The organism is Catellatospora paridis, assembly GCF_009720365.1.
Classification (GTDB): Bacteria; Actinomycetota; Actinomycetes; order Mycobacteriales; family Micromonosporaceae; genus Catellatospora; species Catellatospora paridis.
The window spans coordinates 766,990-822,217 of the sequence record NZ_ML769313.1 but is presented as its reverse complement, the minus strand read 5'-3'; the positions used below and the strand labels follow the sequence as shown (position 1 = coordinate 822,217).

Here is a 55,228-nt window from a genome sequence, read left to right as displayed (position 1 = left end):
GCCCACGCGTTGGACCTGCCGGGCGCGGCCGAGCCGCTGGTGTCGGCGCTGGGACGGCGGCCGCTGCTCACCCCGAGGCAGCTCTACTTCCTCGGCGTCGAGTACGCGGCCGCGACCCCGTGGGAACGGGAACAGGTCGAACACCTGGGCCTGCAGTGGTCTGCGAGCGCCGCGCTGGCCGCGGAGCCGTCGGCGCAGGCGACACGGGCGCTCCACATTCTTCCGCGCGCCAGCATGGCGGTGCACCTCGACGTCGACGTCCTGGACTTCACCGACGCGCCGCTGGCCGAGAGCACTGATGGGCGCAACAGCGGGCCGTCGCTCGACAAGATCAGCGCGGTACTGCGCATCGCCTGTCGTGATCATCGCTTCCGCGTGCTCTCGATCGGCGAGCTGAACCCCACCCGAGCGGCGGGATACCCGGAGGTTCTCACCCGGTTCGTCGCCTGCCTCCGCAATGCGCTTCGGCCGGTCTCGGCCCCACCGGGCCGTTCCTGAACGCCACCTCGCGCCGGCTCGGTCAGCCGTACGCGGCCCGTGGCGCCGACGCGCGCAGCGCCGTCTGCGACTTCGTGTGCCGGAAGAGCCTCGGGATCACCCGGTGCAGGTCCAGGAAGGACGACCATCGAGCCACCGCGAGCGCAGCGTCCGCCGCGGCGACCTTGCTGGACAGCTCCAGCACCGGCTCGGCCGGGAACTCCCACAGCTGCACCGCCAGCTGGTGCTGCCAGCCGCGAGCGGCGCCGGCCAGCCGGCGCACGCGCACGGGGCCGAACAGCGACAGCCCGTCCAGGGCCACGCCGTGCGGCGCGTAGGCCTGGAACAGCCGCCGCTGCCGCGGCGTGAACAGCGCGCCCGGTGGCGTGCGTCCGGCCGCCGCGGCGGCCACCGTCGCGCCGGCGAGCCGGGTCTTCAGCGACGCTGAGCAGACGAACCGGTCGGGACACATGTCCAGCTCCACGTGGAAGCCCTTCCGGCGGCGCAGCTCGGGGTCGAGCGCGGCCGGGTCGGCCGGCCGGATGCGCACCGTCGCGTCGGCTCCGGCGTCGCCGGTCTGCCGGATCCGCATGATCACCCCGGCTGCCTCCAGGGCCAGGCTCGGAGTGTCGAGGTAGTAGACATGCCTGGTCAGCGCATCGGCGATGTCGAAGCCCAGGGACCGGGCCGCCTGGCGGCCCTCCGTCTCGGTCAGCACCGCCTTCAACTCGACCGTGTCGCAGGCGTCGAGGAACGCCGGGACGTCCGGGACGGCGTACCGGGTGCTCGTGCGCTGTCCGATTTCAGGGGTCACGTGTGATCGCAACGAGCACATGCCGATCCCGGTTACCGCTCCGTCGGCTGCCCGTCACCGGAGAGAGCCGACCCGGCCGTCGCGCCGCGCGGGCGGTCCCTGCCGTGCCGACGGCCCGCGTACGTTGACCCGGGGTGCTCAGATCGATTCCCATGGCGCGGAGTCGTAGGCGCGCGCGATCGCATCCGTCATCCCGGCAGGCACCGGCACCGGCGTGTCGTCGACGCGGTCCACAGGCGCCCAGCCGCGCGAGTTGCACAGGAACATCCCGTCGTATGCCGCCAAATCCGCGAGGAGGACCGACGCCCGGCCCTGGGTCACGCCGTGCGCCGTGAACGCGCGGCGCAGCACGAGCATGGTGATGCCGGGCAGCGCGGGCGCGTCGGGCCAGACGATCGTGCCGGCGCGCCAGAAGCCGACGTTGGTGATCGCGCCCTCGGCGATGGTCCCGTCGGCACCAACCAGCAGGGCTTCGTCGAACCCGGCGGCGAGCGCCCGGTCGAGGAAGTAGCCCTGGGCCGCCCCGCTGCCCGGGTGTTTGAGTCCGGCGAGCGGGCGCTGGAAATGCTGTGAGCCCATCGCGTGCGGCCGCGGCGGCGTCTGTTCGGGCCGGCGCACCGTCACGATGAGCCCGTTCCAGTAGCCGTAGACGCGCACCGACGCGTCCGGGATGCCGTCCAGCGCGTGCCGGACCCGGTCCCGGATCTGCCCGGCGTCGATGTCGCGGTCGTACATCGCGCGGTGGGCAGCCTGCAGCCGGGCGAGATGCAGGTCCAGCCCGCGGGTGCGGCCGTCGCGCACCTGCATCGCGGTGAAGTGGCCCCAGGCGCGGTGCTCGATCAGCGCCAGGGCTTCGGCGTCGGCGGCACGCCCGTCGATCTCGGCGCGCCACAGGTCGAGTTCGGTCACCCGCCGAATGTACGCGGCAGCAGCCATCGCCGCGCTTGACACCGCCGACACCTGGACATAGCCTGCCGTCAAACTAACAGGAAACTTTACCGTTTCGCTGGAGGACCTCGTGCACCATCGCGCCCGGCAAGTTCTGCTCGTCTTCGCAGTCGCCGCCGTCACCACCGCCGGGCTCGCCTGGACCGTGGAGGCCACTCCGGCCGACGCCGCTCCCGTGAGCCTGCAAAGCGTGGTGCCCGTGCCGGTGTCGGTGCAGCCCGCCACCGGCGTGACCTACACGCTGCCCGCGGCCGCCACGATCCAGACCCCGACGGGCTCATCGGCCGCCACCGCCGTCGGCGCCTATCTCGCCGACCTGCTGCGCCCCTCCACCGGCTACGCGCTGCCCGTCACCGCCACCAGCGGCACGCCCACCAGCGGCATCGCACTGCTGCTGTCCGGTGCGGACCCGAGCGTCGGCAGCGAGGGCTACCAGCTGGACGTGACCGCGGCCCTGGTCACCGTCCGGGCGCAGACTCCGGCGGGACTGTTCCACGGCGTGCAGACGCTGCGGCAGCTGCTGCCCGCCGCCGTCGAGGCGCGCACCGTCCAGCCCGGGCCGTGGGAGCTCGCCGGCGGCAGGATCGTCGACCACCCGCGCTACGGCTACCGCGGTGCGATGCTCGACGTCTCGCGGCACTTCTTCGGCGTGGACGTCGTCAAGCGATACCTCGACGAGATCAGCCAGTACAAGATAAACACGCTGCACCTGCACCTGTCCGACGACCAGGGCTGGCGCATCGTCGTGGACGCCTGGCCGCGCCTGGCGACCGTCGGCGGCAGCACCCAGGTCGGCGGCGGCGCGGGCGGCTACTACACCAAGGCGCAGTACACCGACCTCGTCGCCTACGCCGCGGCCCGCCACATCACGATCGTGCCGGAGATCGACATGCCGGGGCACGTCAACGCCGCCCTGGCCTCCTATGCCGAGCTCAACTGCAACAACACGGCCCCGCCGCTGTACACGGGCACCAGCGTGGGCTTCAGCTCGCTGTGCGTCGGCAAGGAGATCACCTACACGTTCGTGCAGCAGGTCCTCGCCGAGCTGGCGGCCCTCACCCCCGGCCCGTACCTGCACATCGGTGGCGACGAGGCGAACAGCACCTCCGACGCCGACTACCGCACGTTCATGAACCGGATCCAGCCGTTCGTCGGCAACGCGGGCAAGACCGTGATGGGCTGGCACCAGCTCGGCCAGGCCGACCACACCCCGGGCCGGATCGCCCAGTACTGGGGCACGACCACCTCCGACGCCGACCTGAGCGCCGCGGTCAGCAAGGGCGCGAAGGTCGTCATGTCGCCCGCCAACAAGGCGTACCTGGACATGAAGTACACCAACCAGACCCCGCTCGGACTCAGCTGGGCCGGCCTGATCGAGGTGCAGACCGCGTACAACTGGGATCCCGCCACCCTGCTCACCAACGTGCCGGCCAGCGCGATCCTCGGGGTGGAGGCCCCGATGTGGAGCGAGACCCTCACCAAGCTCGCCGACATCGAGTTCATGGCCTTCCCCCGCCTGCCCGCCCTCGCCGAGCTGGCCTGGTCGCCGCAGTCGGCCCGCAACTGGGACGCCTTCAAGACGCGCCTGGGTGCGCAGGGCCCCCGTTGGACGCTGCAGAACATCAACTTCTACCGGTCCCCGCAGGTCCCCTGGGCCACCCCGCCCGCCACCGGCCGCATCGAGGCGGAGTCGTACAGCTCCCAGTCGGGCGTGCAGATCGTCGCCGACGCCGCCGCGCACGGCGGCAACCGCGTCGGATACATCGAGAACGGCGACTGGATCGGGTTCTCCGGCGTCAACCCCGCAGGCAAGACCGGCTTCACCGCTCGCGTGTCCTCCGGCGGATCCGGCGGCACCATCCAGATCCGCACCGGGTCGGCCACCGGCCCGCTGCTCGGCACCGCCACCGTCGCCAACACCGGCGGCTGGGCCAACTATGCCGACGTCACGACCACCATCAGCACCGGCTCCGGACCGCTGTACCTCGTCTTCACCGGCACCACCGGCAGCCTGTTCGACATCGACAGCTTCGCCCTCACCGGCACCGCGCCACCGGCGACCCGGATCGAGGCGGAGTCGTACAGCTCCCAGTCGGGCGTACAGATCGTCGCCGACGCCGCCGCACATGGCGGCAACCGCGTCGGATACATCGAGAACGGCGACTGGATCGGGTTCTCCGGCGTCAACCCCGCAGGCAAGACCGGCTTCACGGCCCGCGTGTCCTCCGGCGGATCCGGCGGCACCATCCAGATCCGCACCGGCTCGGCCACCGGCCCTCTGCTCGGCACCGCCACCGTCGCCAACACCGGCGGCTGGGCCAACTACGCCGACGTCACCACCACCATCAGCACCGGCTCCGGACCGCTCTACCTCGTCTTCACCGGCACCACCGGCAGCCTGTTCGACATCGACAGCTTCGCCCTCACCGGCGCCGCCTGAACAGACCCCAGGTGTGGCGCGGACGAACAGGTTCCGCAGGCGCACCTCGCGAGCCCGCCCCCGCCACGCATCGCCCGACCGGCAGCCGTGTCGATCGGGCGATGCGCGGCGGCGTGCCGGTCTCCGGCGGGTGGCACGACACGTCATACGATGGCGCAGGTCCACCGGAGGTGATCTCCGGCGCGAGGTGAGGACTGGTCATCATGCGTATCGCCGTCGCCGGCGCCACCGGGAACATCGGCTCGCTCACCGTCGCCGCGCTGGCACGCGACGGGCACGACGTGGTACGCATCAGCCGCTCGCTCGGTGTGGACCTGTCGACCGGACAGGGCCTGGACGACGCGCTGACCGGGGTCGAGGCCGTCATCGACGCCACCAGCGGCCCGGCGCGCGACCGGGCGGAGACGGTGGCCTTCTTCCACACGGCCACCGCGAACCTGCTCGCCGCCGAGCAGCGGGCCGGGGTGCGGCACCACGTGCTGCTCTCGATCGTCGGGATCAGCCGCATCGAGGGCAACGCGCACTACGCCGGCAAGCGGGAGCAGGAACGCCTCGTCGAAACAGGCCCGGTGCCATGGACGATCGTCCCCGCAACGCAGTTCCACGACTTCGCCGCGACGGTCGTCGCCTGGACCGAGAAGGACGGGGCCGCCCCGATCGCGCCGCTGCTGGTGCAGCCGATCGCGCCCGGCGACGTGGCCGACATCCTCGCCGAGGTCGCGCTGGACGAGCCGCAGGGCCGCCACCGGGACGTGGCCGGACCCGACGCACAGGACCTGGTGGACATGGCCCGGCGCACCCTCGAGGCACGCGGGCGCACCGTCAGACTCGTACCCACATGGTCGTCGGTGCTCGGCCTCGACATGGCCGGTGACGTGCTGCTACCCGGCAAGGACGCCCGCATCGCACCCACCGGCTTCGACGAGTGGCTGCGAGCGCTGAGCGACGCGGCCTGACCGCGGCCGCAGCCCGCACCATCGCCGGCCTGCTGCGACATCCGGTGGCGGGGCCTTCTGCGGACGCACGGGCATCCGACCCAGGTGTCAGCAGCCGCCGCCGGCGAAGCCGACCGGCCAGAACGTCAGCATGTCGCTGCCTGTCAGGGTCGGGCGGTAGTAGGGCTTGCCGGAGCCGGCCGAGGGGCCCTGCCGGACGCCGTCGGGCACCGGCCCGAACAGCGTGTTCAGGTCGGCCACGATCGACTCGGGCAGGAACTCGACGTTGACGCCGTACCCGCCCATGCCCTTGGTGAAATGGTCCTGCCGCTCGCGGACGATGGTCAGGAGGCCCGGCGGTTTGGTGCCGGCCGCAGCGGCCGCATCCTTGTTGACGAGCGCGACATAAACGTCGGCGGTGATGCGCGCCGAGTGCCGCTGCGCGTCGTCGATTCCGGACGCGGCGAGCAGGTTCGTGACGTGGATCCCGACCAGGCCGCTGACCACGGCCGCCGGGGCCATGCCGCCGTGGGCGCCGTCCGGCTTCAGGCCCTGGGCCGCCAGGGCCGTGCGCAGCCCGGCGGGCACCGCGTTCCAGGCCGCCTGGATCGCGGCCGCGTTGTCCGTGGCAGCGGGCGAGTCCGCGCAGCCGGCCGCACCGGCGCCCGGCTGCGGTGACGGCCCGGCTGAGGTGACGGCGCCCGACGCCGAGTCGACCGGGGCGTCCGCGCCGCCACCGCCGTCCGCCCCGCAGGCCCCCGACACGGCGACAACCGCTCCCACTAGCAGCGCCAACCCGTTCCTACGGACGGTCATCCAGGACACCGTGCTTCTCGCTCCCTGGCCGTGGACACGGCCGAATCGTCGGACGCGGAGGCGGCCACCGGTCCGGTGTGTGTCTCGGGGAGGCTATCCACTCGGGTTCGTTCGGCCCATCCCAGAAGTCTGGGATCGCTGCCTAGGCTCACCCGCATGCCTGCCCTGAGCGCCGATGCCGTCGACCGTGCCCTGCGACGGATCGGCGGTGACCTCAGCACCGCCGAGGCGACCCTCGACGTGCTGGACGCCGCCACCCGCGGCATCACCGAACTGGTGCCGGCTGACATCTGGTGCGGGGTGGTGCTGGACCCGTCGACGCTGCTCGACACGGGCGGGCAGCATCGCCACGGCTTCCCGCAGGAGACGATGCCGCGCCTGTTCGAGATCGAACACATCGAGCAGGACGACGTGGACAACCTGCGGGCCTTGGCGCGGCGACCGGACCCGGCGAGCCTGCTCAGCAACTCCACCGACGGAGACCTGCCGTCCAGCAAGTACTACCGCGACATCCTGCGGCCGCTGGGCATCCGCGACGAACTGCGGGTCGTGCTGCGCCAGGGCGGGCACACCTGGGGCCTGCTGGTGCTGTGCCGAGCGGCGGGTTCGCCCGCGTTCACGGACACGGACCTGGCCGCGGCGCGGCAGATCAGCAAACCCGCCACGACGGCGCTGCGCCGCTCGCTGCTGCTGGCGGGCAGGGACGCCGGGACCATCGCCGACGCGCCCGGCCTGGTCGTGCTCGACGAGCACCAGGACGAGGTCAGCGTGTCGCCGACGGCCCGGCGGTGGCTGGACGACCTGCCGGAGGATCGCGCCGGGTCGGCGCTGCCGTACGCCGTGCAGGCCGTCGCCGCGCGGGCGACCGCCACCGCCGCCACCCAGGCCCGGTCCCGGGCGCGTACCCGCAGCGGCCGGTGGGCTGCCCTGCACGCGTGGCGGATCGGGCCGGCCCCGGCACCGATGACCGCGGTGGCGATCGGGCCGGCCGAGCCGGGTGATCTCGCCGCGATCGTGCTGGACGCGTACGGGCTGTCGCAGCGGGAGCGCGACGTCGCCCAGCAGGTGCTGCTGGGCGGGTCGACCGCGCAGATAGCGACCGTGCTGGGCATCTCCGAGTACACGGTGCAGGACCATCTCAAGGCCGTGTTCGACAAGACGGGCGTACGAAGCCGCCGTGACCTGATCAGCGAGTTGTTCACCCGGCACTACCTGCCGCAGCTGGCGCACCCGGCGACCTCCACCGACGGCCGGCTGGTCGACCCGGCGCCCTCCTGACCGGGCATTTGCTTCGGTCCGTCAGTCCTCTTCGACGCAGAGGCAGAAAGGATGTCCAGCCGGGTCGAGTAACACGCGCACGTTCTTTCGCGGTGAGGGTGTGGCGAGCGACGCGCCCAGGGCGAGCGCCTCGGCGACGGCCGAGTCGAGGTCCCCGACCTGGAAGTCGAAGTGCATCATCGGGCGCTGCGCGCCGTCGACCGGCGGCCAGACGGGCGCCTGGTAGCCGGTGGCCTGCTGGAACACCAGGTAGACGGCTCCCTGCGGCGGTGCGATGATCGCCGTTCCCGGCTCCTCGTGGACGACGGGCCAGCCGAGCAGCTCGGCGTAGAAGCGCGCCAGCGCCGCGGGGTCGGGCGCTTCGATCGCGGTGCCCCACCACATGCCGGCAGTTCGAGAACGCATCCCCGTATCGTGGCGCGGCAGTCCGGCGCACGTCCAGCGCACGGGCTACGACATATGCTCGCAGCGTGTCCGACGACAACGAGCGACCCGCCCAGGTCGACGACGTGCACGAGCTGGCCCTGGCCATGCCGCACGTCACCGTCGAGTACGGATCCGGGGAGAACCCCGTCTACCAGGTGGGCGGGAAGTCCTTCATCTTCTTCCGCAATCCGCGGCCGGACGCCGTCGACCCCGACACCGGCGAGCGCTACCCCGACGTGATCGTCTTCTGGGTCGGATCGGACGCCGACAAGCAGGCGATGGTCCAGGACGAGTCCTCACCGTACTTCACCACCGCGCACTTCAACGGCCACCCGTCGGTGCTGCTGCGAGCCTGCCGGATCGGCGAGATCAGCCGCCGCGAGCTGGCCGAGCTGGTCCAGGACGCGTGGCTGTCGCGCGCCTCGGCCCGCCGCGCGTCGGTCTGGCTGGCCGACAACCCGCCGACCTGAGCATCTCTGCGGGGGTCAGCGGGCCTGGACCATGCGTACGGCGAGGTCGGCGTAGAGCGCGCCGATGTCCTCGGGGGCGCTGCGGCCGGAGGTGCGATACCAGCGGGCGACGTCGACGGTCAGGGAGAGCAGGGCCAGGCCGGTGCCGGGGATGTCGGGCACGTCGAAGACGCCACGCGCGACGCCGTGTTCCAGGGTGGCTCGCACCAGCAGGTCCATCTCGTGGCGCAGCGCGGTGATCTCGGTGAGGTGCGCCGGTTCCAGGGCGTTGAGCTCGTACGAGATGACCCTGGCCGGGGTGTGGAACAGGGCGTGCCAGGCGGCGAAGTCGCCGATGACGTCGCGTAGCTGCTGCACGGGGTCGTCGCTGCGGGCCGCCGCCGCGCGCAGGGCGACCAGCGAGTGCCGGTGACCGACCAGGCAGATGCGGTGCAGCAGCTCCTCCTTGGAGCGGTAGTGCACGTACACCCCGGCGGGGCTCATGCCGACCCGCGTCGCGATGTCGCGGGTGGTGGTCGCGTGGTAGCCGCGTTCGGCGAAGGCCTGGACGGCGGCGATGAGCAGCCGCCGGGCGGGGGCCGGACTGACGTCGTGCCAGGCCCGCTCCAGCATCGCGACCTCGTCGAGGTCGGCGGCGGCGGTGTTCATCGGGGTCCTCCACGGCTCGGAGTGAAGCGTTGACAGCACCCTTCCATACCGGCATCCTAAGCAAGCGCTTACTTAGTTCGCCAGCCTTCACCGTGGAAGGGTTATGTCATGGCCTTCGCCTCCCTGGACGACGTGCGTGCCGCCGTCGGCACCGTGGTCAGCACCAGCGAGTGGTTGGAGATCGATCAGCAGCGGGTCGACATGTTCGCCGAGGCCACCGGCGACCTGCAGTGGATCCACACCGACCCGGCCCGCGCCGCGTCGGGCCCGTTCGGCACCACCATCGCGCACGGATACCTGACGCTGTCGCTCATCCCCTTCCTGGCCGGCGACGCGCTGCGGGTGCCGGACGTGAAGATGGGCGTCAACTACGGCACCAACAAGGTGCGTTTCCCCGCACCGGTGCCGGTCGGCTCGCGGGTGCGGGCGACGGTGAAGCTGCTGTCGGTCGAGGACGTCACCGGCGGTGTGCAGCTGATTTCGCAGGTGACCATCGAGCGCGAGGGTGGCGACAAGCCGGTCTGCGTCGCCGAGACCGTGTCGCGGATGTACGTCTGATGGCCGCCGTGATGCGCGCCTGGCAGGTCGCCGCCAACGGCGAGCCGGGCGACGTGATGAGCCTGGTCGAGACCGAGGTTCCGACGCCGGGTCCGAGCCAGCTGCTGGTACGCGTGCGCGCGTCGGCGCTGAACTTCCCGGACGTGCTGCTGGTGCGGGGGCAGTACCAGGTGCGCCCCCCGCTGCCGTTCACCCCTGGTGTGGAGCTGTGCGGCGAGGTCGTCGCCGCCGGAGCCGAGGTCACGGGGTTCACCGAGGGCGACCGGGTCATCGGGACGACCGCGCTGCCCTCGGGCGCGCTGGCAGAATACGCGCTGGTCGAGGCCGTGGACGCGTTCCCCGCCCCGGCCGCACTGGACGACGTGCAGGCGTCGGCGATGCACATCGCGTACCAGACGGGCTGGTTCTCGCTGCACCGCCGGGCGCGGCTGCAGCCGGGCGAGACGCTGCTGATCCACGCGGGCGCGGGCGGGGTCGGCAGTGCCGCGATCCAGCTCGGCAAGGCCGCGGGCGCGACCGTGATCGCGGTCGTCGGCGGGGCGGCGAAGGCCGAGGTCGCCGCGAAGCTCGGCGCAGACCTGGTGGTCGATCGGCGCGAGCAGGACTTCATCGCCGCGGTGAAAGCCGCCACGGGCGGCCGCGGCGCGGACGTGGTCTTCGACCCGGTGGGCGGCGACGCGTACACGGGCTCGGTCAAGTGCGTCGCGTTCGAGGGCCGCATCCTGGTCGTCGGCTTCGCGGGCGGCACCGTGCCGACGCCGGGACTCAACCACGCGCTGGTGAAGAACTACTCGATCGTCGGCGTGCACTGGGGCCTGTACCGACAGCTGAACCCGGCGCTGGTCGTCGAGGTGCACGAGAAGCTGTGCGGGCTGGCCGCCGACGGCGTCGTGCAGCCGCTGATCGGCGGCGTGCTCAGCCTCGACGAGGCCGTGGACGGCCTCACCCGGCTCGGCGCGGGCGAGACCGTCGGCCGGCTGGTGGTGCGGCCGTGAGCGAGCGCAGCGAGCGAACCATCGGCACCGTCAGTCATGACGGAGCCGAGCGCAGCGAGGTGAAGGCATGACCGATCCGAAAGGACTCGACCTGTCGGCGCTGCGGTCCTTCCTGGACCGGGTGCGTCCCGGGCTGGTCAGCGGAGAGCTGACCGGGGAGCTGATCCCTGGCGGCAAGTCCAACCTGACCTACCGGGTCGCCGACGACGCGCAGCGCTGGGTGGTGCGCCGCCCGCCGCTCGGGCACGTGCTGTCCACCGCCCACGACATGTCCCGCGAGTACCGGGTGATCTCCGCGCTGGGCGGGACCCGGGTGCCGGTGCCGGGCACCGTGGCGCTGTGTGAGGACCCCGAGGTGATCGGGGCGCCGTTCTACGTGATGGAACACGTGGACGGGACGGTGTGGCGCACCGCCGGGCAGACCGCGACGTTGGGCGCCGAGCGGGTCGGCTCGCTGTCGCTGGCGTTGATGGACGTGCTCGCCGACCTGCACGCGGTCGACCCGTCGGCGGTGGGGCTGGGCGACTTCGGCAAGCCGGAAGGTTACCTGGCCCGGCAGCTGCGCCGCTGGAGCACCCAGTTGCAGCACTCGCACAACCGCGAGCTGCGCGGCCTGGCCGAGCTGCACGCCGACCTCGTGGCGCGTTTGCCCGCCCAGTCCGCGCAGGTGTCGATCCTGCACGGCGACTACCGCCTGGACAACTGCATCGTCGGGCCCGGCGACCAGATCGTCGCGGTGCTCGACTGGGAGATGGCCACCATCGGCGACCCGCTCGCCGACCTGGGCCTGTTCCTGTGCTACTGGCGCATGTGGACCGAGCCGGTCATGGACGGCCTGTTCGGCGAGGCTCCCCCGCCGGGGATCTTCCCGACGTCGGCGCAGATGGCGGCGCGATACGCCGCCCGGCGCGGCGCGGACCTGTCGGAGCTGCCGTGGTACGTCGCGTTCGCGCACTACAAGCTCGTCGGGATCCTCGAAGGCATCCACTACCGGTATCTCGCGGGGCAGACGGTCGGCGAGGGCTTCGACCGGGTCGGCGCGATGGTCCCGCATCTGATCAAGCTCGGTCACCGCACGCTGCAGGAGGCGTAAGCACATGGACTTCTCGTACGACGAGCGCACCGAGCAGCTGCGCGCCGACCTGCTCGACTTCATGGAGCAGCACGTGTACCCGGCCGAGGCGATCGCCGAGCACCAGCTCGGCGAGATCCCGCCGTGGACCACCCCGCCGGTCATGGAGGAGCTGAAGACCGAGGCCCGCAAGCGCGGCCTGTGGAACCTGTTCCTCCCCCACCACCCGCTCGGCGCGGGCCTGTCCAACCTGCAGTACGCGCCGCTGGCCGAGATCACCGGACGCAGCCCGCACCTGGCCCCGGAGTCCATCAACTGCAACGCCCCGGACACCGGCAACATGGAGGTGCTGACCATGTTCGGCACCGCCGAGCAGCAGGAGCGCTGGCTCAAGCCGCTGCTCGCCGGGGAGATCCGGTCGGCGTTCTGCATGACCGAACCCGAGGTCGCCTCGTCCGACGCCACCAACATCACCACCCGGATCGAGCGCGACGGCGACGAGTACGTGATCAACGGGCGCAAGTGGTGGTCGTCGGGGGCGATGAACCCGCGCTGCGCGATCTTCATCGTGATGGGCAAGACCGACCCGGCCGCCGACCGGCACCGCCAGCAGAGCCAGATCCTGGTGCCCCGGGACACCCCCGGCATCGAGATCAAGCGCGGCATGCACGTGTTCGGCTACGACGACGGCTGGCACGGCGGCCACGCCGAGATCACCTTCACCGACGTACGGGTGCCCGCCGCCAACCTGATCGCAGGCGAGGGCGAGGGCTTCGCCATCGCGCAGGCCCGGCTCGGACCGGGGCGCATCCACCACTGCATGCGCCTGATCGGCATGGCCGAGCGCGCCCTCGAACTGATGTGCCGGCGGGCCACCGAGCGCGTCGCCTTCGGCAAGCCCCTCGCGGCGCAGGGCGTGGTCGGCGAGTGGATCGCGCAGGCCCGGGTGCGCATCGAGCAGGCCCGCCTGCTGGTGCTCAAGACCGCGTGGCTGATGGACACGGTCGGCAACAAGGGCGCGCACACCGAGATCCAGGCGATTAAGATCGTCGTGCCGGAGATGGCCGGCTGGGTGATCGACAAGGCGATCCAGGTGCACGGCGGAGGCGGCGTCAGCCAGGACTTCCCGCTCGCGCACATGTGGGCCGCCGCGCGTACGCTGCGACTGGCCGACGGCCCCGACGAGGTCCACAAGGCCTCGCTGGCCAAGCGCGAGCTGCGCAAGTACAGCGCGGAGCGGAGCTGACCATGAAGAGCGCGTACGTCGACCTCGGCGGACCCGTGCACTACGTCGACTTCGGCGGCAGGCCAGACACGCCGCCGGTGGTGCTCGTGCACGGGCTGGGCGGTTCGCACCTGAACTGGACGCGGATCGCGCCGCTGCTGACGCCGTACGCCCGGGTCACCGCTCTGGATCTGGCGGGGTTCGGCCGCACGGGCGGTGCGGCCGGACCGACCACGGTCACCGCCAACGCCGAGCTGCTGCGGCGCTACCTGACCGAGGTCGTCGGCGAGCCCGCGGTGCTGGTCGGCAACTCGATGGGCGGCATGGTGTCCACGCTGACCGCGGCCGCCGCCCCGGACGCGGTGTGCGGGCTGGCGCTGATCGACCCGAGCGTGCCGATCGCCCCGAAAGTCAAGATCGATCCGCAGATCCGCCGGCTGTTCCTGATCAACCTCGTACCCGGCCTCGCGGGCTGGGCCATGCGGCGGCGGCTGGCCACCGTGCCCGCCCGGCAGCGTATCGAGGAAACCCTGGCGATGACCTGCGCCGACCCGTCCCGGGTGCCGGAGCAGGTCATCGCCGACGCGGTCGCCCTCGACGAGGAGATGACCGCCGCCAACCCGCGCCGCGCCGACTCCTACCTCGGCGCGAGCCGCTCACTGCTGCGGCTGCTGGCTCGGCCCAGCGCCTACTGGCAGGCCATGGCGTCGCTGCGGATGCCGGTGCTGCTCACCCACGGCGTGCACGACCGGCACGTCCCGATCGGCTCCGCCCGCGCGGTCGCCGCCCGGCTGCCGCACTGGACCTACGTCGAACTCGACTCCGGCCACGTCCCCCAGCTCGAACACCCCCGCGAACTCTCCGAACACCTGCTCGCCTGGCTCCACGAACACGACCTCGTTCCCACCGAACCGGCGCGGTAAGGAAGGTCTGGTCACGTTGCCGCCACCACAAGGTGCCCGACCTGCTACGCGTCCGCGTCTGCGTCGGCGGCCGCCACCGCCTCCCGCTTGCTGAGCCGGCCGCCGGCCGCGTACGCCCGGTCGAACCGGTCGTCGCCGAGCGCGGCGCGCAGCTCGTCGAGCCCCTCCGTCCGCGCCGAGCGCTGCATCGACCACAGTTGTATGCCGCTGCGCTGCCGCAACGCGCACGCTGCCCCCGCCAGCAGGGCAGCCCTCTCGTGGTCGCCTTCGGCGTAGGCCAGCCTGGCGAATCCGCCCAGGCACAGGGTCACGCTGCGCATGTCGTGCACCCGCAGGCTGAGCGTCATCCCTTCGTGAAGCAGGGCTCGGGCGTCACCGAGCCGGTGCCGCGCGATGGCATGAGTGCTCAGTTCCCGGCGCGCCCAGGCCGCGAGCCAGGCGTTGTCGATCAGCCGGGCCAGCTCGCACGCCTCGTCGAGGTGGCGCACGGCGTCGTCGCAGCGGCCGAGGGTCCGCTCCACGGTGGCGGCCGCCGTCAGCATCAGCGCGGTCCAGAACGGCTCCTCCAGGCCACGCAGCTGCTCCAGACTCGCCAGCGCCTCGCGCAGCACGCCGTCGCCGTCGCCGTCGCCGCCGACGAGCGGTGCGGTCCAGGCCATGGCCACGTAGGACAGCGCGCGCAGGCGAGGGTCCTGGACGCGGTCGCGCAACGGTTCCAGCTGCCGGTAGGCCCGCACCGCAGCCGCCTCGTCACCGACATAGTCGGCGAGCACCGCGGCCGTCCACAGCAACTCGACCCGCGACTGGAGGTCCAGCGCGGCCGTGCTCGGCAGCAGCTGCTCGATCCCGGGGCGCACCTCGTCCACGTGATCCCAGAGCGTCCAGAACAGCCACAGGCCACTCAGCAGGTGGGGCACCGGTTCGGGATCGTTGACCAGATACCACCTCATGGCGGCGACGAGGTTGCCCGCGTCGCACTGCAGCCGGTTCCCGGCCGCCCGCTGACCCGCGCCGCGCAACGATTCCTCCGCCTGCTCGGCCAGCCGCCGGTAGTGCTCGGCATGGCGGCGGTGGATCTCCGCGCCGTCGGGGCGGTCGGCCAGCCGTTCGGCGACGAACTCCCGCACCGTCTCCAGCATCCGCGACCGCGCCCCGAACTCGGTGCGGTCCAGGTGCACGAGGCTGTGCTGGTGCAGCGCCTCGGTCAGCTCCAGCGCCCGGTCCTCGTCGAGGCCCGCCACCGCGGCGGCGGCCTCGACGGTCCAGCCGCCGGCGAACACGGCGAGGGCGTCCAGCAGCGACCGTTCGGCCTCGTCGAGCATGCTCACGCTCCACTCGACGGTGGTGCGCAGGGTGCGCTGGCGGTCAGGCAGGTCCGCCGGGCCGGCGCCGAGCGCGTCGAGCGAACCGGCCAGCCGTTCGAGCACCACCCCGGGCTCCCGCAGCCGGGTCCGGGCGGCGGCGAGCTCGATGGCCAGCGGCAGGCCCTCCAACCGTCGGCAGATCTCGACCACTGCGGCGGCGTTGTCTCCGGTCAGGACGAAGTCGTGGCGGACCGCGCGGGCCCGGTCCACGAACAGCGCCACCGCCGGGGACGCCGCCAGCTCGTCCATCGACGCGTCGGCCGGGTCCTCCGGCAGCGCCAACGCGGGCACCGGATACTCCCACTCCGCGCGCAGCCGCAGCACCCGCCGGCTGGTCGACAGTATCGCCACCCCGGGGCAGCGGGCCAGCAGCTCGTCGAGGAAGGGGCCGAGATCCAGCACCTGCTCCAGGTTGTCCAGGATCAGCAGCCACCTGCCGTCGCCGAGCCGGTCGGCGAGAATCTCCAGTGGTGAGAAGCCCGGACCGACGCCGATCGCCCGGCAAATGCCGGCCAGCGCCGCCTCCGGCCGGTTGACGTCGGCCAGCGCAACGAACGCGGTGCCCGCGTCGAAGCCGCCGCGCAACCGCTCGCCTACGGCCAGCGCGAGCCGGGTCTTGCCGATCCCGCCCGGCCCGGTCAGCGTCACCAGCCGCACCCCGCGGCTGCCGAGCAGCCCGGCCACCTCGTCGATCGCGGACTCGCGCCCTACCAGGGTCGTCGTGTCCGCCGGCAGCGCCCGTGGCCCGGGCGCGGGCAGCGCCTTCGGGTCCGTCGTCGCCCCAAGCCCGGACGGCGGCTGCGGCGCGGGCGGGTCCAGGGCCACCGGTGCGGGAGCCGACCGGGCATCGGGCGGAGCGGGAGTCACCGGCGTCGGTGGTGGCGGCGCGGTCGCTGCCACGGTCCGGGAAGGCTGCGCCACTGCGGGCGGCGCGGTGCCGAGGTGGGGACGGGCGACGGTGAACTGCTCGCTGAGCAGCGTCGCGAGGTCGTCGCGGACCAGCCGGCCCAGCTCGGTAGATGTCCGGAAGACGCGGAACGAGTCGGCGGCCTCTTCCATGAGACCCTCGATCAGCTCGTCCAGCCGCGGTTCGCGATCCGGCGCGGGGCTCTTCACATACAGCAGACGCGGCATGCCCCGGGCCAGCCCCAGCTCGTCCTGCAGGCCCGAGACGTCCATGCCGGGGCCGATCCACCCGTAACGCTGCCAGTACAGCCCGATGAAGATGTCGCTCTGGGCCAGATACGCCCGGTAGAGCTCCTGCGGCGGGTGCGGGCGGGCCCCCAGCTCGAACATCACCGGGGTGAGCCGCAGCGCGGAGATCGCCCGCGCGACCGCCTGCCGTTCCTTGGCCAGCTCATCCAAGGTCGAACTCACGAAGACCCGGAGCCGCTGGTCGGGAGTCCGGATCCGGACGTCCTCCCGTGAGCCGTCTCCTACCGAACGCCCGCCGGTCCCCACGACACCCAGTCTGCCGGGTGTACGCGGAGCCGCCAGCCTGATATCTCACAGAGGTCGTGCCACTGCGGCACTGGAGCAGGCGAACCGTGCGTGCGGTCACGAACCGGGCATTCCTGTCCGGTCCTTCTCGTCGCCGGCCGGTCGGAGCGGCGCGGCCACCTCGTGGGTCCGGACGTGGCGACAGTGTGGTCGTTGCTCGATGACTATCGATCCTAGGCGGCTCAGACGGGCAGGCCCCCCGTGACCGACAGGAGCTGGAGCTTCTCGTAGCTCTCGCTGCCCGGCGTCGCCGTGTAGAGCAGCAGGGCCTGGGACTGGTCGGGATCGAGCAGGGTCTGGCACTGCAGCTCGATCGGACCGAGCTGGGGGTGCCGGAGCCGCTTCGCGACGCAGTACGGGCCGGGCACGGGATGCCCACGCCAGAGGTCGGCGAACTCCGGACTGGTACGCAGCAGCGCGTCGGCGATCGCGCCCGCGCGCCCACGGCCGCCGTCGCGGGTGTAGGAGCGGTGCAGGTCCGCGGCGAGCTGTCGGCTGTGCACGGCGTGGTCGTCCGGGTGATAGAGCTCCCGCGCCCCGGGGTCGGTGAACCACCGGTAGTGCAGGCTGCGGGCGAGCCCCGTGTAGGCGGTCTCGTCGCCCAGCAGCGCCACGGCGAGCCGGGTCTGCTGCAGCGTCTCGCCGAGATCGCTCACCACCTGCGCGGCGGCCTCGCCGAGGCCGTCGAAGATGCGCATCATGCCCGGGTTGATGTGGTCGGCGCGCAGGACCCGCCGCGGCACGGCGTGGCCGCCGAGCCGGAACAGGTGGTCGCGCTCCTCCAGCGACAGCCGCAGGCCACGAGCGATCGCGGCGAGCATCTGCTCCGACGGGTGCGGGCCGCGCTGCTGCTCGATCCGGCTGTAGTAGTCGGTCGACATGCCGCTGAGCGCCGCGACCTCCTCTCGGCGCAGGCCACCGGTGCGCCGACGCTGCCCGCGGGGCAGCCCGACATCCTCCGGCTGCAGCGCCTCACGCCTGGTCCGGAGGAATTCGGCGAGTCGATCCCGTTGCATGACGCGGCTCCGTTCTCTGATCTTGCCAACAACGCCCCGGACCCGCGGTGTTCCGCCGGCAACGAGGGTCACACCGGGGCGTCGGCGAAGCCGGGAGTCGATCGTGCGCCGATCCGCGACCCGCAGCCACGGACAGGTTGTGCCTGGATACGGCCATGCCGGGCCGCCACAGTCGAAGCATGAACAACCCAGCACCCACCCCACTCGGACACTGGATCGGCGGCCGGGTCGTCGCCGGCTCCGGTGAGACCATCCCCGTGACGAACCCGGCGACCGGCGAGATCGTCGCCCAGGCGCCCGCCGGCACCTCCGCGCACGTCGACCAGGCCGTCGCCGCGGCCCGAGCCGCCTTCCCCGGCTGGGCGGCCACCGACCCGGCCGAGCGGGCCGCCGTCGTGCGGCGCATCGCCGAAGGCCTGCAGGCCCGCGCCGAGGAGATCGCCGTCACGATCACCGCCGAGATGGGCTCACCCATCACCATGTCCCGTACCGCCCAGATCGGCTTCCCGGTCGCCGTGGCGAACTCCTTCGCCGCCCTCGCCGCCGACTACGCCTGGACCGAGCAGGTCGGCAACTCCCTGATCGTCCGCGAGCCGATCGGTGTCGTGGGCGCGATCACACCGTGGAACTTCCCGCTGCAGCAGATCATGTCGAAGCTCGCGCCCGCCCTGGTGGCGGGCGACACCATGGTCTTCAAACCGTCGGAGGTCGCGCCGCTGACGGCGCGCATCCTGGCCGAGGTCACCGCCGAGGCGGGCCTGCCGGCGGGCGTGTCCAACGTCGTGTACGGCACGGGCGAGGTCGTCGGCGAGGCGATCTCGGCGCACCCCGACATCGACATGATCTCGTTCACCGGCTCGACCCGGGCCGGGCGGCGGATCTCCGCGGTCGCCGCGCAGACCGTCAAGCGGGTCGCGCTCGAACTCGGCGGCAAGGGCGCGAACGTGATCCTCGACGACGCCGACCTGGCAAAGGCCGTCGAGAAGGGTCTGATGATGGTGTTCACCAACAGCGGCCAGGTCTGCGGCGCGTGGCCGCGGATGCTGGTCCCCGCGGCCCGCCACGACGAGATCGTCGAGCTGGCGGTCGCGGCCGCGGCGCAGTACACCGTCGGCGACCCCACCGACGAGGCCACCCGGCTCGGGCCGCTGGTCTCGGAGGATCAGCGGCGCAAGGTCGACGGGTACATCGAGCGGGGCATCGCCGACGGCGCGAAGCTCGTGTTCGGCGGGCCGGGACGGCCCGCAGGGCTCGACGGCGCCTACGTGCGACCGACGATCTTCGCCGGTGTCGACCCGGATTCGGCGATCGCCCAGGAGGAGATCTTCGGCCCAGTGCTCACGATCATCCCGTACACCGACGAGGACCACGCCGTGGCCATCGCCAACAGCACCATGTACGGGCTGACCAGCGGCGTCTTCGGCGAACCCGAGCACGCCCTCGCCGTCGCCCGGCGGTTGCGCGCCGGACAGGTCGACGTCAACGGCGCGCCGTGGAACGCCCTGGCCCCGTTCGGCGGCTACCGGCAGTCCGGCAACGGCCGCGAGTTCGGCCACTTCGGACTGGACGAGTACCTGGAGACCAAGTCCATCCAGCGCTGACCGGCGCACCCGGCGGGCACTACCATCGCAGGATGGCAGGGCCCGCCGGGCTTGCCTGCCCGACTCGGCGAGGGGGAGTCCGATGAGTCTCGACTGGTCGACCTGCCGCAATGCCCGTGACCTCGGCGGGCTGCCGACCACCGACGGCGGCCGCGTCCGCGCCGGTGCGCTGTGGCGCACGGGCCACCACGACCAGCTGCCGCCGGCGACCCTCCAGGCCGCCCGCGACGGAGGGGTCAGCCGCGTCGTCGACCTGCGGTGGGCCTGGGAGATCGAGGGCAGGCCGAGCCCGTTCGCCGACGACTCCGTATACCGGCACGTGCCCATGCTCGACGACGTGCTCGGCTACGTCCCACCACCGGACACGTACGCACCGATGCTCGACCACAACATCGAGCGCATCGGCACCGCGGTGCGCGCCGTGGCGCAGGCCCCGGCCGGACCGGTCGTCGTACACTGCCACGCCGGCCGGGACCGCACCGGAGTGCTGGTCGCGCTGCTGCTGCGGCTCGCCGGGGTCGACAACGGACTGATCGCCGACGACTACGCCCGCACCGACGGCTGCTCGCCGCAGCCGATGCTGCACACCCTGGCGCACCTCGACGAGCGATACGGCGGTGTGGAGCCGTACCTGCTCCGCACCGGCACCGGCCTCGATACGCAGCAGGCGGTACGCGACAGGCTGCGCGAGTAGGCGAAGCATCGTTTCGCCGACCCGGCGTCAGGCCTCCTCCCAGTCGAGCCTGCCGTCGAGCACGGTCCGCCGGGATTTCATGAACCGGCTGCCGTATCGCATGGCCTCGTAGGTGCGAGAGAGCAGCATGCCCAGGTCGGGCCAGGTCTTGGGGCCGTCGCGACCGTCCTCCGTGGACGAGATGCCGACGTGGCCGTGCGCGTCGTTGTCGGCGTGCTCCACGGCCAGGCATGCGCCCCGCCTGCCCGTGGCGACCGGCAGCCACTGCCGGTTCCAGGGGTGCCACATGGGCCGGGCCTCGTCCTCGGCGATGCGCCGCCGGGACACGGCGATCATGTCGGCCGTGCCCAGGAAGGCGAAGCCCGGCGCGAGGCAGAACGGCGGCGTGGCCCGCCCGGCCCCGTTGTGCCAGCGCAGCAGCTCCTCCACGTCCTTGATCAGGTCCACGCCGAGCTGCGCGCGGACCTTTGCCAGGTCTGCCGTGGTCGCGGGCGGGGGCAGGTCGCGCAGCGTCAGCGGTGCATGCTCGGCCAGCCAGCCGTCGATCGCCGCGAGGGTGGAGGAGAACGACATGTGTGGCATTGAAGCACCTCGGCGGGTGGCTGCCGTCCCCCGTACGCCCGAGGTGCCCGGCGGTCAACGGACCGGCTCGGCCTGGCCGCCGGGGACGAGGACCATCGCCGGGTCGTGGCCGTGGTCACCTACCTGCGTGCGTCGGCGTAGACCGCACCGTCCATTTCGGTCGGACGTATCGCGTGCCGGCGTCAGGAGCAGGCATTAGCATCGGACACTGTGACCGAGACCGCGCCGAAATCCCCTGACCGCCCCGCCCACGTCCTGTTCGGACTGCTCGCCGTCATCCCCGCGTTCCTGCTGTTGCTCAGCGGCTACGTGGTGCCCACGGTGCGGACCTTGCTGGCGAGTTTCACCGACGTCGACATGCTCGGCCGCGATGCGGAGCAGGTCGGGCTGGAGAACTACGCGGACTCGTTCCCCGACTTCGCCGGGGCGCTGGTCTGGCCGCTGGTCTTCGCCGTGCTGGTGACGCTCACCGCGGTCGTCGTCGGCGGCGCACTGGCATATCTCGCCGCGCGGGCAGGCCGGGCCGGGCGTTGGACGGTCCGCATCGCGTTCGCGCTGCCGCTGGCTGCCCTGGCCACCGCGGGCGCGGCCGCCTCCTGGGTGCTCACGTTCGACCGCTCCCCTGACAGCCTGAACCCGCTTCTCGCGCAGTACCTCACGTTCTTCGGGCTCGCCGTCGGGCTCGGCGCGACCGCGTTCCTGCTGGTGTTCCGGCGCTCGACCCGGCCGCGCGACACCTGGGCGGGCGCCCTGCTGGTCAGCGGCGTCCTCACCGCATCGGCGCTGGCGATCGGCCTGCAGTCGTTCGGTTTCCCCTACGTGCTGGGCAGGACCCCCGACGGCCCGCGGTACGCGACGCCTACCGTGCTGATCTTCGATCAGGCGTTCCGGACCTTCCGGCTGGGCACGGCCTCCGCCGTCGCGGTCCTGCTGGGGCTGCTGCTGGCGGTCCTCGGCATCGGCGTCGCGGTCTGGCTGATCCTGGCCCGTGCCCGGATCGTGCCCGCGGACCGGCCCGCGTCGGCGGAGCCGAGTACGGCACCGGCGAGCACCGCGGGATGGCGGGTCGCCGCCTCCGTCGTCGGCGGCGGCCTGCTGCTGCTCGGCCTGGCCGGGCTCACCCCGTGGCTGCTGAACTCGGTCGGCTTCGACACCGCGGCCGTACGCGGAAGCCTGTTCACCCACCTGGCCTCCACCTGGCTGCCACCGCTGATCTCGACGGTCGTCGGGGTGCTCGCCGCGGCCCTGGCCGGCTACGGGATCGGCGCGCTGCGGCCGCTCGGCCGCCGCAGCGAGTTGCTGCTGCTGCCGTTCGCGCCGTGGCTGTTCGTGGGGCTGGCCGGACTCGCGCCCGACGCCTGGATGCACCGCGCCGAGGACGGCAGCGCGTTCCTGTTCCTGATCCCGCCCGCGTCGCTGACGATCCCGGTGCTGTTCGGGTCGGCGCTGCTGTTCCGGGGTGTCCGCTGGACGCTGGCGCTGCCGGTCGTCGGGCTCGCCGCGCTTATCACGTGGGTCGTGCAGGCCCAGGACACGCTGTGGCCGATCATCGCCGGCTACGCGCCCGACAGCGCCCCGATGCAGGTCGTGGTGCTCCAGGCGATCCAGATGTTCGGGGTCCCGGAGGCGGTGCCGGTCGGCTGGCTCTATCCGCTGCCGGTCCTGCTCCTCGTCGCGGCTACGGTCGGCGCGGTGCAGGTGCTGGTGTTGGATCGGCTCGCGCTGCGGACCGGCCGGGACACCGACACCGAAGCGCCCGCCCCGACACCCGACGCCGGCAACTGACGCCAACGGGCCGGTGCCACCCAGGATCCGCGTCTCCGCGCGGCCTGGGTCTCACCGGCCCGTTGGTCGAAGCTTCCGGTTTTGCGAGAATCCGCTTCGGGCTAGCGGCGCCCGGTCATGCTTCCCGGGTTGGCGGCGCCCCACGGCGAGTTCGACCCGGCCGGGCCCTTGGCCTGGCAGGTCGACGCGAAGCGGTCATGGTGGTAGTCGAGCTGCTCGCTGCGCGCGCTCTCGGGAACCCGCTGCCACGCGCCGTCGCTCACGGTCCACCAGCTGCCGTCGGTCTTGGCAAAGGTGTTTATCGTGGAGGACATCGGCGTGACCAGGCCCTGCTGCCATCGCGCAACCATCGCCTCGTGCGTCATTTCCGTCATTGCACTCAGATCGGGACGTACAGGCGAAAGGTTGTCTGCATGCACGGCGGCATTCCTTACGACGAGACGGGGGTGTACTGGAACTATGCGCTGTGCGGCGGCAAATGAGCAAGCTTTCCGCGGACCTGATGTGGTTTCGGTGCATCGCCCCGGGCCCGTCGTCCCGCCAGGACGGCGCCGGGGAGCACGCGTGACAGCCCACCGAACCGTGCGCCATTCGATCGTGGGCGATTCATCTTTGCCCCATCCCACCGGTGTTACCGCTAGGCCTGCCGCCGCAGCCCGAGGCGGATCAGCAGCACTCCGGCGACCGCGGTGACCGGGCCGATGAACGCCCAGATCTGCTGCCCGTTCATGCCGCCGGACTGGCCGAGCAGGTCCAGGCCCTGCAAGGTCCACACGATCCCCGACAGCACCAGCAGCACTCCGATTACCAGCCACACCCAGCGCATGATCACTCCAACTCGTCGACGGTGACCCGGCGCTCATCGTCGCACGAGCGCACTCGATCAAGCGATGTGCGGCGGACCGCAGGCGGCACCCCCCGCGCCACACGCCGAGGCCTCGCCGACCTATGTGGTGCAGTCGATCCAGGTCCAGGAGCCGTCCGGGTTGCCCTGAAGGCACCAGTCGGCGTATGCCGGGGACGCCCCGAGCGCAACCGCGGCCAGCAGCCCCACCGCCAGCACCAACACCGTTCTCTTGATGTCACGAAGCATCGGACCACCCCTCAGCGTCACCGACGATGCACTGAACGTAGGGTTTATATTTGCCGGTGTCAATAGATAGAGGTGGGTGCCCGGCGTTGGCCGGGAGGGGCAATTCGTCCCACCCCGACGCGGCAGGAGCGCGGATACGATCGCCGGATGCCCACCCTGGTACGCGATCTGGTGCCCGCCTTCCTCGACTTCTGGGCACAGGCCGCGGACGCTCCCCCGGACCGGCAGCTCCGCCTGTGGCGGGGGTACATCGCCCGCCATCCCGAGGTCGTGGCCGACGTCATCCGCGGCGGCGGCGAGCCGGATCCCGGACCCGCACTCGCGCGATACCCCGAGCTGATCGACCGGATCAGGGCCAACGGCGCGCTTGCCGCCGGTTGGTTCGAGCAGGCCGCCCGCCTGGTGGCCCCGGCGCTGCAGGCCGAGGAGCTGACCGTGCCGTGCGTCAGCATGGTCGGCCTGGCCAGGTCGAACGGCTGGGTCAGCGAGGTCGACGGCAGGCCCACGCTGTTCATGGCGGTAGAGCAGCTGCCGCACGACACTGCGGCAAGGATCCTCGCCGCGCACGAGATGGCGCACGCGATCCAACTGCCGATGCCCGCCACGCCGTGGCCGGAGGAAGGGCCGCTCGGGCACGGGATCTTCGCCGAGGGCTTCGCGACCCTGCTCACCACCGAACTGCTGCCGGAGTACGGGCCTGCCGAGCACCTGTGGTTCGGCCCCGGCCACGAGGATTGGCTGGCCGAGTGCGAGCAGGTGCTGCCCGCCGCGCGGGCGGAGATCCTGGCGTGTCTGGACGCGACGGACCGCGACGTGCAGCGGCGCTACCTGAACATGCACGCCGGGTACCACCTGCCCGACCGGATCGGCTACCTGGTCGGGGTCCGCGCGCTCGAGCAGCTGCGCAAGGCGTACACCTGGCCGCAGCTCGCGCGCTGGGACACCGACCGCGCGATGGCCGAGCTGCGCCGGGTGCTCGCCGGCTGAGCGGCGGCACGCGGCTCAGCCGACGTGCTGGACCTGCGGCAGGGACTGCTGCAGTTCGGCGCGGATCGCCGGGGTGAGCACCTCACCGGCCTGCTTGCACAGCTTGGCCATCTCGTAGCCGGCCACCCCCACATCGGCCCCGGCGGCGGTCAGCGAAGCCAGGATCGAGCCGTCGCGGATCGGCATCACCAGCAGGAAGCCGCGGCCCATCTCGACCACGGTCTGGCGCACCGAGTCACCGTCGAACAGCGACGCCGCGCTCTTGGTCACGCTGACCAGGCTCGACGTCACCGCCGCGAACTGGTCCGCGCTGTCGCGCGGCAGCCGGTCCGAGGCCGCCACCAGCAGGCCGTCCGACGAGACCACCACGGTGTGCACGACACCGGCCACCCGCTCGGCGAATCCGTTGATGAGCCAGTTGAAGTCACGCGCAGCTGCGCTGATCGCCATTTCCACTCTCCTGTCACTTGCCGGCCGGCTGAGTCAGCTGCCGCTCCGCCTCGGTCCGCCCCTCGGCGTCGTCTCGTTCCGGCTCGGGCGAGGCCGCCGGCTCGGCTGCCGTGCCCGGCTCCGCACCGTCCTGCGCCTCGGCCTCGGCCCGCCGTACACCCTCGTAGAGCCTGGTCAGCGTGTCGCCCAGCGCGTCCGGGTCGGCCTCGTAGCGGGTGCTCGCGGCCTGGTTGGCCTGCGGCACCGTCCGGCGGGTGCGGGCGGGCAGACCGGCCTTGGTCAGCGTCGGCTGCGGCGCGGGTTCGGCCGCCGGTGCGCCGGCCGGCTGCTGTTCGGCGTCACGGGTCCACCAGATGCTGGGCGAGCGGCGCTCGGGGGTCAGCACGTCCTCGGAGCGGGTCGGCACGCGACGGCGCAACGAGGACAGCGCCGACGCGTCGGCGTCGGGGTCGCCGGAGGGCGGCGTGGCGTCGGGTTCCTCGGCGGGGGCCGGCGCGATCAGCGCCTCGGGCAGGTGCACCCGCACGGTGACGCCGCGGATGCCGGAGGTCAGCTGCACGGTGATGCCGTGCCGCCGGGCCAGGTGCCCGACCACGACCAGGCCCATCCGCTCGGCCGCCGAGGTGTCGATGCTGACCGGCTCCGACACCTGGCTGTTGGCCTCGGTGAGCAGCTGTGCGGACATGCCGATGCCGTCGTCGGCGACGATCAGCTCGGCCGACCCGTCCGGCAGGGCGTGGCCGCTCACCCGCACCGAGGTGTCGGGCGGGGAGAAGGCGGTGCCGTTCTCCAGCAGCTCGGCGAGCAGGTTGACGACGTCGGCGACGGCGTGGCCGACGACGTGCACCCCGTCGGGGGTGTCGTGGTGGACCCGCTGGTAGTGCTCGACCTCGGCGGTGGCCGCGAGCACGATGGTGTTGAGGTCCTTGGGCCGGTTCCAGTGCCGGGCGGTGTCGCCGCCGGCCAGCACGAGCAGGTTCTCGTCGTTGCGGCGCAGGCGGGCGGCGAGGTGGTCGAGCCGGAACAGGTTGCCCAGCTTGTCCGGGTCGACCTCGGCCGACTCCATCGTGTCCAGCAGCTGCAGCTGCCGTTCCACCAGGGTCTGGCTGCGCCGGGACAGCTTGATGAAGATCTCGTTGACGTTGCGCCGCATGCTGGCCTGCTCGGCGGCCAGCCGGACCGCGCTCAGGTGCACGGCGGTGAACGCCTCGGCCACCTCGGCCACCTCGTCCTGGGAGCCGACCACGATCGGTTCGACGTGCACCGGCGGCGCGGTCGTCGGGGACAGCCGCAGTTGCTCGATGACGGCGGGCAGCGCGACCTCGGCGACGATCAGCGCCTGGGTGCGCAGCGAGCGCAGCGTGGAGGCCATGTTCCGGCCGATCACGACGGACATCAGCAGTGCCGCGAGCAGCAGCACGATGGTGACCAGCGAGCCGAACAGGGTGGTGAGCCAGCGGCTGCCGCTGGCCGCGGCGACCGCCTCGGACGCGCCGGCCAGCAGGTCCTGTTCGACGGTGCGCAGCTGCTCGAGTTCGGTGGTGCTGGCCGACCACCACTGCTGCGGGTCGACACCGGAGCCGGGTTCCGCGGCCACGATCGTCTCGGCGAGGCGGTTGGCGTTGCGTACGGCCTGACCGGCGACGACGTCCTCGAAGCGGGAGACCTGCGCCGGGTCGGCATCGGCCCGGAAACCGGCCAGCGCGGCCTGGCGCTGGGCGCGGGCCTGCGCGAGGCGCGCGCCGGGCGCGGCCTCGAAGGCGGCTCCGTAGCAGAGCATGTAGAGGCGGCCGCGGATCTGCGCGGTGAGCTCCTTGGCCCGCGCCAGGTTGCTGAAGCCGCGGACCTGCCGGCCCAGCGCGTCGTCGCCGACGACGTCGGCCGGGGCGGGCAGCAGCGTGTGCAGGGCGGCGATGACACCGGTGTACGCGTCGAAGGCGGCCTGGGCGCGCAGCCAGCCACCGGCGACCCCGGCGCGCACCGGAGCCACCTGGTCGAGCCGGTCCCGGGCGGTCCGGTAGGGGCCGGCCGTCGCGGGATCGGCGGCCAGCTCCCCGGCGGCCGTGCGCCAGCGCGCCGCGGCACGGTCGACGGCGGTGCGCTCGGGGGCAAGGGCGGCGACGTCACGGACCGGCGAGCCCGCCGCCGACAGCGAGACCAGCATGCCGACGGTGCGGTCGCGTTCGTTCTGCAGCTCGTGCACCAGGGTGGTGATCTCGTCGCCGAGGGCGACCTGACGGGAGAACGCGTCGAGGTCGGCGGCGGTGCGCACCGAGTCGGAGATCTGCACACCGGCGACGACGAGGAAGCCCAGCAGCGGCACGGTGAGCACCGCGGCGAGCTTGGTGGGCACCCGCCAGAGCCGTCTGCGCAGCGGCGACGAGCGGCGATGCGCCCCGGTCGCCCGCCCACTGCGACGCCCTTGATCCGTCACCGGACGACCTCCGTACACTTTGCTCAGTCCACATCAGAGTGATCTGGGTTTTGCTCCGTACATCTAACCGTCGGCCGTGACGCCGCAGCAAGTACATCCGGGATGAACTTATTTAACGGAACACATACGACGCCAGGGCTTGAAACTCTCAGTCGCGCACGAAAAGATACCCCGGTCCACGATCATCGGCACTGGCAAGTTATTCCACAACGGAGCGTGCGTCCATGAATCGGCTGCGCCTGGCGTGCTGCCTGGCCTCGGTCGCCCTGTTGGCCGCCGGATGCACGACCACCTCGGACACCCCACAGCCGGCGACTGTCGGCGTGCTCGCCCCGATGAGCGGCCCCGACGCCGGCTGGGGCGTCGACGCCGTCAACGGTGCGCGGCTGGCCGTCGACGTCGTCAACGACGACCACCCCGATCTTCCGCTGCCACTGGCCGCGGGCACCGGCCTGCCGGGGCGGGGCGGCGCGCGGCTGAGCCTGGCCACCCGCGACACCGCGGGCGGGACCGAGGCCGCCTCCGCCGCGCTGACCTCGCTCGCCGAGGAGGAGCACGTGGCCGGGCTGGTGCTGGCCGGGTCCACGGAGATCGCCGAGGCCGCCGCGAGCCAGGCCCAGCGGCTGCGGGTGCCGCTGCTCGACGCGCGTAGCACCGACGACTACCTCACCGAGCTGGGCATCGACTGGTACTTCCGGACCGGGCCGAGCGACAGCCGGCTCGCGGAGGCCGCGTTCGCGCTGCTGGCCCGCCGCACGGCCGACGCGGGCGGGATCACCCTGGTCACCGAGGCCGGACGCGGGGGCTCTGCCGCGGCGGTGACGAACCTGCGCGACCTGGCCCGCCGGGCAGCCGTGCCGATCGGCACGTCGTTGACGGTGGGCACGGCCGCGGCCGACCTCGCGCAACTACGTGACCGGCTCGCCGAGTCGGCCGGGCAGACGGTGGTGGCCTGGGCGCAGACCGCGGCCGGCGCCCAGGCTGTCGCCGACGCCGTCGGGCAGGCCACGCCGCGGCCGACGCTGTTCGGCCTGGGCCAGGGCTTTCGGATGCTCGAACGGCCGGACGGCGGGGCCGCGCTGCTGCGGGCGGTGCCGTGGTCGGCCGACCTCGCCCAGCGCGACCCGGCCGCCCGGCTCGTCGCGCAGCTGTACGAGCAGCGCTACGCCAAGCCCATGAGCGCGGTCGCCGCCGACGCCTTCACCGCGACCATGGCGCTGGCCGCGGCCGTGGACGCGGCCGGTTCGGCCGATGCCGCCGCGATCCGCACCGCGCTGCGCCGGACCTCCCTGACCGCGGTTCAGATGATCATGCCGTGGGACGGGGTGCGCTTCGGCGACGACGGCCAGAACCAGTTCGCCGCCGCGGTCGTCGAGCAGTGGCAGGACCGCTCGTACCGCCTGGTCTACCCGGTCGAACTCGCCTCGGCCCCGGCGCGATGGAGCAGCCCGGAGCCCAAGCCGTGACCGGCGGACCGATGCTGCTTCGAGCGGCCGTGCTCGCCGACGGACGCCACGTCGACGTACGGGTGCAGGACGGGGTCATCGCGCAGGTCGAACCGGCCGGGACCGGCGATGCCACCGACAGCCGAGTCGTCGACCTGTCCGGGCACCTGCTGCTGCCCGCGCCGGCGGAGATCCACACGCACCTGGACAAGGCCTTGAGCGCCGACGCCGTGCCCAACCCGGCCGGGGACCTGTTCGGCGCGGTCACGGCCTGGCTGGCGTACCGGCCGTCGCTGACCCGTGAGCAGTTCGAGAACTCGGCCCGCGCGGCCCTCGACGCCTACCTCGGCCACGGCGCGACGGCCGTGCGCACCCACGCCGACCTCGGCGAGGGGATCGGCCTGCGCTCGCTGCTGGCCGTGCTCGCGGTACGCGACCAAGCCGCCGCCCGCTGCACCGTGCAGGTCACCGCGTTCGCGGCCACGCCGCTGACGGGCACCGCCGGGGCCGCCAACCGGGCGCTGCTGGCCGATGCGCTGGCCGCGGGCGCGGACGCGGTCGGCGCGTGCCCCGGGCTCGACCCCGACCCGGCCGGGTGCATCGACATCTGCCTGGAACTGGCGGCACGCCACGGCGTCCCGCTCGACCTGCACATCGACGAGTGGCTGCACCCCGATCCCTGCTCGCTGGAGCTGCTGGCCGACGCGGTGACGGCGACCGGCTTCCCGCACGGCGTCATCGCCGGGCACTGCGTCAGCCTCGGCATGATGGAGTCCGACCGGGCCGGGCAGATCGCCGACAAGGTGGCCCGGGCCGGGATCGCCGTCGCGTGCCTGCCGCAGACCAACCTGTTCCTGCAGGGACGCGACCACGACCGGGCCGTGCCGCGTGGGCTGACCGCGCTGCGCACGCTGCGCGCCGCGGGCGTCACCGTCGCCGCGGGCGGCGACAACCTGCAGGACCCGTTCCAGATCCTCGGCCGCGGCGACCCCCTGGAGACGGCGGCGCTGCTGGTGCTGGCCGGGCACGACACCCCGGCGACCGCGTACGACGCGGTCAGCGCGCAGGCCCGGCGGGCGGCCGGGCTGCCCCCGGTCGCCGTCGCCCCGGGTTCGCCGGCCGAACTGCTGGCCGTACGCGCGAGTTCGCTGCGCGAGGCCCTCGCCACCGCCACCGCCCACCGGCTGGTGATCCACGGCGGGCGGATCGTCGCCCGCACCACGGTCACCCGGCACGACCCGGACGACCACCCTGCACAGATAGGACACCCCGCGTGACCGACGACGGCAGACCCGCCCTGACGATGGAGGCGGTCGGCGTGCGATATCCCGGCGGCACCGTCGCCCTCGACGGGGTGACCCTGTCCCTGGCCCCCGGTGAGTTCACGGCCGTGGTCGGACCCTCCGGCTGCGGCAAGAGCACCCTGCTGCGGCTGGCCGCCGGGCTGCTCAAGCCGACCGCCGGCACGGTCGGCCGCGCCACCGAGCGGCTCGGCTTCGTGTTCCAGGACTCGACCCTGCTGCCCTGGCGCAGCGTACGGCGCAACGTCGAGCTGGCCGGCGAGCTGACCGGCGTGCCCGCGCGCGAGCGCCGCGACCGGGCCGGGGAGGCGCTGCGGCGGGTGGGGCTGTCCCACGTCGCCGACGCGCTGCCCGGCACCCTGTCCGGCGGCATGCGGATGCGGGTGTCGCTGGCCCGCACCCTGACCGGGCGGCCCGACCTGATGCTGTTCGACGAGCCGTTCGGTTCCGTCGACGAGATCACCCGTGGCCGGCTCGGCGACGACCTGCAGGAGCTGTTCGCCGCGGACGGCTTCGCGGGGCTGCTGGTCACCCACTCCGTGGCCGAGGCGGTCTACCTGTCGCAGCGGGTGCTCGTGATGGCCGACCGTCCGGGACGGCTGGTCGGCGAGGTGGCCGTGCCGCTGCCGTACCCGCGCCGGCCCGAGGTGCGCTTCTCCCCCGCCTTCACCGAACTGACCTCGCAGGTGACCGCCCTGTTGCAGGGCGGCACCGCCGACCGGATCGAGGTCGCCGCATGACCCGTGTGCTGACCCGCCAGGCGCGCCGGCTGGCGCCGCCCGCGGCGGTGGCCGCGCTGGTGCTGGCCGCCTGGTACTTCGGCAGCTACGTGCTGATCGACGCCGACCGGCGCTTCCTGCTGCCCGCACCGCACGAGGTCGTCAAGGTCGGCTTCGGCGACCCGGCCAACCTCGCCGAGCTGCTGGCCGCGCTGCGGCTGTCCGCGGAGGTGGCGGTGACCGGGCTGGTCTGCGCCGCGGTGCTCGGCCTGGCGCTGGCGATCCTGATGAGCCAGGCGCGCTGGGTCGAGCGCTCGCTGTACCCGTACGCGGTGGCGCTGCAGACCGTGCCGGTGCTGGCCCTGGTGCCGCTGCTCGGCTTCTGGTTCGGTTTCGGCTTCTCCAGCCGGGTGCTGACGTGCGTGCTCATCGCGCTGTTCCCGATCGTGGCCAACTCGCTGTTCGGCCTGCGCTCGGTCGACCCCGCGCTGCACGACCTGTTCACCCTGCACCGCGCCGGCCGGCTGACCCGCCTGGTCAAGCTGCAACTACCCGCCGCGCTGCCGGCGATTCTGACCGGGCTGCGCATCTCCGCCGGGGCGGCGGTCATCGGCGCGATCGTCGGCGACTTCTTCTTCCAGCAGGGCGAACCCGGCCTCGGCCAGCTCATCTACGTGTACCCCCGGCGGCTGCAGTCCGAGATGCTCTTCGCCGCGGTGTTCCTCGCCTCGGCGTTCGGCGTGATCGTCTTCTGGCTGTTCGGGATCCTCGCCCGACAGGCCACCTCCTGGCACTCCTCGCAGCACCGCCGGCCCGACACCGGCGGCGCGCCCCGCTGACCGTCCCGCCCAACCCCCACCCCCTCATAAAGGAGATCCATGAGTACCCTTCCCGCATCTCAACGGCCGCTGCGCCGGGCCGGCGCGGCGACCGCGCTGGTCGCGATGCTGCTGGCCGGGGGCTGCCAGTCCGGCGGCGACACCCCCACCGCCCCGGCGCCCAGCGCGGGCAGCGGCTCCATCGACCTGGCCGCGGTGTGCCCGGCGACGGTCGTGGTGCAGGCGGCATGGACGCCCGAGGCCGAGCACGGCGCGCTCTACGGCCTGCTGGGCCCGACGCCGACGATCGACGCCGGGGCCAAGAAGGTCACCGGCCCGCTGATGTCCGGCGGGCAGAGCACCGGCGTGAACATCGAGATCCGCGCGGGCGGCCCGGCGATCGGTTTCCAGAACGCCGGCGCGCAGATGTACGCCGACCCGTCGATCATGCTCGGCCAGGTGGCCACCGACGACGCGATCGGCCTGTCGGCCAAGCAGCCCGTCGTCGCGGTCGTCGCCCCGTTCGACATCGCGCCATACATGATCATGTGGGACCCGGCGACGAACCCGAACTTCAACTCGATCGTCGACATCGGCAAGACGAACACCCCGGTGCTGTTCTTCAACGGCGCGACCTACATGGACTACCTGACCGGGTCCGGCATCCTGCGCCGCGGCCAGGTCGACGGCGCGTACGACGGCAGCCCCACCCGGTTCCTGTCCGAGAAGGGCAAGATCGCCCAGCAGGGCTTCGCCACCAACGAGCCGTTCGTCTACGAGAAGGCGCTGCCGCAGTGGAAGAAGCCGGTCAAGTTCCAGCTCATCCACGACACCGGCTACCCGATCTACCCCGAGGCCGTCGTGGTGCGCGCGGACAAGAAGGCCGAGCACGCCGCCTGCCTCAAGCGCCTGGTGCCGATCATCCAGCGCTCGCAGGTCGAGTACGTGAAGAACTTCGCCGCGACCAATGATCTGATCATCAAGCTGAACGACGCGTACAAGGGCTTCCCGTACAGCAAGGAGCAGGCGGCCTTCAGCGTCGAGCAGCAGCTCAAGCTGAAGATCGTCGGCAACGGCGGCAACGCCACCCTGGGCGACTTCGACGTCGACCGGGTCAAGCAGGTCATCGGCATCGTCGGCCCGATCTACGCGGGCCAGCGCAAGGAGGTCAAGGCGGGTCTGACCGCGCAGGACCTGGTGACCAACGAGTTCATCGACCCGGCGATCGGGCTGAGCTGACCTCGTGAGCACCCTGGAACCACCTCCGCTGGCGCACGTCGCACAGCGGGCGAGCCGCCGGGCCCCGGGCCCGGCGGCTCTCGCCGCCTTCCTCGACGCGCTCGCCGCCGCCCTGCCGGCCGACCGTGTCACCACCGTGGAGTCGGCGCGCCTGGCCGCCTCCCGTGACGGGGCCTACCTGTCGCCGCTGCTGTCGGCGGTGCTGCCCGAGCGGCTCGCCGACGTCGTGGTGCGGCCGGGCGGCACCGAGCAGCTGCAGACCGTGGTGCGCCTGGCGCACGCGCACGGGGTGCCCGTCGTGCCCCGCGGCCGCGGCACCGGCAACTACGGCCAGGCCGTGCCGCTGGCCGGCGGCGTCGTCGTCGACCTCAGCGACGCCGACCGCGTGCTGGAGGTCGGCAACGGCTGGATACATGCCGAGGCCGGCGCCACCTTCGTCGCGCTAGAGGCCGCGGCCCGGCGCACCGGCCAGGAGATCGCGATGATGCCGACCACGGTGGGCAGCACCATCGGCGGTTTCCTCGGCGGCGGCGCGGGCGGGCTCGGCTCGATCGAGCACGGCTGGCTCTGGGACGGCTTCGTGCAGGCCCTGGAGGTGGTGGGCTGCCCGCCACAGGACGAACCCCGCCGGGTGTACGGCGCACAGTGCCTGCCGTACCTGCACGCCTACGGCGTCACCGGGATCATCGCCACTGCCATGGTCAAACTCGCTCCGGCCCGGGACTGGACCGCGGTGCTCGCCTCGTTCCCCGGCCCCGCCGGCGCGGAGGCGACCGGGGCGGGGCTGGCCCTGCTCCGCCTCGATCCGGCACCCCGGCTGGTCTCGGTGGACGAGCCGGCCCTGGTCGCCACCTATCCCGGCGACCCGGCACTGCCCGCGGGCCGGCACAGCGTGCGAGCCGTGGTGGACACCGGCGTCCTGGACGCCGTCGCCGGGATCGTCGCCGCGCACGGCGGCCGCGTCGACAAGGTCGACCCCGGCGCGGTCGGTTATGTGTCGACGCTGTCGTTCAACCACGTCACGCTGCGGGCCAAGAAGGCCCGGCCGGAACTGTGCCACCTGCAGGTCGGCGGCGCACCGCTGGTCGCCGACCCGGACGCGGTCCGTGCGGCGCTGCCTGGCGCGATGCTGCACCTCGACGGTATGCGCCCCTACCTCGACCCGGCCGATCCGGTGCGCGGGCGGGGCTTCGGCGGCCTGCTGCTGGCCCCGTTCCACGACGCGGCGACCCTGTACGCCGGGGTCGAGCGGCTGCGCGCGCTGGGGGTGCACGTCGTCGACCCGCACACCTGGCTGCTGGACGGCCCGGCCCTGCCCGGGATCCGGGCCGCCGCGGCCGCCAACGATCCGCAGGGCCTGCTCAATCCGGGCAAGCTCCCGCCGCTCTAGCAATCCGATCGGCGCACGGCAGGGCTCCACCGACTGGAGCAGCCCTGCCGTGCGCGGCGTGTCCTCCGCCAGGTTCAAGCAGCTCGGCCCGGTCCTGTCTCGCGGCGTGGTAGAGTATATAACTGGTTAGTTACTTGTCGCTCGCCGAAAGCACCAGGAGTGATCATGACCGTCACGCTCATCACCGGGGCCAACAAGGGGCTCGGTTTCGAATCCGCCCGCAGGCTCATCGCCGCGGGCCACACCGTCTACGTCGGCGCCCGCGATCCCGAACGGGGCAAGAAGGCAGCCGAGCAGCTGGGCGCCCGCTTCGTCCACCTGGACGTCACCGACGACGCCTCCGTCACGGCCGCGGCCGCGGCGATCGAGGCCGACGGCGGGCTCGACGTGCTCGTCAACAACGCCGGCGTCGAGCCGCGTACGCCCGACGGCGGCTTCGTGCCCGTCGCGGAGGTCACCGCCGACGCGGTGCGCGCCGTGTTCGAGACCAACGTGTTCGGGCAGGTGCGCATGCTGCACGCCTTCCTGCCGCTGCTGCAGCGCTCCGCGGCCCCCGTCGTGGTCAACGTCAGCAGCGGTCTGGCGTTGACACGCGAGCTGGTGAACCCGGACTCGCCGACGCACTTCTACCCGGACGTCGCCTATCCGGCCTCGAAGGCCGCGGTCAACATGCTCACGGTCCAGTACGCCAAGGCGTACCCCGCGGTCAGGATCAACGCCGTCGATCCCGGGTTCACCGCGACCGACCTGAACCACCACGCCGGAACCCAGACCGTCGCGGAGGGGGCCGAGGTCATCGTCCGGCTGGCCCAGCTCGGCCCCGACGGCCCCACCGGTGGCTTCTTCGACGGCAACGGAAGCATCCCCTGGTGAGGCCCGCGACTGCCACGCGACGGGAGGCCGGCCGATGACCACACCGGCGACACCTCGCCCGCCGCGCGCCCGCGACGCGCGCGCCACCAAGGCGCTGTTGCTGGAGGCGGCGACGGACGAGTTCGCCGAGTACGGATTCGCCGGGGCCCGCATCGACCGGGTCGCCGAACGCGCCGGCGCCAACAAACGGCTGCTGTACGTCTACTTCGGTGACAAGAACGACCTGTTCGACGCGGTGCTCGAGGAGCAGACGCAGGCCGTCCTGCAAGCGGCTCCGCTCCACGACGGCGACCTCGAGAGCTTCGCCGCCGCCAGATTCGAGTACATGATCGCCAACCCGAAGGCCCGCCGGCTCGCCACCTGGCGCACGTTCGAACGATCCGAACCGACCGAGGTCGAACGCGAGGCGTTTCAGGCCCGCGTCGACGGTGTCGAGGCGGCCCAGCACGCCGGCCGGCTCCGCACCGACATCCCCGCCCTCGACCTGTTCGCCATCGTCCTGCGGATGACCGAAAGCTGGCTGGGGGCCCCGTCCGGCCTGCTCGCCGCGGCGCCCGGCGACCCCATGTCGCCGAGCCGGATCCAGGAGCACCGCACGGCGCTGCTCGCGGCGGTCCGCAGCGTCACAGCCGCGCGCTGACCCGCCGGCGTCATGACGGAGCGGACTGCCGACGCCGGAAAGTGGTGCGGTAGTGCTGCGGGCTGGTGCCGACGATCCGCTTGAACCGGTCGCGGAACGCGGTGGGCGAGCCGAAGCCGACCTGGGCCGCGATCCGGTCGACGGGTTGGGCGGTCGCTTCGAGCAGGTGCTGGGCGCGGCGGATGCGGGCGCGCAGCAGCCACTGCAGCGGGGTGGTTCCGGTCTGCTCGCGGAAGCGGCGGTTGAGCGACCGGATGCTCATCCCGGCTCGCGCGGCGATGTCGTCGAGGCTGAGGTCGTCGGCGCAGTTGTCCTCCAGCCAGGTGAGGACCGGTTCGAACCGGGAGCCGCGGGGCACGGGCGGCTGGTCGTGGACGACGAACTGGGCCTGGCCGCCCTCGCGCTCCAGCGGCATGACCGACAGGCGTGCCGCGTCCGCGGCCACCGCGGAGCCGTGGTCGCGGCGGATCAGGTGAAGGCACAGGTCCAGGCCGGCCGCGGCGCCGGCCGAGGTGAGCAGCTGTCCGTTGTCGACGTAGAGCACGTCCGGGTCGACCTCGATCTCCGGGTGACGTCGGGCCAGCAGCCCGGCGGCGATCCAGTGGGTGGTGGCGCGCTGCCCGTCGAGCAGCCCGGTCGCGGCGAGAATGAACGCGCCCGAGCAGATCGAGGCGATGCGGGCGCCACGTGCGGCCGCGGCCCGCAGGGCGTCGAGGACCTCATCGGGTACGCGGTCGACGTCCGCGCTGCCCGGCAGGATGACCGTGTCCGCGGTGGTGAGGCCGTCCAGGCCCCACGGTGGCTGCAAAGTGAACGCGCCCGCATCGACGGTGGCTGTCACGCCACAGACCCGGACGCGGTACGGGACCCGCCCGTCGGGCAGGCGCGTACGGGAGAACACCTCGATGGGTGTGGCCAGGTCGAACGGGATGACCTGATCGAGGGCGAGCACGGCCACGATGTGCATGGCCAGAACTATAGAAGGCACCGCGTTTCAGCCAGAGCCCCGAATCGGCAATCGCAGCACCCCTGGAGCAGTTGGCGAGAACCCGTTGGATGATGGCAATCCAGCCACTTCTACCGATCTTGCCCGGTGGCTAGCGTCGACGGTGCCACCAAGGAGGTCTGGTTCCCGATGCTCGCTCAGTTCGTGTTGTTCGACGGATTCGATCCGCTCGACGTCATCGCCCCCTACGAGGTCCTCGCAGCCGCCGGGACGGTCACCGGCCACACCGTCGACGTCGAGCTCGTCAGCGCCGAGGGCCCGCGCACGGTGCCCAGCGGACTCGGGCTGCTGACGCTGCACGCCACCACCCGGCTCGACCCGCAGCGCGCGGATCTGATCGTCGTCCCGGGCGCGGCCGGGCAGCTGCCCGATGACGGCGAGCCCGCCGAAGACAGCATCCCGGTGATCCTCGGCCGCACCCTCGAAACCGGCCTGCCCGCCCTACTCGCTCAGGCGCTCGACCGTGCCGGCGTCACCGTGGCCACCGTGTGTGGCGGCTCGATGATCCTCGCCATGGCCGGACTGCTGGAGAACCGCCCCGCCACGACCCACCACCTGGGCATGGACCTGCTCGGCGCGACCGGTGCCGTGCCCGTCGACGCCCGGGTCGTCGACGACGGCGACCTGATCACCGCCGCCGGTGTCACCTCCGGCCTGGACCTGGGCCTGTACCTGCTCGACCGGGAACTCGGCCCGGAGGCGGCGCTGGCCGTGGAGCGGCTGTTCGCCCACGAGCGGCGCGGCACCGTCTGGCGGCGGCCCGTCACCGCGCAGGCGGCGCCATGAACGGGCCGCAGCCACTGGTCGAGGGCACCTGGGAGCTCTCCATCCTGACACCGCTCGGCCGGCAGCACACCGTCCTCGCGCTCACCCGCCACGACAACCGGCTGACCGGGACCATGCGCGACGTCCGCCATGGCGAGCAGGTCGAACTCACCGGACTCGAGCAGCACGGCGCACGGCTCACCTGGGCACAGTCGATCACCCGGCCGCTGCGGCTGAACCTCACCTTCGACGTCACCGTCGACGGTACGGCGATGACCGGGCAGGCCAGGGCCGGCAGGCTGCCGGCGTCGCGGGTCACCGGGCATCGCACCACCCCGGCTGACGGTTAGGGAAGCGTCACCACCTGTGCGGCGTACGAGAGCCCGGCGCCGAACCCGATGAGCAGCGCCGTCCCGCCTCGGCGGGTCTGGCCGTCGCGCCGCATCCGCTCCATGGCCAGCGGGATCGACGCGGCCGAGGTGTTGCCCGCCTCGGCGATGTCGCGGGCCACCGGTACGCCTGCGGGGAGCTTGAGCGCCCGGATCATCGTGTCGATGATCCGCATGTTGGCCTGGTGCGGGATGAAGGCGTCCAACTCGTCGACGGTGATGCCGGCGGCCTGCAGTGCCCGCTGCGCCACGGGCGCCATCTCGTAGGAGGCCCAGCGGAACACCTGCTGACCGGACATCTGCCAGAAGGGCCGCGGCCCGCTCGGGTCGTCGGCGAACGACTTCCAGTCGCGGGTCTGGCTGATAACGCCGGACAGGCTGCCGTCCGCACCCCACACGACCGGGCCGATGCCCGGTCGCTGCGCCGGGCCGATCACCACGGCGCCCGCACCGTCTCCGGGGATGAACGCCGTCGCCCGGTCGTTCTTGTCGATGAGATCCGTCAACCGCTCCGCGCCGATGACCAGCACGTAGCGGGCGGTTCCGCCGTGGATCATGTCCCGGCCGAGCGCCACGCCGTGGCAGAACCCGGCGCACCCGGCCGAGAGGTCGAACGCCGCTGCGTTCACCGCTCCGAGCTGGTGCGCGATCTGCGGGGCGAGCGCCGGCGTCTGCTCGAGATGCGACACCGTCGCCAGGATCACGCAGCCCACGTCGGCTGCGGCGATTCCGGCGTCGGCCAGCGCCGCAGCCGCGGCCTGGACGGACATGGCGGCCAGGGTCTCATCGGGTTCGGCCCAGCGGCGCTCGGTGATCCCGGACCGCGTCCTGATCCACTCGTCGGTCGAGTCGATCCAGGTGCAGAGTTCCTCGTTGGTGAGGACACGGCGCGGCCGGTACACCCCGAGCCCGAGGAGTTGCGCATGTGACGCCTGGCCCGGAGCGGCGAGCTCGCGACCGGTCGGCGCGGGCGTCCGCCCGCTCTGTTCGGTGACCGGCGGCATCTGTGCTGGCATGGTCTACGACTCCTGGCTCGTGATGAGGTTTCCCCCCGATGACGCGGAGGGTGATTATCGCCGTGGTCAGCCGACGGTCCGGGCGCGGTGGCGACAGTGTTACGGAGGCGTTACACGAACACCTCACCATTACGATACCTATAGTAACGTTACCTCCCATCGACATGGCAAGACCTTGACGCCGGCAGGCAGCCCGCACTCGGCGACCCGCAGCGGGCAGGGGACAGGGGCAGCGCGAACCTACGGACTGTCGTCTCCACGCCCGGCCTTCGGCGCGGTCCCCTCGGCCAGCGCCGACACCTTGGCGAACCGGCCGCCGAACTCGCTCGGATCGTCGGCGGCGAGCCCTGGTCGCCACCACGGCGCGGCCGGATCGAGGATCCGAGCCGCATGATCCGTGCCCAGCCGGGCGTCGAGGTGCACCAGGGCATCCAGCACGTAGCACTGGTCGTAGGCCGGTCCCGCCGGCAGGTGGCGCTCGAGGAACGCGACGAGGATCGCGGCGTCGCGCGGGTCGGCGAACCGGGTCAGCGCGAACGCGTAGCCCTTGCCCGCGTGCGCGAGGTACCGGCGATCGGTGTCGCCAGGGCCCATGACGTACTGCCGGAACGGCGCATGCGCTTCCCGCTCCTGATTCCACTCCCTCGTCACCGCCGAACGCGCCCGATCGATCTCACATCGGGCCGCTGGAGCTGGAACCGTCGTTGTTCGTCCCATGCGGACCATGCGGCGGACGGGGTTCCCGGTCGCCGAAGTACACGTCGCGACTGCGATCGAGGTGGCTGCGCTGCCTGCTGCGCCTGGCCCCGATGATCACCATGGCCACGATCAGCAGCCCCAGCACGCCCGCGAAGATCAACAACCATTCCATGCGCGAACGGTAGTTGATCCACGCCAGGCCGTCCATGGTCCCGGTCGCGGGCGTCACCGGGTCAAGACGGCCACCCGACCAAGGTCTGCGGCGTGACCCGACGAAAGTCAGGGCGCGGGCGTGGGCAGGGTCGCGGGCGGCTCGCACACGCCGACCTCGGTCATCCCGTGGATGGAGGAGATGGGCACCAGCGTGCGCGCCTTCGCGGTGATCCGGTTCGCCGGCTGACCCGGATCGGGCAGCACGGTGACATAACCGTCGGGTTCCAGCGAGACCAGCCCGCAGATGATCCCGTGGTCGTAGGTGAGCTGAATGAGGTTCGCCGGAGCGGGGGCGGCGGGAGCCAGCCAGCCGCCGAGCACGGTGAGCCCGACCAGGCCGAGGCCGGCAACGGCGAACCGCCGCGCGGTCGCCACGCTCCGGGCGGCGGGCTCGGCCGACGGCGCGGCCGCGGTGACGGCCAGCAGGGCCGCTCGCACCAGCAGGACGAACCCGGCGAGCAGCAGCGCCCCGGCGAGCACCTGCCCGATCCAGTGCAGGTCGGCCAGGTCGCCCGGCCCTCGGACGATGAGTGCGGCGGCGAGCAGTGCGGTCACCGCGGTGAGGCCGTTGCGCCAGACGGCGGCCTGCGTGCGGACACCGTCCGGGGACGGAGTGGGACCGGTGGGGCTGTCGGGAGCGGTTCGTTCCTCGGTCATGTCGGTTACCTCGGTTCGGTTCGGACGGCACACCCCGGGCAGGGCGCAGCGATGAGCGTAGATCAATGGGCACGCTCCCATCCAGAGTGTCCCATCGCGAAGGGAACCATTTACACAGATAGATATCGTTTTTCGTTAACCCGCGGGTACCCACATGTTGCCGATGATCATTTCCACTGGCGCCATGACTCACCACCACGGTCACGACGACGCCGGGCAGCACCACCACGGCGCCGACCACACCCACTCCGAGCTGGGCCGGCGCGCCGTGTTGGCGGGCGCCGGCGGGCTGCTGATGCTGGCCGCCGCACCCGGCTCCGCGTACGCGAACACCACCCCGATCGCCGCCGGCTCCCCCGCCCGGATCACCCCGAAGTCCGGTGCCGCGCGCGCCTCGCAGCTGACCCAGGGCACCCTGCTGGTCCATGCGGACCTGCACAACCACACGCTCATGTCGGACGGCGACGGCAACCCCGACCTGGCTTTCCAGTCCATGCGCGACGCCGGGCTGGACGTGGCCGCGCTGACCGACCACGCCACCCTGTTCAGCATCAGCGGGCTGTCCAAGTCGGAATGGGACCGCACCGGCGTGCTGGCCGGGGCGGCCGACGACCCGGGCAACTACACCGCGATCCGCGGCTTCGAGTGGTCGCACCCGACCCTGGGCCACGTCAACGTGTGGGGCACCGCGAACTTCACCGACCTGCTGGCCTCGGGCAGCATGAGCAAGCTCTACAACTGGATCAACGGCGTGGACGGGGTGGGCAGCTTCAACCACCCGGGCCGCGAGGTGCAGCGCTTCAACAACTTCAGCCTCTCCTCGGCTGCCGTGGACAACATGGTCGCGCTGGAGATGTTCAACCGCGGCGACGACTACCTCTTCGACGGCTGGGCCGACCACGGCAGCTCCCCGCTGACCGCGTGCCTCAACGCAGGCTGGCGCACCGGTCTCACCGGCGTGTCCGACGAGCACGGCACCAACTGGGGCTTCCCCGAAGGCAAGGGCCGTACCGGCCTGTGGGTCGCGGCGAACACCCGGGCCGGGGTCTTCGAGGCGATGCGGGCCCGCCGCTTCTTCGCCACCCGCGTGTCCGGCCTGCGCCTGGACGCGACCGCGAACGGCGTCCAGATGGGCGGCGTGCTGCCGATCGCGAGCGGCGACGTGGCGTTCTCCGTCGACCTGGACCGCGGCCCGGACTGGGCGGGCAAGCCGCTGCGCATCCAGGTGCTGCGTACCGGCACGACCGCGCCGACGGTCGCCGACGTCATCGACGTCGAGGCGGGCGGCGTCCACACCTTCACCGTGCCGATGAACGTCGCCGACGGCAACTGGGTGGTGCTGCGCGTCTCCGATCCGGCCCTGGCCAACCCGAGCCCCGGCCCGGCCGGACACCCCTGCAACGACTGGGGCGTGGCCTACTCCAGCCCGTGGTGGCTGCAGCCGTAGCCAGGCCCTGCCTGCACGCCGGGGTCAGACGATGCCGGCGTGCAGGTACACCTCGGCGGACTCGCCGGACTCGTACAGTGCGACCTCGACGTCGACGAGCACGTCGCCGGACGCTGGCTGGTGGTGGACCGAGCGGTAGCGCCGGGCGGAATCCTGAGGCCACCCGAAGCCCGCAGTCGTCTTCGGGTCGAACGGCAGGCCGGCCGTCTCCGTCCGCCGGCCGATCAGGAACATGCCGTTGAGCACCAGGAACTGGTTCATGCAGTGCCGGTCGCCGGTGAAGCGCAGGTAGAACGAGTCCGCCTCCCACTGGGCATACCGGTAGTAGCGCACGCTGCCCGCGGCGCAGTCCGGCAGCCCCAGGTGGTAGCGGTGCAGCGTGCCGGGGAGGTCCTGGGTCTGGCTGCCGGGATAGGCGCGCGGGTCCCGCGGCGGGTGGTCGCGGGACAGCGCATACCAGAGCACCAGCACGGCGACCGCCAGCAGCGCCGACGCGGCACGCAGCCAGCGGCGCGCTTCGCCCGGCCGGCTGTGGCGTGCCCGGCCGCGGACGGCCTGCGTCGCCTGCTCGGCGGACTCCACATCGAGCACGTCCATCGGCCCCCCAACCCGATCTTGCTGGGCTGACCCTATCGTGCCGACCACCACGGCAGCCCCGAGTTGGCTCGTGCCGTGCCGGAACCGATCGCGCGTGTCCTTCCGGTACGCCCGCGGGCAGCAGTGACGGAGGCCACATGCCACACTGGCCCACCGTCCCACGATCATGGAGTGTGCGTGTCCACCATCGACCCGTACCAGAACCCCGCCACCGTGCCGAGCGGCGACTTCCTGCCCCCTGACGACGCCTACCCCAAGGAGCTGCCCGCCGGGCCCGAGGTCGTGGTCAACATGCCTGGCGAAGGCCTGCGCGGCTGGGCGCGCAAGACCATCGGCGTGGTGCGGCGCGGCTGGGGGCAGCAGCTCGCGATCTTCGCGCTCACGCACGCCCTGCCGAGCTTCCTGCTGTACACCGCCGCGGTCGTCGGCCTGCTGGCACTCTGGACCAGCGAGGCCGCGCAAGCGGCGCTCATGGACGACCAGGTGGCCGAGACCATGGGCATGCTGGTGAACCTCGTGGCCCTCGGCATGCTGGCGGTGGCGCTGCCGTTCCGGCTGCTGGGGTATGCGGCGGCGAGCTGGTCGGCGGTGCGGCAGGCGGCCGGGCTGCCCGCGCCGGTCGCGCGCGCGATGGCGTACGGTCTGCGCCGGGTGCCGGCCATGCTCGCCTGGAGTCTGGTCGCGTACCTGGTCGCCGCGGTCGTCGTCGTCGGGGTGTTCTTCTGCTTCGCCAGCGCGTTCTCGTTCGCCGGATACGTACCGACGATCATCGCGCTCGGCTACCTGATGATGATCGCGGGGATGGTCGGCCCGGCTGTCCTGTTCGAACGCCGCAAGCCGCTGCAGCGCGCGTTCGACACGGTGAACAACGCGTTCTGGGCAAGCGTCGTAAGGCTGGCGGTGCCCGGGATCGCACTGTTCCTGGCATACCGCTACAACCTGGTGATCGACGGTGCGGGCGCGCTCGTCGATCTCGCTGACACGCCCTACGAGCAGGTCGGATTCGCCGCCGCCGCGGTGCTGGCGTCGGCCGCGTTCGAGGTGCCGGTCGCGCTCCTGCTGTTCCCCTCCGTACTGGTGACCTATGTCGAGCGCCGCGCGGTCGAGGCCCCGAACCTGCGCACCCCGCACCTGCTGGCCGAGCTGGGCTGACCGGCGCGCGCGGCTGGCGCCACCCGGCGTCAGCGCTGCAGGCGGTGCCGGGACAGCACCACGGCGAGCCAGGCCGAGCGGACCTGACGGAACGCCTCCACCTGATCGGAGCCACCGGGGTAGGCGCCCGCGGCGCGCAGCCTGCTCGCGGCCAACTGCAGGTCGCGCACCGCGGCGAGGTATGAGCGGCCCGCCCGGGAGTGCGTCACCGCCGGGTGCCGGGTGCGCAGCCAGGTCACGCGCACGTACGTCCTGCCGTCGTTCCTGATCACGAGCCTGATCGACACGCCCTCACGTTCCCGCACGATCATGTAACGAGTGAACGTGTCAAAACCGCACATTTGCCACAGGATCCGGCTCAGCCGCCGATCGACGCGGCCCTCCGACACCGCATCGTCAAGCGTCTGACCTGTGCAGCGGCCCCTGGCGCAAAATGCGCCAGGGGCCGTCCTCGGTCAAACCTCGGCCGTCGGCCGCTGGTGATGTCAGGCGGACTCGGCGTCCAGCTCGGCCAGGCGGCGCGCCTCGCGGTCGCGCCACGCGGCCGCCATCGAGGTGCGGCCGTTGCTGCGCAGCAGCGAACCCTCGTAGATCCGGGCCCCGGCGAACAGCACGGCCACCGCCGTGGCGGCGAGCAGCACCAGCGACAGCACCGGCTCCCAGCCCGCCGCGTCGCCCTGGAACAGCCGCACCGGCATCGCCGCGGGGGCCGCGAACGGGACGTACGAAAGCACCTTCATCACGGCCGGGTCGTTGCTGAACATCGCCACGGCGAAGAACGGGATCATGACCACCAGCTGCACCGGCATCGACGCGCCGTTGATGTCCTCCTGCCGGTCGACCAGCGCGCCCACCGCCGCCCACAGCGCCGCGAGCATCACGAACCCGACCAGGAAGTACGGCAGGAACCAGCCGATCGCGGGCCCGAGCAGCGACAGCATGTCGCCGGAGCCGGCGATGCGCATCCCGGCCAGCGCGACGACCGCGATCAGCGCGATCTGCCCCATCGCCAGCGCCCCGCCGGCCAGCACCTTGCCGGCCAGCAGCACCCGCACCGGCACCGCGGCGACGAGGATCTCCACCACCCGGGTCTGCTTCTCCTCGGTGACACTCTGCGCGATCTGCAGGCCGAAGGTCAGCGAGACGAAGAAGAAGATCAGGGCGAAGAACAGCGGCACCAGGTATGCCAGCACCGGATCGAGGGCGCTCGGGTCGAGCAGCTCGACGGTGGGCCGGGTGCTCAGCGCGTTGACGAGTTCATTGGGCGCATCGGTCAGCGCGACCACGGTGCCGTCGCTCAGCAGCGCCGCGTCGACGTCGCCGTCGCGCACCTGGGCCCGTGCGGTCGCCTCGTCGGCGACCACCCGCACGTCCAGGTCCGCGGTGCTCAGCGCAGCCGGGGCCGTCCCCGTCACCGCGACGGTCGACGGCCCGCCCGCCAGCATCGCCGGCAGCACCGTGCCGCCGACCGCGAACACCAGGAAGAAGATCGTGCTGAACAGGAACGCCTTGTCGCGCAGCTTCACCCGGATCTCGCGGGCGGCGACGATACGCACGGCTTCGAAGGTGTTCACTGGGCGACCTCTCGGAAGATCTCGGCGAGGGACGGGGTGACGGGGCCGAACGCGCGCACCGGGCCGCGGGCCAGTGCCGCCTGCAGCACCTGCTGGTCGTCGGCGGACGGGTCGAGCTCGAAGACCGCGTGCGCGCCGTCGAGGTCGACCAGGTGCACGCCCGGGTGGTCGCGCAGCCAGCCGGCGTCGCCCTCCACGGTCAGCGTGTACCGGGACAGCGTGTGCTGGGTGCGCAGCTGTCCGCGGGCGCCCGCGGCCCGGATTTGCCCGCCCGCGATGACGACCAGGTCGTCGCACAGCCGCTCGACCACGTCCAGCTGGTGGCTGGAGAACAGCACCGGCACACCCCGGCCGGTCCGCTCGCGCAACACCTCCACCACGGTGTCCACGGCGATCGGGTCGAGGCCGGAGAACGGCTCGTCGAGCACCAGGATCTCCGGATCGTGGACCAGCGCCGCGGCGATCTGGGCGCGCTGCTGGTTGCCCAGCGACAGCTTCTCCAGCGGGTCACCGGCCCGCTCGCCCAGGTGCAGCCACTCGATCAGCTCCTCGGCGTTGCGCCGCACCGCGTCGCGGCCCAGGCCGTGCAGGCGGCCGAGGTAGATCAGCTGGTCGCGCACCGACATCTTCGGGTAGAGGCCGCGCTCCTCCGGCATGTAGCCGATACGCCGGCGGACGTCGCGGGTCAGCCGGGAGCCCGCCCAGGTCACCTCGCCGGAGTCGGGGGCGAGCACGCCCATGATGATGCGCATGGAGGTGGTCTTGCCGGCGCCGTTCGCGCCGACGAACCCGGTCAGCCGCCCGGCGGTGACGTCGAAGGAGACCCCGTCGAGCACCTGCCGGTCGCCGAACCTGCGGCTCACCGCATCGAGGCGAAGCACTTTCGTCATACCCGCAGACGCTAGGCGTACGGCCGGGCGCTGCCGTCCGCCGGTGGGTCGATCTTGCGTCCATCGCGAGGATGATCCGCTCAGCCGCCCGGGGTGACCACGCCGTGCTCGTACGCGAACACCACGGCCTGGGTGCGGTCGCGCAGCCGCAGCTTCGCCAGCACCCGGCTGACGTGCGTCTTCACGGTCGCCTCGCCGAGGAACAGCCGGGTCGCGATCTCCGCGTTGGTCGCGCCGCCGGCCAGCAGCACCAGCACCTCGTACTCGCGCGGGGTCAGCTCCTTCAGCTCCTGCGCCGATGCCGCGGGCGCGGCGGCCGGCCGGGCGAACTTCGCGATGACCCGCCCGGTGATCTCCGGGGCGAGCAGCGCGTCGCCGCGCGCCAGCACCCGCACCGCCTCGATCAGCGCCTCCGGCGAACCGTTCTTCAGCAGGAAACCGCTGGCCCCGGCCTGCAACGCGGCGAACAGGTAGTCGTCGCGATCGAACGTGGTCAGGATCAGCACCGCCGGGCCGTCGCCCGCCGCGGTGATACGCCGGGTCGCCTCCAGCCCGTCCACGCCGGGCATCTCGACGTCCATCAGCACCACGTCCGGCGCGGTAGACGCGGCCAGCGCGACGGCCTGCTCCCCGTCCGCCGCCTCGCCGACGACCTCGAGATCGTCCTCCGTCTCGAGGATGACCCGGAACCCGCTGCGCACCATCCGGTGGTCGTCGGCGACCAGGATCCGGATCACGCCCGGCCCGCCCGCGCCCCCGCGCTCGTCGGCCGGCTGCGTGTGCTGCCCGCTCATACCGCTGCCTCCGCCGGGCACGCCGGGTGCGCCGCGAGCGGGAACCGGGCCCGCACCCGGAAGCCGCCCTGCGGGCGCGGGCCGGTCTCCAGGCTGCCGTCATGGGCCGCGACGCGCTCACGCATGCCGATCAGTCCCAGACCCGCGCCCGGCCGTTCGACGCGCCCGCCGCGCCCGTCATCGGTGGACTCGACTTCCAGCTCCTGCGCCAGATACCGGATCCGCACGTCGATGGTGGCGGCTCCGGCGTGCTTGAGCGTGTTCGTGACCGACTCCTGCACGATCCGGTAGGCGGCCTGGGAAAGCGAGTCCGGCAGGGGAACCGGTTCGCCGAACACCCCGAACCGCACCGTCAGCCCGGCGTCGCGGGCCCCGTCCAGCAGCGTCTCCACCCGTTCGATGCCCACCGTGGCCGGGCCCTCGTCGGCGCCGGTGCCCCGGCGCAGCAGGCTGAGCATGCGCCGCAGCTCGTCCACCGCGGTGCGGGCGCTCTGCTCGATCGCCTCCAGTGCCGTACGGGCCCGAACCGGGTCCTTGTCCATCACCCGGCGGCTCGCCGCCGCCTGCACGCCCATCACCGACACGTGGTGGGCGACCACGTCGTGCAGTTCCCGGGCGATGCGCAGCCGCTCGACCATCACGGCCCGCTCCCCCACCTCGTCCCGGGCCCGGCGCAGCTCATCGGCCTGCACCTGTAACTGGTGCTCCCGCCGCGCGGCCACCCACGCCGTCTCGCCGAAGAAGTACCCGAACCCGAACATGAGCGCGTTCACCAGCACCACGTTGACGATCGCCGCGAGCAGCGGCGGCACGGGCCCGGTCGCCCCGTCGAACGCGTCCGGCGGCACGGCGTCGATCGACAGCCAGATCGACACCAGCAGCCAGCCGAACATCGCGGCGATGATGCCCAACCGCACCTGCCGCGAGCGACGGTGATCGCCGGCCCACGCCCCGGCCGTGTAGATCGCGCAGAACAGCGCGCCGGTGGCCAGCTGCATCTCCGGCGCGGCCCGGACCTGAGCGACGATGAACGCCGCCGACACCACCACCGCGACGGTGAGCGGGAACCGGCGGCGCACCGCCAGCGGCGCCGTGATCGCCAGCGACCAGCCCACCTGCTCCGGCCAGCTCGGCGGCGGACCCAGGTGGAACGCTCCGACGCTGGCGGTCAACGTCAGGTTGAGCAGCGACACGGCCGTCACCGCGAGCGCGATGAACACGTCCGCCCGCCGCTGCTCGACGGTCGGGCTGGGGCGTCGCCAGCCGTCGGGCCTCCCCAGGGTGGTCATCCCGCGACACTGACACACCGGTGCGCCCGGACGCCAACTCGCGCGCCCGCGTACGCGCGCATGGTGTTGAATGTCTTGATTCCCCGACCCTGGAGCGGCCATGCCTCGCACCGTCGTCCCGCCCGTGCGGTTCCGCAGCCCGAACGCCGGCCCGGTCGGCGGGGACGGGCTTCCCGAGCGGCTGGTCAAGTACGTGCCCGCGGAGACGCTGGCGTTCTTCGTGCCGCTGGCCGCGGTGGTCGGTCCCGAGCGGCGCGCGCTGCTGGTCACCCTGGTCGCGGTCGGCCTGGCCGGGACCGTCGGCTACCTGTGGCTGGCCGGGCAGAAGCTGCCCGCCGACGAGCGGCCGCTGCCGCACTTCTACGTGCTGGCCGCCGTGGCCTACCTGTGCTGGGTCGTGGGCACGAGCGCGCACGCCGCCGCGCTGATCGGGCTGGACCAGGTCGCGGCCGGGGTCGTGCTGACCATGGCGGTGTTCCTGGTGCCGCTGGCCGACGAGCTGCTCGTGCGGCTACGCCGCCCGGCCGGCTGACGCGCGGTAGATGCCGGGGCGGGCCCGCTCGACGGTGAGCTGCGTGTCGCCGTACATCACGTAAAGCAGGCCGAGCGGGTTGCGGAAGTCGCGCAGCAGGTCCCGGCGGGCCCACACCACGGCCTCGCCGAGCGGGCGGCGCGCCTCCAGCAGCCTGCCGTAGAACGCCGCCGCGAAGCCGCCCGCGACGCCGTCGGGCACGTCGGTCTCGGTGCCGATGAACGCCCGGTGCCCGTGGTTGAGGAACCAGCGCGGGAACGAGTACGCCGTCAGCGGGTTGGTGCGCGAGGACGCGCACGCGTTGAGGATGATCACGGCGCGGTGCCCGGCGGTGCTGCGGTCGGCGAAGAACCGGTCGTAGTAGCCCTCCCGCAGCTCGCCGAAGGTCACCCGGCGGGTCTTGCCGTTGCGCGTCGACAGCACCAGCGCGTAGTCGTCGTCGAACTCGGCGCTGGTGTCGCAGTGGCAGGCGAAATGCTGCACCTGCACCGGTGTGCCGCCACCTGTACCGCCGTCCAGCGGTGCGCCGTCGTACAGGGCCCGCAGCAGCGACGTGCGGACCGCCTCCTCGTCCTGCGCCACCGGCCACGGGCCCTCCACCTGCACATGCGCGCCGAGGGAGGTCAGAAAACGCTCCTCGTCGCGGGCGCTGCCCAGCTCACGGTGCCGCAGGAACTGCACCGGCAGCGCGGGCTCGTTGCGCAGCACCGAGTCGGCCGTGGCGCGGGCGGGCACCACCCGGCGCACCACGGTGGCGAACCCGAGGAAGCGCGAGGCCGCCCGGACCAGGTCGTCGTACGTGCGCAGCGGCGGCAGCGAACCGAAGTCGAACAGCGGCAGCAGTTCCAGCGGCAGCGTCTCGTCGTGGCAGTGCAGCTCGACCATCGGGATCGGACGGTGCGGGTCGTCCCAGTCCGCGGCCTGCCAGCGCGGCCACGCCGCCCGGAACGCCGACTCCAGCCGCAGGAAGCGGGAGATGTCGTCCGGGATCAGCACCCCGGTCAGCTCCCGTCCCGCGTTGAGCAGGATGCGCAGCGCCGTCGCGGCCTGCTCGGCGGTCGCGTTGAGCCGGGCCACCAGCGGCACGACCCGGTGCAGGTACTCCCCTGCCTTGCGCCGCATCGCCTCCAGCGCCCGCCGGTCCGGCAGCGGCAGGTACACGGTCTCGCCCGTGGCCGGGAACTCGAAGCACACCTCGACGCCGGGGCCTGAACGCGGTGCGCGGATGGAGACGGTGGCGATGACCTCGCTCAACCGCGCTCCCCGTCGCCGGGGACGAGGTCGGCCTCCAGTTCGATGCTCTGCAGCGTCCGCCGGCCCTGCGCCACCCGCACCCACAGCCACGGCGATCCGCTGAGCCGGTCGTCCTCGCTGAACGGCCCCAGCGTGAACTCCGTCGAAGACGCGCGGTCGTGCCAGGCGGGCACCGCCGCCGCGGTGCGGCGCAGCGCGGCGTGATCGCTGTCGATCTCGACCTCGAACCGCACCCGGTTGTCGGTGACACCCCCGGAGACCACCAGCGGCTCACTGATGCCACCGGCCGGGAACGGGGCGATGGTGATCGTCACGCGGTAGGTGCGCGCCGGGTACAGCGCGAACCGGCGGCCCGGCGACACGGCGACGGGGCCGTCCTCGTCGGCCACCTCGACGGCGAGCCAGCCGTCGTAGTTGACCAGCGGCGGACCGTAGAGCGCCTCCTGGACGGCCCCGGCCACGCTCACGCCCAGCCGCGCCTCCACGGCCGCGGGCTCGTACATCTCCTCGACGATCCGCAGGTACAGCTCGTTCGGGTTGGGCAGGTCGGCGATGCGGCGCAGCGGGCCACGCCAGCCGGCGCTCTCCAGGTGGAACGTGCCGAAGTCGAGCAGCCGGCCCACCGGCGACTGCAAGTAGCTCATGTCGGTCACCCGCAGCAGCGGCATCATCGCCACGCGCCGGGTCAGCACCCCCTCGATGAGCATCAGCCGCCTGTTGGTGAGCACGAACCGGGAGAACCACCAGTGCGCCGCCCGGTGGGCCGCCAGCAGCAGTGCCCCGACGGCGAGCAGAGCCACGACACGGGTGGTGTACTCGGGCTTGAGGCGCTGCACGGCGAGCGTGATCAGCAGCCCGGCGTAGACGGCGATCAGGCAGAGCCCCTTGACCAGCCTGATCGGGTGCCTGTGCCACTCGCCGCGGAAACGCTCGGTCGGGAACAGATAGGGCGCGGTGGTCCGGGTCGGCTCGTCGCCCAGCGGCAGGACCGGCAGCGGGGCCGGCTCCAGCCCCAGTCCCGCCAGCTCGTCCTCGTTCAGCGGGTCGAACTCGACGTCGTCGCCGGGCACCGAGTCGCGGCTCATGCCGCACCGGCCGAGGTACGCTCCACCCTGGATGCTGGCATGCCGCCATGGTACGGGCGCGCGGCGTCGGCCGGGTTCCGGAGTGGACGGACGACCGACGGCGTCACCCGGTTCGTGGGTGACGCCGTCGGCATGCCGCCGCGCTACGAGCGCACGGCACCGTGCGTGGCTGCCACATCGGGTGCGGACGCCCGATGTCGCCGGGCCAGGTAGTTGGCGTACACGAGCAGGAAGACCGCCACGTGCACGGGTGTCCGGACGGCGAGGGTGAACAGGTATCCGGCCAGCGGGCCGCGGCCGACGTACTCCTCCCCGATGGTCTCGATGCCCATGGTGATGAACCAGAAGGAGACCGGCACGGCGGCCGCCACGAGGCCCCAGGACACCAGCGCCGGGCGTGCCCTGACCGCGAGGGTGCCCAGCGCGACCGCGCTCAACGCCCAGAGCGCCGTGGAGGCGAGGTTAGACCGGTTCGGCAGGTGTCCGCTCAGCAGCGGCCAGGCCGCCAGTGTCGCGTACAGGCTGCCGACGCACCACACCGGCAGCAGCACCGGGCGGATCAGCTGCGTCACCCCCGTGGTGGCACGTGCGCAGATGATCGCCAGCCCGGCGGCGGCCAGGATGCTGCCCGCGCCGACCCAGGCCTGCCAGGTGACGGTGTCCTCGCTGTAGACGGTCGTCCAGCCCAGGGCGAGGTCCATGTAGAGCATGGGCAGTCCCGCCAGCAGCACGAGCGACAGCACCGCGTGCGCGAAGTCCCGTCCCGGCCGCACCACGACCGCCGCCTCGCGGTGCGGCCGCGACATGGCCAGGCTCGCCGCGTACCGCAGCCGCCGGACGCCTCCCGGCAGGGCATGCAGTTCCGCCCGCCATTCGGCGAGCATCTCCGCGCGCAGGTCGGCGGGCCAGCGCGAGGCAGCGCTGGTGAGCAGCGCGTGGCACAGGCGCCTGATCACGCGGCGACCTCCTTCGGGGCTTCGACCACGGGCACCGGCACCGCGCGGTGTCGCAGCACCAGGACATGCGCGTACACGAACAGGAAGATGATGACGTGGAGCAGTTCCTGCTTGCCGACCGCGAAGGTGAAAGCCGGCAGGTGTTCGCCGCCGAAGAACGGCTCCATGCCCAGCGCGGAGAAGTCGCTGAGGCCGTTGTGCAGGTTCGCGAACCAGAAGGAGACCGGCACCGCGATCACCACGATCGCCCAGGAGAGCGACATCCACCCGGCTCTGGCGACCCAGGCCGCCAGCGTGCACAGCGCCGCGGCGCTCAGCGCCCAGTACGTCATGTCGGTCAGCAGAGCCCCGTCCAGCGATCCCTCCACCACGTAGTAGGCCAGGATCGCGACGTACGCGATGCCGGTCGTCCACCGGGCCACCGCCATCGGTTTGATCGACTGCGTCACCCCCGTGGTGAGGCTCCCGCAGACGATCCCCAGCACGGCCGCCGCCACGACGCTCCCGGCGGCGACCCAGGTCTGCCACACGATCATGATCGGATCCGTGCTGGAGGTCCAGTTGAGAGCCAGCGGCAGGTAGACCGCCGGCAGCACCGTGATCGACAGCAACCACAGCAGTCCGTGGGCGACGTCACGATGCGGGCGGATCACCACCGCCCCTTCCCGATGCGGCCGCGATGTGGCGAGGCTGGCGGCATACCGCAGGCGCTGTGCGGTGGTGGGCAGGACGTGCAGTTCGGCCTGCCACTCGGCGAGCATGGCGTCGCGCAGGTCCACCGGCCAGCGCCGCGCCGCACGCGCCAGCAGCCCGTGGCACAGACGGCTGATCATGCGGTGGCCTCCTTGGTGACGTGCGCGTGCGCCGGACGTGTCTGCTCGTGCAGTTCGGCGAGCCGTTGCCGGGCGACCGGCAGGGCTGCGGGCGTGAGCCGGTAGTACGCGCGGGCGGGGCGGCCCGCCTCGGACGGGTCGATGTCCTCCCAGCGTTTGTCGAGCCAGCCAGCCTCGGTGAGGCGGGCCAGGATCGGGTACAGCGTCCCGCTGGGCAGTCCGGACGACTGCATCAGTTCCATCCCGTAGTGGTCGCCGGTCGGATCGGCGACCAGGGCCGCGAGCACTCGTGCCACCGGCACGGTCAAGCGCAGTTCGGCGTTCATGGTAGAGACTCTACATAGGGTCACATCCGTGCGGTGGACGACGTCTGTCTTGACACGACACGGACGGCTCAAGATACTTCTTGCGTGAAGCATCTTCGCTGACGCGACGATGCGGTCACTCCTTCCCGAATAGCTCGCAGAGCCGACGCCAAGGCCGCACACGATGCGGTCCGATGGCGTCGGCTTTTGTTGTTATCGCAGGTCAACGGCCAGATCTCACACGGACAGATACAGCGTATTAAGGGCGATGAAACAGAACTGAAATCGCGCTCACCGACGCTAGCCGTGCCTGGCATTCAGGCGGACGCCCACGGGCCGGCACAACCGGACGAAGCCTCCGCTGCGCGCTGCCGGCATCCGCATAGGACCGATCTCGCACCGCTCCGGGCCGGCACGCGCCACGCCGAGGACGCCGACGTCTCCCGCCCCCCAGGTGCTTCTCCCCCTTGACCTGTGCACCGCCGAATCAGGGAGATACCCCAAGATGCTCAGATTCCACCGACGCCGCCTCGCGGCCTGCAGCGTCGCCCTGGCCGCCGCGCTGGCGGTCAGCGCCTGCGGCAGCAAGACCGGCGAAAGCGACACCACCGGCGGCGTCACCGCCGACACCTCGGGCGACACCGTGAAGGTGGGCCTGCTCAACTCGCTGTCGGGCACCATGGCCATCAGCGAGGTCACCGTCCGCGACGCCATCATGCTGGCCGTCGAGGAGATCAACGCCGCGGGGGGCGTGCTCGGCAAGAAGCTCGCACCGGTCGGTGAGGACGGCGCCTCGGACTGGCCCACGTTCGCCGAGAAGGCGGAGAAGCTGATCAAAGTGGACCGGGTCGCGGCCGTCTTCGGCTGCTGGACCTCGGCCAGCCGCAAGGCCGTGAAGCCGGTCTTCGAGGAGAACAAGGCGCTGCTGTTCTACCCGGTGCAGTACGAGGGCCTGGAGCAGTCGCCGTACATCTTCTACACCGGCGCGACCACCAACCAGCAGATCGTGCCCGGCCTGGACTACCTCAAGGCGCAGGGCAAGAAGTCGGTCTACCTGGTCGGCAGCGACTACGTCTTCCCGCGCACCGCCAACAAGATCATCAAGGCGTACGCCGAGGCCAACGGCCTGAAGGTGCTCGGTGAGGACTACGCGCCGCTGGGCAGCACCGAGTTCGGCACGATCGTCAACAAGGTCAAGGCGTCCAAGGCCGAGGCCGTGTTCAACACCCTCAACGGCGACAGCAACGTGGCCTTCTTCAAGGAGTACAAGTCCGCGGGGCTGACCGCCGCGTCGATGCCGGTCGTCTCGGTGTCGATCGCCGAGGAGGAGGTCAAGAGCATCGGCACGCAGTACCTGTCCGGCCAGCTCACGGCGTGGAACTACTACCAGACGACCACGGGCGCGGCCAACGACAAGTTCGTCAAGGCGTACAAGGCGAAGTTCGGCGCGGACAAGCCGACCAGCGACCCGATGGAGGCCGCCTACGTGTCGGTCTACCTGTGGAAGGCCATGGTCGAGAAGGCCGGCTCGTTCGACGTGGAGAAGGTGAAGGGCGCCTCGAACGGCGTCACCTTCGAGGCCCCCGAGGGCCTGGTCACCATCGACGGCGCGACGCAGCACATCCACAAGACCGCGCGCATCGGCAAGATCGGCGACGACGGCCTGATCACCGAGGTGTGGAACTCCGGCGGACCGGTCAAGCCGGACCCGTACCTCAAGGGCTACCCCTGGGCGACCGGCCTGTCCTGACCCACCCGCGGCGGGGGAGCGGTGCACGGGGCCGCGCCACCGGCCCCGACCAGCTCGATGGGGCAACCC

General features: G+C 72.2%; 57 protein-coding genes (1 of these 57 cut by a window edge). 28 read left to right on the top strand and 29 right to left on the bottom strand.

The features are described 5' to 3' along the window. Window positions 1-498, top strand: partial view of an arginase family protein gene (locus F9C41_RS08585; protein WP_155386089.1) — the 3' portion only. 426 nt of this gene lie to the left of the window's left edge; the window shows 498 of its 924 coding nt (coding positions 427-924); its start codon lies off the left edge, out of view; the stop codon is at window positions 496-498. A gap of 22 nt (window positions 499-520) precedes the next feature. Here F9C41_RS08585 and F9C41_RS08580 read toward each other — a convergent pair whose 3' ends face one another. Together F9C41_RS08580 and F9C41_RS08575 are read right to left on the bottom strand one after the other, a co-directional pair. Next, window positions 521-1,291, bottom strand: coding sequence for a CYTH domain-containing protein (locus F9C41_RS08580; protein WP_155386088.1), 771 nt, complete (start codon window positions 1,289-1,291; stop codon window positions 521-523). A 138-nt stretch (window positions 1,292-1,429) separates the two neighbouring features. After that, window positions 1,430-2,200, bottom strand: coding sequence for an aminotransferase class IV (locus tag F9C41_RS08575; RefSeq protein ID WP_196279678.1), 771 nt, complete (start codon window positions 2,198-2,200; stop codon window positions 1,430-1,432). Window positions 2,201-2,309: 109 nt separating this feature from the next. Here F9C41_RS08575 and F9C41_RS41995 point away from each other — a divergent pair, with 109 nt between their 5' ends. Together F9C41_RS41995 and F9C41_RS08565 are read left to right on the top strand one after the other, a co-directional pair. Further along, window positions 2,310-4,679 (top strand): family 20 glycosylhydrolase, encoded by a 2,370-nt coding sequence (locus tag F9C41_RS41995; RefSeq protein ID WP_155386086.1) that lies wholly within the window; start codon window positions 2,310-2,312, stop codon window positions 4,677-4,679. Between the two features lie 203 nt (window positions 4,680-4,882). Further along, window positions 4,883-5,635, top strand: coding sequence for an SDR family oxidoreductase (locus tag F9C41_RS08565; protein WP_155386085.1), 753 nt, complete (start codon window positions 4,883-4,885; stop codon window positions 5,633-5,635). Between the two features lie 87 nt (window positions 5,636-5,722). Here F9C41_RS08565 and F9C41_RS08560 read toward each other — a convergent pair whose 3' ends face one another. Beyond that, window positions 5,723-6,430: a hypothetical protein gene (locus tag F9C41_RS08560; protein WP_155386084.1), complete on the bottom strand. Its 708-nt coding sequence runs from the start codon at window positions 6,428-6,430 to the stop codon at window positions 5,723-5,725. Between the two features lie 156 nt (window positions 6,431-6,586). Between F9C41_RS08560 and F9C41_RS08555 the strand changes: the two genes are divergently transcribed. Further along, window positions 6,587-7,708 (top strand): LuxR C-terminal-related transcriptional regulator, encoded by a 1,122-nt coding sequence (locus tag F9C41_RS08555; protein WP_155386083.1) that lies wholly within the window; start codon window positions 6,587-6,589, stop codon window positions 7,706-7,708. A gap of 21 nt (window positions 7,709-7,729) precedes the next feature. On the opposite strand, the gene F9C41_RS08550 is transcribed toward F9C41_RS08555, so the two are convergent. Then, window positions 7,730-8,113, bottom strand: coding sequence for a VOC family protein (locus F9C41_RS08550; protein ID WP_230689428.1), 384 nt, complete (start codon window positions 8,111-8,113; stop codon window positions 7,730-7,732). Between the two features lie 65 nt (window positions 8,114-8,178). On the opposite strand from F9C41_RS08550, the gene F9C41_RS08545 reads away from it, so the two are divergent. Further along, complete coding sequence (locus F9C41_RS08545) at window positions 8,179-8,604, top strand: MmcQ/YjbR family DNA-binding protein (protein ID WP_230689427.1); 426 nt, start codon at window positions 8,179-8,181, stop codon at window positions 8,602-8,604. Between the two features lie 15 nt (window positions 8,605-8,619). Here F9C41_RS08545 and F9C41_RS08540 read toward each other — a convergent pair whose 3' ends face one another. Further along, window positions 8,620-9,252 (bottom strand): TetR/AcrR family transcriptional regulator, encoded by a 633-nt coding sequence (locus F9C41_RS08540; RefSeq protein ID WP_196279677.1) that lies wholly within the window; start codon window positions 9,250-9,252, stop codon window positions 8,620-8,622. A 108-nt stretch (window positions 9,253-9,360) separates the two neighbouring features. On the opposite strand from F9C41_RS08540, the gene F9C41_RS08535 reads away from it, so the two are divergent. From F9C41_RS08535 to F9C41_RS08515, 5 genes are all read left to right on the top strand, one after another. Further along, the gene (locus tag F9C41_RS08535; protein WP_155386082.1) at window positions 9,361-9,810 is read left to right on the top strand and encodes a MaoC family dehydratase; all 450 of its coding nucleotides are present in this window, start codon (window positions 9,361-9,363) and stop codon (window positions 9,808-9,810) included. Then, window positions 9,810-10,805, top strand: coding sequence for an NADPH:quinone oxidoreductase family protein (locus tag F9C41_RS08530; RefSeq protein WP_230689426.1), 996 nt, complete (start codon window positions 9,810-9,812; stop codon window positions 10,803-10,805). Before F9C41_RS08535 ends, F9C41_RS08530 begins: the two co-directional genes overlap by 1 nt. Window positions 10,806-10,872: 67 nt before the next feature. Beyond that, window positions 10,873-11,898 (top strand): phosphotransferase family protein, encoded by a 1,026-nt coding sequence (locus F9C41_RS08525; protein ID WP_155386081.1) that lies wholly within the window; start codon window positions 10,873-10,875, stop codon window positions 11,896-11,898. A gap of 4 nt (window positions 11,899-11,902) precedes the next feature. After that, complete coding sequence (locus F9C41_RS08520; protein WP_155386080.1) at window positions 11,903-13,123, top strand: acyl-CoA dehydrogenase family protein; 1,221 nt, start codon at window positions 11,903-11,905, stop codon at window positions 13,121-13,123. Between the two features lie 2 nt (window positions 13,124-13,125). Further along, window positions 13,126-14,025, top strand: coding sequence for an alpha/beta fold hydrolase (locus F9C41_RS08515; RefSeq protein ID WP_155386079.1), 900 nt, complete (start codon window positions 13,126-13,128; stop codon window positions 14,023-14,025). Between the two features lie 44 nt (window positions 14,026-14,069). Here the strand turns inward: F9C41_RS08515 and F9C41_RS08510 are convergent, their stop codons facing one another. Further along, window positions 14,070-16,766: a DUF4062 domain-containing protein gene (locus tag F9C41_RS08510; RefSeq protein ID WP_196279676.1), complete on the bottom strand. Its 2,697-nt coding sequence runs from the start codon at window positions 16,764-16,766 to the stop codon at window positions 14,070-14,072. Window positions 16,767-17,071: 305 nt separating this feature from the next. Beyond that, a complete protein-coding gene (locus tag F9C41_RS08505; protein ID WP_155386077.1) occupies window positions 17,072-17,905 on the bottom strand; it encodes a helix-turn-helix transcriptional regulator in 834 nt (277 codons plus the stop codon). Window positions 17,906-18,084: 179 nt separating this feature from the next. Between F9C41_RS08505 and F9C41_RS08500 the strand changes: the two genes are divergently transcribed. Both F9C41_RS08500 and F9C41_RS08495 read left to right on the top strand, forming a co-directional pair. Then, complete coding sequence (locus tag F9C41_RS08500; RefSeq protein ID WP_155386076.1) at window positions 18,085-19,506, top strand: aldehyde dehydrogenase family protein; 1,422 nt, start codon at window positions 18,085-18,087, stop codon at window positions 19,504-19,506. An 82-nt stretch (window positions 19,507-19,588) separates the two neighbouring features. Then, window positions 19,589-20,200 carry a tyrosine-protein phosphatase gene (locus F9C41_RS08495; protein ID WP_155386075.1) on the top strand — a complete coding sequence of 204 codons (612 nt, stop codon included), beginning with the start codon at window positions 19,589-19,591 and terminating at the stop codon, window positions 20,198-20,200. Window positions 20,201-20,227: 27 nt separating this feature from the next. Here the strand turns inward: F9C41_RS08495 and F9C41_RS08490 are convergent, their stop codons facing one another. Next, window positions 20,228-20,773 (bottom strand): SMI1/KNR4 family protein, encoded by a 546-nt coding sequence (locus F9C41_RS08490; RefSeq protein WP_196279675.1) that lies wholly within the window; start codon window positions 20,771-20,773, stop codon window positions 20,228-20,230. Window positions 20,774-20,992: 219 nt separating this feature from the next. On the opposite strand from F9C41_RS08490, the gene F9C41_RS08485 reads away from it, so the two are divergent. Next, window positions 20,993-22,567, top strand: coding sequence for a sugar ABC transporter permease (locus tag F9C41_RS08485; protein WP_155386073.1), 1,575 nt, complete (start codon window positions 20,993-20,995; stop codon window positions 22,565-22,567). A 101-nt stretch (window positions 22,568-22,668) separates the two neighbouring features. Here F9C41_RS08485 and F9C41_RS08480 read toward each other — a convergent pair whose 3' ends face one another. From F9C41_RS08480 to F9C41_RS08470, 3 genes are all read right to left on the bottom strand, one after another. Then, complete coding sequence (locus tag F9C41_RS08480) at window positions 22,669-22,932, bottom strand: hypothetical protein (RefSeq protein WP_155386072.1); 264 nt, start codon at window positions 22,930-22,932, stop codon at window positions 22,669-22,671. 272 nt (window positions 22,933-23,204) lie between these two features. Continuing rightward, window positions 23,205-23,393 carry a hypothetical protein gene (locus F9C41_RS08475; protein ID WP_155386071.1) on the bottom strand — a complete coding sequence of 63 codons (189 nt, stop codon included), beginning with the start codon at window positions 23,391-23,393 and terminating at the stop codon, window positions 23,205-23,207. A gap of 120 nt (window positions 23,394-23,513) precedes the next feature. Next, window positions 23,514-23,660, bottom strand: a complete 147-nt coding sequence (locus F9C41_RS08470) for a hypothetical protein (protein ID WP_155386070.1) — start codon at window positions 23,658-23,660, stop codon at window positions 23,514-23,516. A gap of 147 nt (window positions 23,661-23,807) precedes the next feature. Here F9C41_RS08470 and F9C41_RS08465 point away from each other — a divergent pair, with 147 nt between their 5' ends. After that, window positions 23,808-24,647 carry a hypothetical protein gene (locus tag F9C41_RS08465; protein WP_155386069.1) on the top strand — a complete coding sequence of 280 codons (840 nt, stop codon included), beginning with the start codon at window positions 23,808-23,810 and terminating at the stop codon, window positions 24,645-24,647. A 15-nt stretch (window positions 24,648-24,662) separates the two neighbouring features. On the opposite strand, the gene F9C41_RS08460 is transcribed toward F9C41_RS08465, so the two are convergent. Both F9C41_RS08460 and F9C41_RS08455 read right to left on the bottom strand, forming a co-directional pair. After that, entirely contained in the window at window positions 24,663-25,097 is a 435-nt protein-coding gene (locus tag F9C41_RS08460; RefSeq protein WP_155386068.1) for a roadblock/LC7 domain-containing protein, read from the bottom strand. Between the two features lie 13 nt (window positions 25,098-25,110). Beyond that, complete coding sequence (locus tag F9C41_RS08455) at window positions 25,111-27,531, bottom strand: sensor histidine kinase (protein ID WP_155386067.1); 2,421 nt, start codon at window positions 27,529-27,531, stop codon at window positions 25,111-25,113. Window positions 27,532-27,755: 224 nt separating this feature from the next. On the opposite strand from F9C41_RS08455, the gene F9C41_RS08450 reads away from it, so the two are divergent. From F9C41_RS08450 to F9C41_RS08415, 8 genes are all read left to right on the top strand, one after another. Next, on the top strand, window positions 27,756-28,997 hold the full coding sequence (locus tag F9C41_RS08450) for an ABC transporter substrate-binding protein (protein WP_155386066.1): 1,242 nt from the start codon (window positions 27,756-27,758) through the stop codon (window positions 28,995-28,997). A gap of 11 nt (window positions 28,998-29,008) precedes the next feature. Then, window positions 29,009-30,253, top strand: coding sequence for an amidohydrolase family protein (locus tag F9C41_RS08445; protein ID WP_155386065.1), 1,245 nt, complete (start codon window positions 29,009-29,011; stop codon window positions 30,251-30,253). Next, entirely contained in the window at window positions 30,250-31,017 is a 768-nt protein-coding gene (locus F9C41_RS08440) for an ABC transporter ATP-binding protein (RefSeq protein WP_230689425.1), read from the top strand. Before F9C41_RS08445 ends, F9C41_RS08440 begins: the two co-directional genes overlap by 4 nt. Beyond that, on the top strand, window positions 31,014-31,835 hold the full coding sequence (locus F9C41_RS08435) for an ABC transporter permease (protein ID WP_155386064.1): 822 nt from the start codon (window positions 31,014-31,016) through the stop codon (window positions 31,833-31,835). The genes F9C41_RS08440 and F9C41_RS08435 overlap by 4 nt, the downstream gene beginning before the upstream one ends. Window positions 31,836-31,874: 39 nt before the next feature. Continuing rightward, on the top strand, window positions 31,875-33,053 hold the full coding sequence (locus F9C41_RS08430; protein ID WP_155386063.1) for a hypothetical protein: 1,179 nt from the start codon (window positions 31,875-31,877) through the stop codon (window positions 33,051-33,053). Between the two features lie 4 nt (window positions 33,054-33,057). Continuing rightward, complete coding sequence (locus tag F9C41_RS08425) at window positions 33,058-34,443, top strand: FAD-binding oxidoreductase (protein ID WP_230689424.1); 1,386 nt, start codon at window positions 33,058-33,060, stop codon at window positions 34,441-34,443. 165 nt (window positions 34,444-34,608) lie between these two features. Further along, window positions 34,609-35,316: an SDR family NAD(P)-dependent oxidoreductase gene (locus tag F9C41_RS08420; protein WP_155386062.1), complete on the top strand. Its 708-nt coding sequence runs from the start codon at window positions 34,609-34,611 to the stop codon at window positions 35,314-35,316. Between the two features lie 34 nt (window positions 35,317-35,350). Then, the gene (locus F9C41_RS08415; RefSeq protein ID WP_155386061.1) at window positions 35,351-35,956 is read left to right on the top strand and encodes a TetR/AcrR family transcriptional regulator; all 606 of its coding nucleotides are present in this window, start codon (window positions 35,351-35,353) and stop codon (window positions 35,954-35,956) included. A 10-nt stretch (window positions 35,957-35,966) separates the two neighbouring features. Here the strand turns inward: F9C41_RS08415 and F9C41_RS08410 are convergent, their stop codons facing one another. After that, a complete protein-coding gene (locus tag F9C41_RS08410; protein WP_155386060.1) occupies window positions 35,967-36,923 on the bottom strand; it encodes a GlxA family transcriptional regulator in 957 nt (318 codons plus the stop codon). Between the two features lie 168 nt (window positions 36,924-37,091). Between F9C41_RS08410 and F9C41_RS08405 the strand changes: the two genes are divergently transcribed. Then, a complete protein-coding gene (locus F9C41_RS08405; protein ID WP_155386264.1) occupies window positions 37,092-37,748 on the top strand; it encodes a DJ-1/PfpI family protein in 657 nt (218 codons plus the stop codon). Continuing rightward, window positions 37,745-38,077 (top strand): hypothetical protein, encoded by a 333-nt coding sequence (locus F9C41_RS08400; RefSeq protein WP_155386059.1) that lies wholly within the window; start codon window positions 37,745-37,747, stop codon window positions 38,075-38,077. The genes F9C41_RS08405 and F9C41_RS08400 overlap by 4 nt, the downstream gene beginning before the upstream one ends. On the opposite strand, the gene F9C41_RS08395 is transcribed toward F9C41_RS08400, so the two are convergent. From F9C41_RS08395 to F9C41_RS08380, 4 genes are all read right to left on the bottom strand, one after another. After that, window positions 38,074-39,132, bottom strand: coding sequence for a beta-ketoacyl-ACP synthase III (locus tag F9C41_RS08395; RefSeq protein ID WP_230689423.1), 1,059 nt, complete (start codon window positions 39,130-39,132; stop codon window positions 38,074-38,076). The genes F9C41_RS08400 and F9C41_RS08395 overlap by 4 nt on opposite strands. A 240-nt stretch (window positions 39,133-39,372) precedes the next feature. Next, window positions 39,373-39,726, bottom strand: coding sequence for a DUF6000 family protein (locus tag F9C41_RS08390; RefSeq protein WP_155386058.1), 354 nt, complete (start codon window positions 39,724-39,726; stop codon window positions 39,373-39,375). A 79-nt stretch (window positions 39,727-39,805) separates the two neighbouring features. Further along, window positions 39,806-40,003: a hypothetical protein gene (locus F9C41_RS08385; protein ID WP_155386057.1), complete on the bottom strand. Its 198-nt coding sequence runs from the start codon at window positions 40,001-40,003 to the stop codon at window positions 39,806-39,808. A gap of 107 nt (window positions 40,004-40,110) precedes the next feature. Continuing rightward, entirely contained in the window at window positions 40,111-40,701 is a 591-nt protein-coding gene (locus F9C41_RS08380; protein ID WP_155386056.1) for a hypothetical protein, read from the bottom strand. Window positions 40,702-40,885: 184 nt separating this feature from the next. Here F9C41_RS08380 and F9C41_RS08375 point away from each other — a divergent pair, with 184 nt between their 5' ends. Next, window positions 40,886-42,148, top strand: a complete 1,263-nt coding sequence (locus F9C41_RS08375) for a CehA/McbA family metallohydrolase (RefSeq protein ID WP_155386055.1) — start codon at window positions 40,886-40,888, stop codon at window positions 42,146-42,148. Between the two features lie 24 nt (window positions 42,149-42,172). On the opposite strand, the gene F9C41_RS08370 is transcribed toward F9C41_RS08375, so the two are convergent. After that, window positions 42,173-42,745, bottom strand: coding sequence for a hypothetical protein (locus F9C41_RS08370; RefSeq protein ID WP_155386054.1), 573 nt, complete (start codon window positions 42,743-42,745; stop codon window positions 42,173-42,175). Between the two features lie 177 nt (window positions 42,746-42,922). On the opposite strand from F9C41_RS08370, the gene F9C41_RS08365 reads away from it, so the two are divergent. Beyond that, window positions 42,923-43,897: a hypothetical protein gene (locus F9C41_RS08365; protein WP_155386053.1), complete on the top strand. Its 975-nt coding sequence runs from the start codon at window positions 42,923-42,925 to the stop codon at window positions 43,895-43,897. 29 nt (window positions 43,898-43,926) lie between these two features. Here F9C41_RS08365 and F9C41_RS08360 read toward each other — a convergent pair whose 3' ends face one another. The 5 genes from F9C41_RS08360 to F9C41_RS08340 form a co-directional block, all read right to left on the bottom strand. Then, a complete protein-coding gene (locus F9C41_RS08360) occupies window positions 43,927-44,208 on the bottom strand; it encodes a hypothetical protein (protein ID WP_155386052.1) in 282 nt (93 codons plus the stop codon). A 174-nt stretch (window positions 44,209-44,382) separates the two neighbouring features. Then, entirely contained in the window at window positions 44,383-45,471 is a 1,089-nt protein-coding gene (locus tag F9C41_RS08355; protein ID WP_155386051.1) for an ABC transporter permease, read from the bottom strand. Then, window positions 45,468-46,361 (bottom strand): ABC transporter ATP-binding protein, encoded by an 894-nt coding sequence (locus F9C41_RS08350; protein WP_155386050.1) that lies wholly within the window; start codon window positions 46,359-46,361, stop codon window positions 45,468-45,470. Before F9C41_RS08350 ends, F9C41_RS08355 begins: the two co-directional genes overlap by 4 nt. A gap of 80 nt (window positions 46,362-46,441) precedes the next feature. Beyond that, complete coding sequence (locus F9C41_RS08345) at window positions 46,442-47,155, bottom strand: response regulator (protein WP_155386049.1); 714 nt, start codon at window positions 47,153-47,155, stop codon at window positions 46,442-46,444. After that, entirely contained in the window at window positions 47,152-48,444 is a 1,293-nt protein-coding gene (locus F9C41_RS08340; protein ID WP_155386048.1) for a sensor histidine kinase, read from the bottom strand. The genes F9C41_RS08345 and F9C41_RS08340 overlap by 4 nt, the downstream gene beginning before the upstream one ends. Before the next feature lie 100 nt (window positions 48,445-48,544). Between F9C41_RS08340 and F9C41_RS08335 the strand changes: the two genes are divergently transcribed. After that, window positions 48,545-48,976 (top strand): hypothetical protein, encoded by a 432-nt coding sequence (locus F9C41_RS08335; RefSeq protein WP_155386047.1) that lies wholly within the window; start codon window positions 48,545-48,547, stop codon window positions 48,974-48,976. On the opposite strand, the gene F9C41_RS08330 is transcribed toward F9C41_RS08335, so the two are convergent. The 5 genes from F9C41_RS08330 to F9C41_RS08310 form a co-directional block, all read right to left on the bottom strand. Then, on the bottom strand, window positions 48,956-50,230 hold the full coding sequence (locus F9C41_RS08330; protein ID WP_155386046.1) for a CHAT domain-containing protein: 1,275 nt from the start codon (window positions 50,228-50,230) through the stop codon (window positions 48,956-48,958). The two genes, F9C41_RS08335 and F9C41_RS08330, sit on opposite strands and share 21 nt — an antisense overlap. Further along, a complete protein-coding gene (locus F9C41_RS08325) occupies window positions 50,227-51,315 on the bottom strand; it encodes a PH domain-containing protein (RefSeq protein ID WP_230689422.1) in 1,089 nt (362 codons plus the stop codon). The genes F9C41_RS08330 and F9C41_RS08325 overlap by 4 nt, the downstream gene beginning before the upstream one ends. A gap of 143 nt (window positions 51,316-51,458) precedes the next feature. Continuing rightward, window positions 51,459-52,271, bottom strand: a complete 813-nt coding sequence (locus F9C41_RS08320) for a hypothetical protein (RefSeq protein ID WP_155386044.1) — start codon at window positions 52,269-52,271, stop codon at window positions 51,459-51,461. Next, window positions 52,268-53,104, bottom strand: a complete 837-nt coding sequence (locus tag F9C41_RS08315) for a hypothetical protein (RefSeq protein WP_155386043.1) — start codon at window positions 53,102-53,104, stop codon at window positions 52,268-52,270. Before F9C41_RS08315 ends, F9C41_RS08320 begins: the two co-directional genes overlap by 4 nt. Beyond that, window positions 53,101-53,430: a PadR family transcriptional regulator gene (locus F9C41_RS08310; protein WP_196279674.1), complete on the bottom strand. Its 330-nt coding sequence runs from the start codon at window positions 53,428-53,430 to the stop codon at window positions 53,101-53,103. Before F9C41_RS08310 ends, F9C41_RS08315 begins: the two co-directional genes overlap by 4 nt. 484 nt (window positions 53,431-53,914) lie before the next feature. Here F9C41_RS08310 and urtA point away from each other — a divergent pair, with 484 nt between their 5' ends. After that, entirely contained in the window at window positions 53,915-55,159 is a 1,245-nt protein-coding gene (gene urtA, locus F9C41_RS08305) for an urea ABC transporter substrate-binding protein (RefSeq protein ID WP_120320783.1), read from the top strand. Window positions 55,160-55,228: the final 69 nt, after the last annotated feature.

Bases quoted from the DNA above. Each gene is read 5' to 3' on its own strand.
- F9C41_RS08380 (WP_155386056.1), bottom strand. From the start codon at position 40,701: ATGACCGAGGAACGAACCGCTCCCGACAGCCCCACCGGTCCCACTCCG.
- F9C41_RS08460 (WP_155386068.1), bottom strand. From the start codon at position 25,097: ATGGCGATCAGCGCAGCTGCGCGTGACTTCAACTGGCTCATCAACGGA.
- F9C41_RS08490 (WP_196279675.1), bottom strand. From the start codon at position 20,773: ATGTCGTTCTCCTCCACCCTCGCGGCGATCGACGGCTGGCTGGCCGAG.
- F9C41_RS08555 (WP_155386083.1), top strand. From the start codon at position 6,587: ATGCCTGCCCTGAGCGCCGATGCCGTCGACCGTGCCCTGCGACGGATC.
- F9C41_RS08325 (WP_230689422.1), bottom strand. From the start codon at position 51,315: ATGAGCCGCGACTCGGTGCCCGGCGACGACGTCGAGTTCGACCCGCTG.
- F9C41_RS08340 (WP_155386048.1), bottom strand. From the start codon at position 48,444: ATGACCACCCTGGGGAGGCCCGACGGCTGGCGACGCCCCAGCCCGACC.
- F9C41_RS08315 (WP_155386043.1), bottom strand. From the start codon at position 53,104: ATGATCAGCCGTCTGTGCCACGGGCTGCTGGCGCGTGCGGCGCGGCGC.
- F9C41_RS08430 (WP_155386063.1), top strand. From the start codon at position 31,875: ATGAGTACCCTTCCCGCATCTCAACGGCCGCTGCGCCGGGCCGGCGCG.
- F9C41_RS08420 (WP_155386062.1), top strand. From the start codon at position 34,609: ATGACCGTCACGCTCATCACCGGGGCCAACAAGGGGCTCGGTTTCGAA.
- F9C41_RS08495 (WP_155386075.1), top strand. From the start codon at position 19,589: ATGAGTCTCGACTGGTCGACCTGCCGCAATGCCCGTGACCTCGGCGGG.
- F9C41_RS08375 (WP_155386055.1), top strand. From the start codon at position 40,886: ATGACTCACCACCACGGTCACGACGACGCCGGGCAGCACCACCACGGC.
- F9C41_RS08470 (WP_155386070.1), bottom strand. From the start codon at position 23,660: ATGCTTCGTGACATCAAGAGAACGGTGTTGGTGCTGGCGGTGGGGCTG.
- F9C41_RS08385 (WP_155386057.1), bottom strand. From the start codon at position 40,003: ATGGAATGGTTGTTGATCTTCGCGGGCGTGCTGGGGCTGCTGATCGTG.
- F9C41_RS08405 (WP_155386264.1), top strand. From the start codon at position 37,092: ATGCTCGCTCAGTTCGTGTTGTTCGACGGATTCGATCCGCTCGACGTC.
- F9C41_RS08505 (WP_155386077.1), bottom strand. From the start codon at position 17,905: ATGCAACGGGATCGACTCGCCGAATTCCTCCGGACCAGGCGTGAGGCG.
- F9C41_RS08500 (WP_155386076.1), top strand. From the start codon at position 18,085: ATGAACAACCCAGCACCCACCCCACTCGGACACTGGATCGGCGGCCGG.
- F9C41_RS08450 (WP_155386066.1), top strand. From the start codon at position 27,756: ATGAATCGGCTGCGCCTGGCGTGCTGCCTGGCCTCGGTCGCCCTGTTG.
- F9C41_RS08530 (WP_230689426.1), top strand. From the start codon at position 9,810: ATGGCCGCCGTGATGCGCGCCTGGCAGGTCGCCGCCAACGGCGAGCCG.
- F9C41_RS08350 (WP_155386050.1), bottom strand. From the start codon at position 46,361: ATGACGAAAGTGCTTCGCCTCGATGCGGTGAGCCGCAGGTTCGGCGAC.
- F9C41_RS08565 (WP_155386085.1), top strand. From the start codon at position 4,883: ATGCGTATCGCCGTCGCCGGCGCCACCGGGAACATCGGCTCGCTCACC.
- F9C41_RS08520 (WP_155386080.1), top strand. From the start codon at position 11,903: ATGGACTTCTCGTACGACGAGCGCACCGAGCAGCTGCGCGCCGACCTG.
- F9C41_RS08445 (WP_155386065.1), top strand. From the start codon at position 29,009: ATGCTGCTTCGAGCGGCCGTGCTCGCCGACGGACGCCACGTCGACGTA.
- F9C41_RS08435 (WP_155386064.1), top strand. From the start codon at position 31,014: ATGACCCGTGTGCTGACCCGCCAGGCGCGCCGGCTGGCGCCGCCCGCG.
- F9C41_RS08400 (WP_155386059.1), top strand. From the start codon at position 37,745: ATGAACGGGCCGCAGCCACTGGTCGAGGGCACCTGGGAGCTCTCCATC.
- F9C41_RS08370 (WP_155386054.1), bottom strand. From the start codon at position 42,745: ATGGACGTGCTCGATGTGGAGTCCGCCGAGCAGGCGACGCAGGCCGTC.
- F9C41_RS08540 (WP_196279677.1), bottom strand. From the start codon at position 9,252: ATGAACACCGCCGCCGCCGACCTCGACGAGGTCGCGATGCTGGAGCGG.
- urtA (WP_120320783.1), top strand. From the start codon at position 53,915: ATGCTCAGATTCCACCGACGCCGCCTCGCGGCCTGCAGCGTCGCCCTG.
- F9C41_RS08415 (WP_155386061.1), top strand. From the start codon at position 35,351: ATGACCACACCGGCGACACCTCGCCCGCCGCGCGCCCGCGACGCGCGC.
- F9C41_RS08335 (WP_155386047.1), top strand. From the start codon at position 48,545: ATGCCTCGCACCGTCGTCCCGCCCGTGCGGTTCCGCAGCCCGAACGCC.
- F9C41_RS08535 (WP_155386082.1), top strand. From the start codon at position 9,361: ATGGCCTTCGCCTCCCTGGACGACGTGCGTGCCGCCGTCGGCACCGTG.
- F9C41_RS08395 (WP_230689423.1), bottom strand. From the start codon at position 39,132: ATGCCAGCACAGATGCCGCCGGTCACCGAACAGAGCGGGCGGACGCCC.
- F9C41_RS08480 (WP_155386072.1), bottom strand. From the start codon at position 22,932: ATGACGCACGAGGCGATGGTTGCGCGATGGCAGCAGGGCCTGGTCACG.
- F9C41_RS08390 (WP_155386058.1), bottom strand. From the start codon at position 39,726: ATGGGCCCTGGCGACACCGATCGCCGGTACCTCGCGCACGCGGGCAAG.
- F9C41_RS08515 (WP_155386079.1), top strand. From the start codon at position 13,126: ATGAAGAGCGCGTACGTCGACCTCGGCGGACCCGTGCACTACGTCGAC.
- F9C41_RS08525 (WP_155386081.1), top strand. From the start codon at position 10,873: ATGACCGATCCGAAAGGACTCGACCTGTCGGCGCTGCGGTCCTTCCTG.
- F9C41_RS08345 (WP_155386049.1), bottom strand. From the start codon at position 47,155: ATGAGCGGGCAGCACACGCAGCCGGCCGACGAGCGCGGGGGCGCGGGC.
- F9C41_RS08360 (WP_155386052.1), bottom strand. From the start codon at position 44,208: ATGATCGTGCGGGAACGTGAGGGCGTGTCGATCAGGCTCGTGATCAGG.
- F9C41_RS08560 (WP_155386084.1), bottom strand. From the start codon at position 6,430: ATGACCGTCCGTAGGAACGGGTTGGCGCTGCTAGTGGGAGCGGTTGTC.
- F9C41_RS08410 (WP_155386060.1), bottom strand. From the start codon at position 36,923: ATGCACATCGTGGCCGTGCTCGCCCTCGATCAGGTCATCCCGTTCGAC.
- F9C41_RS08475 (WP_155386071.1), bottom strand. From the start codon at position 23,393: ATGCGCTGGGTGTGGCTGGTAATCGGAGTGCTGCTGGTGCTGTCGGGG.
- F9C41_RS08550 (WP_230689428.1), bottom strand. From the start codon at position 8,113: ATGCGTTCTCGAACTGCCGGCATGTGGTGGGGCACCGCGATCGAAGCG.
- F9C41_RS08310 (WP_196279674.1), bottom strand. From the start codon at position 53,430: ATGAACGCCGAACTGCGCTTGACCGTGCCGGTGGCACGAGTGCTCGCG.
- F9C41_RS08465 (WP_155386069.1), top strand. From the start codon at position 23,808: ATGCCCACCCTGGTACGCGATCTGGTGCCCGCCTTCCTCGACTTCTGG.